Origin of the sequence: Streptomyces sp. NRRL F-6676 (genome assembly GCF_000725625.1) — a bacterium.
Classification (GTDB): domain Bacteria; phylum Actinomycetota; class Actinomycetes; order Streptomycetales; family Streptomycetaceae; genus Streptomyces.
In genome coordinates, this window is record NZ_JOHS01000060.1 from 1 (window position 1) to 57,671 (window position 57,671).

Below are 57,671 nucleotides of genomic sequence, written 5' to 3' on the forward strand. Positions count from 1 at the left end.
GAAACGCCCGGTTACATTCCGAACCCGGAAGCTAAGCCTTACAGCGCCGATGGTACTGCAGGGGGGACCCTGTGGGAGAGTAGGACACCGCCGAACAATCTTTGGAGGACCTCTGGTCCCAGCGACATGCTGGGGCCAGAGGTCCTTTTTGTTTTTCCGGATTTTTTCAACTGAGCGCGTCGGGTACCCGACAGCGCGAGAATGACCGCAGTACCGAAGACAGGAGTTCCCCATGTCCACCAACTCTCCCGACGAGCGTCCGGAGCGCGAGCAGCGCCGCCGGGACAGTGGTGACCGAGGCGGGCTCCGCGGCGGTCCGCGCCGTGACAGCCGCGATGGCGGTCGCGACAACGGCCGTGGTGGGCACGGCGATCGGGATCGCGGAGGCTTCGTCCGGCGCGACGATCGGCGTGATGACCGGCAGGGCGGTGAGCGGCGTGGTGATGACCGCGGTGGGTTCCGCCGCGACGACCGCCGTGATGACCGCGGAGGCTTCCACCGTGAGGACAACCGCGGTGGGTTCGGCCGACGTGACGATCGGCGCGAAGGCGACCGAGGTGGACGTCCGCCGTTCCGCCGCGACGACCGCTCCGGGGCGCCCCGTCGGGACGACCGTGACCGCGGCTTCCGCCGTGACGGCGACCGGCCGGCGTTCCGCCGTGATGACCGACGCGATGGTGATCGACCGGCGTTCCGCCGTGATGACCGACGCGATGGTGATCGACCGGCGTTCCGCCGTGATGACCGCCGTGACGGCGACCGACCGGCGTTCCGCCGTGATGACCGGCGTGATGGTGATCGACCGGCGTTCCGCCGAGACGATCGCCGTGACGACCGTGGTGGCTTCCGCCGTGATGACCGTCGTGACGACCGACGGGATGACCGTCGTGACGACCGACGTGGCGATGACCGCCGTGGAGGCTTCCGTGGGCGGGACGACGACCGCGGGGGCTACCGGGGTCGAGACGATCGTGGCGGGTTCCGGAGCGAGGAGCGTGGAGACCGCGGTGACCGCGGTGACCGCGGCGGGTTCCGGCGCGATGACCGGCGTGATGACCGGCGTGGCGAGGAGCGCGGCTCCGGATTCCGTCGTGATGACCGGCGCGACGACCGTCGTGACGACCGAGGTGGGTTCCGGCGCGAGGACAGCTCCGGGCGGGGCGGCCAGGGGCAGGGCTTCCGGCGCGACGACGATCGCCGGGGATACGGGCGCCGTGACGACGACCGGGGTGAGCGCGGCGGGTTCCGCGGGCGCGACGACCGTGGCCGTGACGACCGCAACCGTGATGACCGCGGCCGTGACGACCGTGGGCGCGGGCCCCTGCGTGACGACCGTCGCGACGACCGCGGCGGGCGCCCCGGTGGTTTCCGCGGCCGTGAGGACCGCCGGGACGACCGCCGGGACGACCGCCGTGACGACCGGCGTGGCGGTGGGCGGTTCCGCGACGACCGGGACCGCGACCACCGGGACCGTGACCGCGATCGCGAGCCGATCAAGCGGCTGCCGATCCCCGAGGACGTCACCGGCGACGAGATCGACAAGGACGTGCGGCAGGAGCTGCTGAGCCTGCCCAAGACGCTCGCCGAGGACGTCGCCAAGAACCTGGTGATGGTCGCCCGGCTCATCGACGAGGACCCCGAGGGCGCGTACGGCTACTCCAGGGTCGCGCTGCGGCTGGCGTCCCGTGTCGCCGCCGTGCGCGAGGCGGCCGGGTTCGCGGCCTACGCCAACCAGAAGTACGGGGAGGCTCTCGCCGAGTTCCGGGCGGCTCGGCGGATGACCGGCAACACCGACCTGTGGCCCGTCATGGCGGACTGCGAGCGTGGGCTCGGCCGGCCGGAGAAGGCGCTGGACATGGCCGGGGCGCCCGAGGTGCACAAGCTGGACAAGGCCGGGCAGGTCGAGATGCGGCTCGTCGCGGCGGGGGCGCGGCGGGACATGGGGCAGCTGGACGCGGCGATCGTCACGTTGCAGAGCCCCGAGCTCGCGTCCACCTCCGTTCAGCCGTGGACCGCGCGGTTGCGGTACGCGTACGCCGATGCGTTGCTCGCGGCGGGGCGTGATGGGGAGGCGCGGGAGTGGTTCGCCAAGGCGGTGGAGTCCGACAAGGACGGGAGCACCGATGCGTCGGATCGGCTGGCGGAGTTGGACGGTGTGGAGTTCGTGGACGCGTTGGGTGACGAGTCCGAGAGTGACGAGTCCGAGAGTGACGAGTCCGAGCGTGACGAGTCCGAGCGTGACGTGAGCGGCGGGGTGGCTGACGAGGACTGAGGCGCCACGTGGGTGGGCGGCTGGGGTGTTTTTTCGCCCCCGCCGCCCCTTCCCGTTCCCAGCCCCGGGGGCTGTGCCCCCGGACCCCCCTAAAAGATTGCGCAGTTCCCCGCGCCCCTTTTTTTTGGGCGCCTCCTACAGCCTTCTCAGGACCAGGCCCGACGCCGGTTTCGGGCCGAATGACGTCGATTTTCTCGGCATGGTGATGCCCTGTTGGGCCAGGGTGCGGACGATGTCTTCCTGGACCGGGTGGAGGAGTACCGCCGTGCCGCCGTCGCGTTCCGCCTTCTTCACCGTGGATTCCGTGTCGTGTATGTAGGCGACCTGTTCCGGTGAGTCCTCGGGGATGCGCCAGACGTGATTGAGGAGGGTGGCGTGCAGGACCGTCGCGTCCAGGGTGCGCCAGGGCCCGGGACGGTCCGTGGGGATGGTGCGGGCCAGCAGGCCGGGGGAGGGGCGGTCGATCAGGTGGTAGGCGCCGTCGCCCGCGAGCAGGAACGCGTTGCCCGTGCGTGCCGCGTCGGCCAGGGCCTCCAGCGCCTCGGCGAGGGGTGCCCGCAGGTGCCGTACCCGGAACAGGCCCGTGAGCGCGGACAGCGCGTCCGCGGGCGGGAGGTGCGGCAGCAGCCGATGGATGGCGCGGACGCGCAGCGGGTGGCGGGCGGTGTCGACCAGGAGGACCAGGCCGAAGTCCCACGGGCCGGGGGAAGGCTGTTCCACGCGCAGCCGCAGGTATGTCGCCCAGCGGTGGTGGCCGTCGGCGATGAGGGCCTGGCGGCCGGCGAGGTCGTTCCGGGCCTCGGCAATGTCGGCGGGGTCGGTGACCGCCCACAGCCGGTGGCCGAAGCCGTCCTCCGTGGTGGTGGAGAGCAGCGGCGCGCGCCCCGTGGCGCGCTCCACGACGGCGTGTGCGCCGGTGGTGCGGCCGTCGCCGCGGTAGGTCAGCAGCAGCGGTTCGAGGTTGGCGCGGGTGGCGCGCATCAGGTCCGCGCGGTCGGCGACGATGTGCGGCATGACGTCCTCGTGCGGGAGGACGACGCCGTCCGACGGCTCCGACAGGCGCAGCGCGCCGATCAGACCGCGCTGGACGAGGCCGGTGGCGTCGCGCTGCTCATAGACGTAGAGGGCCGGTTCGGCATCGCGGGCGAGGACGCCCTCGGCGATCCAGCGGTCCAGGGTCTCCGCGGCCCGTTCGTTGCGGGCGGCGGGCGTGCCGGCCTGCGGCAGGATCAACCGCACGATGTTGTGCGGGTCGGCGGACTCCAGGTGGAGCAGCCCGTCGGGCCGCACCACCACGTCGTACGGCGGGGACGTCACGGCGGCCAGGCTGCCGACGCGTGCGGGGTCGTAGCGCAGGCCCCGGAAGGGCATCAGGTCGAGACCCATGTGGGCGGGCGCGTCCCCGTGGCCTGCAAAGTTCATTCGAGCATCGTAAGTGCGCCGGTGAGGCTGTCAGTGCCGTGGGGGATGATCGGGGAAGGCGAGTGAACGAGGAGCGATGCGAATGAGCCGGACGACGGTCAGGACGCGGCCCGAGGGCAGCGAACGGCCCCTGAGCGAGGCGTACGACACGGCGCTGCTCGACCTGGACGGGGTGGTGTACGCGGGGGGTGCCGCGATCGACCACGCGGTCGGATCGCTCGGCACGGCCCGGGACGGCGGGATGCGGCTGGCGTACGTCACGAACAACGCGCTGCGTACGCCGGACGCGGTGGCCGCGCATCTGACGGAGCTGGGCATAGCGGCCGAGGCGTCGGACGTGGTGACCTCCGCGCAGGCGGTGGCCCGGCTCATCGGCGACCAGGTGCCGGCGGGGGCGCGGGTGCTGGTGATCGGGGGTGAGGGGCTGCGGGTGGCGCTGCGCGAGCGCGGGCTCACGCCGGTGGAGTCGGCGGACGACGATCCGGTGGCGGTGGTGCAGGGGTTCGGCGGTCCCGAGCTGCCGTGGGGGCGGTTCGCGGAGGCGAGTTACGCGATCGCGCGAGGGGTGCCGTGGTTCGCGTCGAACACGGATCTGACGATTCCCGGTGCGCGGGGCATCGCGCCGGGGAACGGGGCGGCGGTGGAGGTGGTGCGGATCGCCACGGGGGCGACGCCGCAGGTGGCGGGGAAGCCGTTGCCGCCGATGCACCGGGAGACGATTCTGCGGACGGGGGCGGAGCGGCCGCTCGTGGTGGGGGACCGGCTGGACACGGACATCGAGGGCGCGTTCAACGGGGGCGTCGATTCGTTGCTGGTGCTCACGGGGGTGACGGACGGGGCGCAGTTGCTGGCCGCGCCGCCGCACCACCGGCCCACATATGTCGACGCGGACCTGCGGGGGCTGCTCACCGGGCAGCCGGAGGTGTCGTCGGCCGATGACGGCTTCCGGTGCGGTGGCTGGACGGCCGCGGCAGGTGGCGGAGCGCTGCGGCTGGAGGGGGACGGCGAGGCGCTGGACGGACTGCGGGCGCTCTGCGCGGCGGCGTGGACGGCGGCCGGGGAGGGCGCGTGCGGGCTGGACGGGGGGAAGGCGCTGGCGCGGCTCGGGCTGTGACCGGGGCCGGTGTGCCGCGCGGTGCTCCCCTGCCCCGCGCGAGGGGGCGCCGGGCAGGTTAGGTTAACCTAACGTGGTGTTGGTCGACAGTCCTCCCCATCCGCGCGGGGCCGATGCCCCCGCGCCGCCGGTCCGCCGGACGGCGATACGTGCCGTCGGGCTGCTCGTCTCGCTGGTGGTACTCGCCGGGGTCGCGCTCGCGAGTATCGCGGTGGGGGCCAAGGAGCTGCCGTTGGACCAGGTCTGGCACGGGCTGTTCCACGACACCGGGACGTATGCCGACGTGGTCGTCGGGGAGCGGGTGTGGCGGACGGTGCTCGGGCTGCTCGCCGGGGCCGCGCTCGGACTCGCCGGTGCCGTGTTGCAGGCGCTCACCCGGAACCCGCTCGCCGACCCCGGCATCCTCGGCATCAACGCGGGCGCCTCCGCGGCGGTCGTCACCGCCCTCACCTACTTCGGCGTCACCTCGCTCGACGGCTATGTGTGGTTCGCGTTCTTCGGGGCCGCCGCGGTCGGCGCCCTGGTGTGGTTCCTCGGCGGCAGCCGGGGCGCCACCCCCGTACGGCTCGCGCTCGCCGGCACCGCGATCAGCGCGGCGCTCTACGGCTACCTCCAGGCCGTCATGATCATGGACGACGCGGCGCTGGCCAGGATGCGGTTCTGGACGGTCGGTTCGCTCGCCTCCGCGACGCACTCGACCATCGTCCAGGTCGCCCCGTTCATGGTGGTGGGCACCGTGCTCGCGCTCTCGCTGGCGCGGCCGTTGAACGCCATGGCCATGGGGGACGACACCGCCCGTGCGCTCGGCGCCCACCTCAACCGCACCCGCGCGCTGTCCATGCTCGCCGCCACCATGCTGTGCGGCGCGGCCACGGCCGCCTGCGGTCCCATCGTGTTCGTCGGCCTGATGGTCCCGCACGTCGTACGGTCCTTCACCGGGCCCGACCTGCGCTGGATCCTGCCGTACGCCACCGTGCTGTCCCCGGTGCTGCTGCTGGGCGCCGATGTGATCGGACGGATCGTCGCCCGGCCCGCCGAACTCCAGGTCGGCATCGTCACCGCGATCCTCGGCGGTCCGGTGTTCATCTTCCTCGTCCGGCGCAGGAGGACGACGCAACTGTGAAGGCCACACACCTCCGCTCGGTCCGGGCGGTCCGCACCCGCGGTGGGCTCTCCCTCAGGGTGGACGCCCGCGCCTCGGCCGTCGTCGTCCTGCTGCTGCTCGTCGCGCTCGCCGCGAGCGTCGTACTGATCGGCACCGGCGACTTCCCGATCTCCGCCCCCGACGTCCTCAAGACGCTGACCGGGAACGGGACACAGATCCAGGAGTACATCGTCCGCGACCTGCGGCTGCCGCGCGTTCTCGTCGGCCTCCTCGTGGGGGCCGCGCTGGGGCTCGGCGGGGCGCTGTTCCAGTCGATCTCGCGCAATCCGCTCGGCAGCCCGGACGTGCTCGGACTCGGGCAGGGCGCGACGGCCGGCGCGCTCACGGTGATCGTGCTGTTCTCCGGCAGCGCCACCGCCGTCACGCTCGGCGCGCTGGCCGGCGGGCTGGTCACCGGGTTCGCGATCTACCTCCTCGCCTGGAAGCGGGGCGTGCACGGCTACCGGCTGGTCCTGGTGGGCATCGGCGTCTCCGCGATCGTCACCGCCGTCAACGGCTATCTGCTCATCAAGGCCGACATCGTCGACGCCGCCCGCGCGGTGGTGTGGATGACCGGGTCGCTCAACGGCCGCGACTGGACGCAGGTGTGGCCGCTGCTCGTGCTGTGCGCGGTCCTCGTCCCGCTCGTCCTCGTCAACGCGCGCGGGCTGCTGATGACCGAGATGGGTGACGACCTGTCGTACGCGCTGGGCGTGCGCGTGGAGCGCGTACGGCTGGTGCTGATGGTGTCCGCGGTGCTGCTCACCGCCGGTGCCACCGCCGCCGTCGGACCGGTCGGGTTCGTCGCGCTGACCGCGCCGCAGCTCGCCCGGCGGCTGACCCGCTCGCCCGGGCCCAACCTCGTCCCGGCCATGTGCATGGGCGCCACCCTGCTGATCGTGGCCGACCTGGTCTCGCAGCGGGCCTTCGGCGCCGACCAGCTGCCCGTCGGCGTGGTCACCGGGGTACTCGGCGGGGCGTATCTGCTGTGGCTGCTGGTCACCGAGCGCCGGGCGGGCCGGATATGAGCGGCCCGGTGCGCGAAGCCCCGGCGCAGGCACACCCGGCGAGCAAGAACACCCGAAGGAGCACCGTGAACCGCCTGTCCGCCGACAACGTCACCCTCGCCTACGACCAGCGCGTGATCGCCGAGCAGCTGTCGGTCGAGATACCCGACAACTCCTTCACCGTGATCGTCGGCCCCAACGCCTGCGGCAAGTCCACGCTGCTGCGCGCGCTGTCGCGGATGCTCCGCCCGACCGAGGGACGGGTGCTGCTCGACGGGCAGGTCATCCAGTCGATGCCGGCGAAGAAGGTCGCCCGCACCCTCGGGCTGCTGCCGCAGTCGTCGATCGCGCCGGACGGCATCACCGTCGGCGACCTGGTCGGCCGCGGCCGCTACCCGCACCAGGGGCTGCTGCGGCAGTGGTCGGCCGAGGACGAGCGGGTGGTGCGGGAGGCGATGGCGCGCACCCGGGTCGGCGAGCTCGCCGACCGCTACGTCGACGAGCTGTCCGGCGGGCAGCGGCAGCGGGTGTGGATCGCCATGGCGCTCGCCCAGCAGACCCCGCTGCTGCTCCTGGACGAGCCGACCACCTACCTCGACATCCAGCACCAGATCGACGTCCTCGACCTCTGCGCCGACCTGCACGAGGAGCAGGGGCGCACGCTCGTCGCCGTCCTGCACGACCTCAACCACGCGGCCCGGTACGCCACGCATCTCGTCGCGCTGCGGGACGGGCGGGTGGTGGCCGAGGGGGCGCCGAAGGAGATCGTCACGGCGGAGCTGGTCGAGGAGGTCTTCGGGCTGCGCTGCCAGATCATCGACGACCCGGAGACGGGGACCCCGCTGGTGGTGCCGGCGGCTCGCACGGCTCGCGCGCGTACGGAGACCGAGGCTGTCCACGCGAAGGTTCCGAAGCCGGCTAGAGAAGCCTCCTGAGCCGGAGCAGGTCCCGCAGCCCCGCCTCCAGCTTCACCCGGCCCGAACCCCACGCCCGCGCGAAGTGCAGCTCGCCGTCGACCAGGGCCACCAGGTCGTCGCCCGTCATGGCCAGCCGTATCTCGGCCTTCTCGGGCGGCAGTCCGCGCACGGTGTCGCGCACCTCGATCCGGCCGCCGCGCAGCCGGCCGACGAAGGTGACGTCCAGGTCGGTGATCCGGCAGCTCAGCGAGCGGTCCAGGGCGGCGGCCGCCGCCGCGTCGCCCTCGGCGCCCGCGAGGGTCTCGGAGAACCTGCTCAGCGCCGTACGGCACTCCTCGATCGTCGCCATCGGCATCGACGGTACCCCAGGGCCACGCGGTAGCGTCGGGGCATGACCGACGCAGTACCGGAGCCCCGGGCTCCGGAGGAGGAGCCGGCGGCCCCTCATCAGGAAACCGACCCCGCGGCCCCCGCCCCGCTCCAGGTCCCCCGCACCCCCACGGGCCACCCCGGCGTCGACGCCCACCTCGACCGGCTGGCCGATGCCGACCACCTCGCCACCGACGGCCACCTCCAGGTGTACGAGGATGTACACCGAGGGCTGCGCGACGCGCTGACCGCGCTCGACTCCCGTCCGGGACCCGAGCCGCCCCCACCGACCCACGGGACACGGGACTAGGAGCTGAGGAGCACGTGGCAGGAGTGGCACGCCGCCGACTGGACGCAGAGCTCGTACGGCGGAAGCTGGCGCGCTCGCGGGAGCACGCGAGCCAGCTGATCGCGGCCGGGCGGGTCACGGTCGGCAGAGCCGTCGCGACCAAACCGGCCACCCAGGTCGAGACCGCCGCCGCGATCCTCGTGGCCGAGGACGACGGCGACCCCGACTACGTCTCCCGGGGCGGCCACAAGCTCGCCGGCGCCCTCGAGGCCTTCGTCCCGCGCGGACTCGTCGTACGGGGGCGGCGGGCACTCGACGCCGGCGCCTCCACCGGCGGCTTCACCGACGTGCTGCTGCGCGCGGGCGCCGCGCACGTCGTCGCCGTGGACGTCGGATACGGACAACTCGCCTGGACTCTGCGAAGCGATGAACGCGTCACCGTCAAGGACCGTACGAACGTACGCGAGTTGACGCTGGAGGCGATCGATGGGGAGCCTGTGGATCTTGTCGTGGGGGACCTGTCCTTCATCCCGCTGGGACTGGTACTGCCCGCCCTCGCGCGATGCGCGAAACCGGACGCCGACCTGGTGATGATGGTCAAGCCCCAGTTCGAGGTGGGGAAGGAACGGCTGGGCAGCGGGGGCGTCGTCCGCAGCCCCGAGCTGCGCGCGGAGGCCGTGCGCCAGGTGGCCGGGCGGGCGTGGGAACTCGGGCTCGGGACGAACGGCGTGCGTGCCAGCCCGCTGCCCGGACCCGCGGGCAATGTCGAGTACTTTCTGTGGCTGCGAGCCGGGGCACCCGCACCGGACCCGGCCGACATCGACCGTGCAGTGGCGGAGGGGCCGCGTTGACACAGACCCAAGCTCGAACCGTATTCCTGCTCGCCCACACCGGGCGCCCGGCCGCCATCCGCAGCGCCGAGCTCGTCGTCGCGGGGCTGTTGCACGCGGGACTCGGGGTGCGCGTCCTGGAGGCCGAGGCCGCCGACCTGCCGCTGCCCGAGAGCGTGCAGCTGGTCAAGGAGGCCACCCCGCAGTGCCTGGACGGCTGCGAGCTGCTCATCGTCCTCGGCGGTGACGGCACGCTGCTGCGCGGCGCCGAGTTCGCCCGCGCCTCCGGCGTGCCGATGCTCGGCGTCAACCTCGGGCGTGTCGGCTTCCTCGCGGAGGCCGAGCGGGACGACCTCGACAAGGTCGTCGACCGGGTGGTCAGCCGCGCCTACGAGGTCGAGGAACGCATGACGGTCGACGTCGTCGTGCACCGCAACGGCGACATCGTGCACACCGACTGGGCGCTCAACGAGGCCGCCGTGCAGAAGGCCGGCGCCGAGAAGCTGCTCGAGGTCGTCCTGGAGATCGACGGGCGGCCGGTCACCGGGTTCGGCTGCGACGGCATCGTCTGCGCCACGCCCACCGGCTCCACGGCGTACGCGTTCTCCGCGGGCGGGCCCGTGGTGTGGCCGGAGGTGGAGGCGCTGCTCATGGTGCCGATCAGCGCCCACGCCCTGTTCGCCAAGCCGCTGGTGACCTCGCCGGACTCGGTGCTCGCGGTGGAGGTGCTGCCGCACATCCCGCCCGGCGTGCTGTGGTGCGACGGCCGGCGCACGGTGGAGCTGCCGCCGGGCGCCCGGGTCGAGGTGCGCCGGGGCGCGGTGCCGGTCCGGCTCGCCCGGCTGCACCACGCGTCCTTCACCGACCGCCTGGTGGCGAAGTTCGCGCTGCCGGTGTCGGGGTGGCGGGGCGCGCCGAACTAGCCGCACCAGTCGTACGCGCGTCCGGACGCGGCTCCGCAACGAGCGACCCCCGGGGAAGTCACGACCTGCGGCTTCCCCGGTCGGGTGGGGTGGCGTCGCACATCGTGGCCGAAACCTCGTATGGTCGACGTCGTGTTGGAGGAGATGCGGATACGGTCGCTCGGGGTCATCGACGACGCGGTCGTCGAGCTGTCGCCCGGCTTCACCGCCGTCACCGGTGAGACCGGTGCCGGCAAGACGATGGTGGTCACCAGCCTGGGGCTGCTGCTGGGCGGGCGCGCGGACCCGGCACTCGTACGGATCGGCGCCAAGAACGCCGTCGTCGAGGGCCGCATCAGCGTGCCCGGCGAGGCCTCGGCCGCCGTACGGGCCGAGGAGGCCGGCGCCGAGCTGGACGACGGGGCGCTGCTGATCAGCCGTACCGTGTCCGCCGAGGGCCGCTCCCGGGCGCATCTCGGCGGGCGGTCCGTGCCGGTCGGGATGCTCGCCGAGCTCGCCGACGAGCTGGTCGCCGTGCACGGCCAGACCGACCAGCAGGGGCTGCTCAAACTCACCCGGCAGCGCCAGGCCCTCGACCGGTACGCCGGGGACGCCGTCGCCGTACCGCTGACGAAGTACGGTGAGGCCTACCGGCGGCTGCGGGCCGTCGCCGTCGAGCTGGAGGAGATCACCACGCGCGCGCGGGAGCGGGCGCAGGAGGCCGATCTGCTGCGCTACGGCCTCGACGAGATCGCGGCCGTCGAGCCGCGGGCCGGCGAGGACGTGGAGCTGGCCGCCGAGGCCGAGCGGCTCGGGCACGCCGAGGCCCTCGCCTCCGCCGCGACAGCCGCGCACGCCGCGCTGGCCGGCAACCCGGAGGACCCCGAGGGCATCGACGCCACCACGCTCGTCGCGGGCGCCCACCGCGCCCTGGAGGCCGTACGGTCGCACGACACCGCGCTGGCCGGCCTCGCCGACCGGGTCGGGGAGATCGGCATCCTCCTCGCCGACGTGGCCGGGGAGCTGGCCGGATACGCCGACGACCTCGACGCCGACCCGCTGCGGCTGGCGGCGGTGGAGGAGCGGCGGGCCGCGCTCACCCAGCTCACCCGGAAGTACGGCGAGTACGACAAGGACGTGGCCGCCGTCCTCGCCTGGGCCGAGCGGAGCGCCGCGCGGCTGACCGAGCTGGACGGCGACGACGAGCGGATCGGCGAGCTGACCGCCGAGCGGGACGCGCTCCGGGCCGAGCTGGGCGGGCTGGCGCAGGAACTGTCCGACGCGCGGACCGCCGCCGCCGAACGGTTCGCCGCCGCGGTCACCGCCGAGCTGGGCTCGCTCGCCATGCCGCACGCGCGCGTGACGTTCGCCGTACGGCAGACCGAGGACCCCGAGGGGGTCGAGGTCGGCGGGCGCACGGTCGCCTACGGGCCGTCCGGCGCCGACGAGGTCGAACTGCTGCTCGCCCCGCATCCGGGGGCGCCGGCGCGGCCGATCGCCAAGGGCGCGTCCGGCGGTGAGCTGTCCCGGGTGATGCTCGCGGTGGAGGTCGTCTTCGCGGGCACCGACCCCGTGCCGACGTACCTCTTCGACGAGGTCGACGCGGGCGTCGGCGGCAAGGCGGCCGTCGAGATCGGGCGGCGGCTGGCGAAGCTCGCGAAGAGCGCGCAGGTCGTGGTCGTCACGCACCTGCCGCAGGTGGCGGCCTTCGCCGACCGGCAGCTGCTGGTGGAGAAGACCAACGACGGCTCGGTGACCCGCTCCGGGGTGAAGGTCCTGGAGGGCGAGGAGCGGGTGCGCGAGCTGTCCCGGATGCTCGCGGGCCAGGAGGACTCCGAGACGGCGCGGGCGCACGCGGAGGAACTCCTGGCGGCGGCGCGGCGGGACGGCTAGCGGAAGGCATCGGGACCGGTCGGGGTCCGGGCCGGGAGGTCGTCCCGCCCGGACCCGCGCGCCCGGCCCCACCTGGCGTGCCGCCTCACCTGCCGTGCGCCCCCACCCGTCGCCCGGCCCGGCCTGTCGTGCGGCCCGGCCTGTCGTGCGGCCCGGCCTGTCGTGCGGAACCGGTACGCTCCTTCGCCGTAGGTGCGTTCGGGCGCCGGTGCCGCAACGCCCGTGCGCCCTGGCATTGTTGACCCCACGCACGCCCCGGACGGCCCGCGCGGGCACCGCCGTCGCCCGTCGTGCGCGCGCTCCGTACGTTGCACCGTGACCGCCCGAACCGTTCGACGCCGAACCAGGAGCCACGCCCACGTGACCCTCGTGAGCAGCCAGTTGCCGCCCGGACAGCCGCCGCGGGGGCAGGCGCCCCTGCACGCCGTGCAGGTGCTCGGCGGCGGCAGCGCGGGCAGCAGCGCGCACGTGCGGTCGCTCGCCGCCGGGCTGGTCGCCAGGGGCGTACGCGTGACCGTGTGCGCCCCCACCGAGGCGGAACGCACCTACGACTTCACCGGCACCGGCGCCGCCCACGTCGCCGTGGACCGCAGCACCGACCCGTCCTCCGTCGCCGCGTTGCGCGCCGTCTGCGCCGACGCCGACCTGGTGCACGCCCACGGGCTGCACGCGGGGCTGCGGGCCTCCCTCGCGCTGGGCCGCCGGGTGCCGTTCGTCGTCACCTGGCACACCCGAGCGCACGCCGAGGGGCCCCGTGCGCATCTGCTGCGGCTGCTCGAACGGCGGGTCGCCAAGGCCGCGTCCATCCTGCTCGGCACGTCCTCCGACCTCGTCGACCGGGCGCGGCAAAGGGGGGCGCGGGACGCCCGGCTCGCCGCCGTCGCGCTCCCGGCGCCGGGCGGGTGCGGCGGCACGGGCGACGACGAGTGCGACGGCTCAGGCGGCAGCGACGGCAGCGAAGGCAGCGACGGCAGCGGTGACGCCGACGGCTCCGCCGCGTCCAAGGCACGCGCCGAACTCGGCGCCGTGGGGCGGCCGTTGCTCCTCGCCGCCGGCGCGCTCGAACGGCACCGGGGGCACGAGGTGCTGCTCGACGCGGTGCGGGTGTGGCGGCACCACGAGCCCGAACCGTTGCTGGTGATCGCGGGGGAGGGGCCGCTGCGGCCGGAGTTGCAGCGGCGCATCGAGGAGGAGCGGCTGCCGGTGCTGCTGCTGGGCAGCCGGGAGGACGTCGCGGAGCTTCTCGCCGCGGCGGATCTGGCGTTGCTGCCGAGCAGTTGGGAATCGAGGTCGGTGCTGGCCCAGGAGGCGCTGCGGGCGGGTGTGCCCTTGGTGGCGACGGCGGTGGGGGGAACCCCCGAGCTCGTAGGGGACGCCGCGGAGTTGGTCCCCTACGGGGACGCGGAGGCGCTGGGTGCGGCGGTGGTGCGGTTGCTGGGGGATGCGGGGCGGCGGGCGTGGCTCGTGGAGCGGGGGGTGTGGCAGGCGGGGACGTGGCCCACGGAGGACGCGACGGTCGCACAGGTGCTGAGTGTGTACGACGAGCTGACGTCGCCGGTGCGCTTCGTCTGAGCGCGGGATACGGCCTCGCGCCCCCGAAGGGGCGCGAGGAACCGCGTCATCAACCCCCGTACGCCCCCGACGCCGTCAGGCGCAGCGCGGTGTCGATGAGGGGGACGTGGCTGAAGGCCTGGGGGAAGTTGCCCACCTGGCGTTGCAGGCGGGGGTCCCACTCCTCGGCGAGCAGGCCGAGGTCGTTGCGCAGGGCCAGCAGCTTCTCGAAGAGGCGGCGGGCCTCGTCGACCCGGCCGATCATCGCCAGGTCGTCCGCCATCCAGAACGAGCAGGCCAGGAAGGCCCCCTCGTCGCCCGGCAGCCCGTCCACGCCCTCGTCGGAGCCCGACGTCGGGTACCGCAGGATGAAGCCGTCCGCCGTGGACAGCTCGCGCTGGATCGCCTCGATGGTGCCGATGACCCGCTTGTCGTCCGGCGGCAGGAAGCCCATCTGCGGGATCAGCAGCAGGGACGCGTCCAGCTCCTTGGAGCCGTAGGACTGTGTGAAGGTGTTGCGCTCCTTGTCGTAGCCCCGCTCGCACACGTCGCGGTGGATGTCGTCGCGCAGCTGCTTCCAGCGCTCCAGCGGGCCGTCGGCGTCGCCGGACTCGATCAGCTTGATGGTGCGGTCGACCGCGACCCAGGCCATCACCTTGGAGTGCACGAAGTGGCGGCGCGGGCCGCGCACCTCCCAGATGCCCTCGTCGGGCTCGTCCCAGTGGTCCTCGAGGTAGCGGATCAGCCTGAGCTGGAGGACGGAGGCGTAGTCGTTGCGGGCGAGCCCCGTCATATGGCCCAGGTGCAGGGCCTCGGTGACCTCGCCGTAGACGTCCAGCTGGAGCTGGCTGGCGGCGCCGTTGCCGATGCGTACCGGCGCGGAGTGCTCGTAGCCCGGCAGCCAGTCCAGCTCGGCCTCGCCGAGCTCGCGCTCGCCGGCGATGCCGTACATGATCTGGAGGTTCTCCGGGTCGCCCGCGACCGCGCGCAGCAGCCACTCGCGCCAGGCGCGGGCCTCCTCGCGGTAGCCGGTGCGCAGCAGCGAGGAGAGCGTGATGGCCGCGTCGCGCAGCCAGGTGTAGCGGTAGTCCCAGTTGCGCACGCCGCCGAGGTGCTCGGGCAGCGAGGTGGTGGGCGCGGCGACGATGCCGCCGGTGGGGGCGTACGTCAGGGCCTTGAGCGTGATCAGGGAGCGGACCACGGCCTCGCGGTAGGGGCCGTGGTACGTGCAGTGCCCGACCCACTCGCGCCAGAACTCCTCGGTGGCCCCCAGGGACTGCTCCGGCTCGGGCAGCGGCGGCGGCTCCTTGTGCGAGGGCTGCCAGGAGACGGTGAAGGCGACGCGCTCGCCGGGCGCGACGGTGAAGTCGTTGTACGTGGTCAGCGACTTGCCGTAGGTCTCCGCCTCGGTGTCGAACCACACGGAGTCGGGGCCGGCGACGGCGACGGTGCGGCCCTCGTGCTTGTGCACCCAGGGGGTGATCCGCCCGTAGGAGAACCGCATCCGCAGCACCGACCGCATGGGAACGCGGCCGGTGACGCCCTCGACGATCCGCACGAGCTGCGGGGCGCCGTCGCGCGGGGGCATGAAATCGGTCACCCTGACCGTTCCGCGTGGCGTGTCCCACTCGGACTCCAGGACGAGTGACTCGCCCCGGTAGCCGCGGCGGGTCGCGGTCGGCGGCTCGGCGTCGGAGGCATGGGCCGGCCCGAGGCGCCAGAAGCCGTGTTCCTCCGTGCCGAGCAGCCCCGCGAAGACGGCGTGGGAGTCGAAGCGGGGCAGGCACAGCCAGTCCACTGTGCCGTCCCGGCAGACCAGTGCGGCGGTCTGCATGTCTCCGATGAGTGCGTAGTCTTCGATACGCCCGGCCACGTGCAACTCCAGTCGAACGGCCACGTCGCCCCGCATGGGGCGGTCGCTCTTTGCGGTCAAGGGGTCGGTGTGAAACGTCGTCGTACACCGACCCCGTTCGGGAAAATATGCAGGAAATATGCGGTCGATGTGCAACGAACTGACGAGCTCGTATTGTTCCGGTGGCGGGCGGGGGTGTGCCGTTTGCCGGGGTGCTCGGCAGCGAGTGTCCGAGCAGGATACGACGCACCCGGGTGGTGCGCGTGCCGCTCCGGGCAACGCGGGTGACCCGAACGAGTGAGCATCGGGTGAGAACCGTGGAGGCGTGGCGTGTCCGTGGTGACACGTGCGCGGAGCGTGGCCGAAAGCGGTCGCTCGTAATGGCCGAAGACGGGTCGGAACCGGACGCTCCGGACGCCGGCGGGCGCTCTGACGGCTTTCGGCCCCGGCCCGGAAGACGTCCGGAAAGATCCCCGGGGAGGACGGCGGGAGAACCCCGGGAGGACTGAGGGGGAACCCGGGAGGGCCTGGAGGCGGGACCCGGGGAGGGCGGCGGGAGCGTCCCGGGAGGGAGCCGCCGGGAGCGGCTCCTCTCCGTCGCTGTTACGCTGGTAGCCCGTGGACCGGTGGACTTCAAACCCCCGAACCGCAGCGACGGCGCCCCCGGAAACCTCCGGAACGCAACGCGCCGCTCCGCACTCCAGACCGCGACCACGGGAGCCCCCTCTTGGCCATGCCGCCCGCTGCTTTCCGCAACAGCACAGCCACGACGACCAAGCACATCTTCGTCACCGGGGGTGTCGCCTCCTCGCTCGGCAAGGGTCTGACCGCCTCCAGCCTCGGCATGCTGCTCAAGGCCCGGGGCCTGCGGGTCGTGATGCAGAAGCTCGACCCCTACCTGAACGTCGACCCCGGCACGATGAACCCCTTCCAGCACGGTGAGGTGTTCGTCACCAACGACGGCGCCGAGACCGACCTGGACATCGGCCACTACGAGCGGTTCCTCGACCGCGATCTGGACGGCTCCGCCAACGTCACCACCGGCCAGGTCTACTCCACCGTGATCGCCAAGGAGCGGCGCGGCGAGTACCTGGGCGACACCGTGCAGGTCATCCCGCACATCACCAACGAGATCAAGCACCGCATCCGGCGCATGGCCACCGACGAGGTGGACGTCGTCATCACGGAGGTCGGCGGCACGGTCGGCGACATCGAGTCGCTGCCCTTCCTGGAGACCGTCCGCCAGGTCCGCCACGAGGTCGGCCGCGACAACGTCTTCGTCGTGCACATCTCCCTGCTGCCGTACATCGGCCCCTCCGGCGAGCTGAAGACCAAGCCGACCCAGCACTCCGTCGCCGCCCTGCGCAACATCGGCATCCAGCCGGACGCGATCGTGCTGCGCTGCGACCGCGAGGTGCCCACCGCCATCAAGCGGAAGATCTCGCTGATGTGCGACGTCGACGAGGCCGCCGTGGTCGCCTGTCCGGACGCCCGCTCGATCTACGACATCCCCAAGACCGTGCACGGCGAGGGCCTGGACGCCTATGTCGTCCGCAAGCTGGACCTGCCGTTCCGCGACGTGGACTGGACGACCTGGGACGACCTGCTCGACCGCGTCCACAACCCCGACCACGAGGTCACCCTCGCGCTCGTCGGCAAGTACATCGACCTGCCCGACGCCTACCTCTCCGTCACCGAGGCCCTGCGCGCCGGCGGCTTCGCCAACCGGGCCCGCGTGACGATCAAGTGGGTCACCTCCGACGACTGCAAGACCCCGGCAGGCGCCGCCCGCGAGCTCGGCGACGTCGACGCCATCTGCATCCCCGGCGGCTTCGGCGAGCGCGGCGTGACCGGCAAGGTCGGCGCCATCCAGTACGCCCGCGAGCAGCGCATCCCGCTGCTCGGCCTCTGCCTCGGCCTGCAATGCGTCGTGATCGAGGCCGCGCGCAACCTGGCCGGAGTGGACGACGCCAACTCCACCGAGTTCGACCCGGCCACCGCCCACCCGGTCATCTCCACCATGGCCGAGCAGCTCGACATCGTCGCCGGTGAGGGCGACATGGGCGGCACCATGCGGCTGGGCATGTACCCGGCCAAGCTCGCCGAGGGCTCCCTCGTGCGCGAGGTGTACGACGGCAAGGAGTACGTCGAGGAGCGCCACCGCCACCGCTACGAGGTGAACAACACCTACCGCGCGGAGCTGGAGAAGAAGGCCGGGCTGCTGTTCTCCGGCACCTCCCCGGACGGCAAGCTCGTGGAGTACCTGGAGTACCCGCGCGAGGTCCACCCCTACCTGGTGGCCACCCAGGCCCACCCGGAGCTGCGCTCCCGCCCGACCCGACCGCACCCGCTCTTCGCCGGGCTGGTCAAGGCGGCGGTCGCGCGCAAGACCGCGAAGTAGCCGGACGGCCGTCGGGGCGTACGACGGCTGTACGGTGGCCGGGGTGCGGGTCCCCGGAACCCCAGGGTTCCGACGGGCGCGCACCCCGGTTTCGTGCACATGGGGCCCACGCGGCTCATGGGGAAGGACAGGCATGACGATCAAGGACGCCGCCGAGGAGTGGGAGATCCGGGGCACCGAGACCCCGTTCCGGGGCAACAAGACCTCCGTCCGCACCGACGAGGTGGTCATGCCCGACGGGTCGGTCGCACGCCGGGACTACCAGGTGCACCCCGGCTCGGTGGCCGTCCTCGCCCTGGACGACGAGGACCGCGTCCTGGTGCTGCGCCAGTACCGCCACCCGGTGCGCCAGCGGCTGTGGGAGATCCCGGCCGGACTGCTCGACGTCCCCGGTGAGAACCCGCTGCACGCCGCCCAGCGCGAGCTGTACGAGGAGGCGCACGTCAAGGCCGAGGACTGGCGGGTCCTCACCGACGTCTACACCACCCCCGGCGGCTGCGACGAGGCCGTGCGGATCTTCCTCGCCCGTGACCTGTCGGAGGCGGAGGGGGAGCGGTTCGAGGTCGAGCACGAGGAGGCCGACATGGAGCTCGCCCGGGTGCCCGTGGCCGAGCTGGTGCGCGGGGTGCTCGCCGGGGAGCTGCACAACAACTGCCTCGTCGTCGGCGCGCTGTCGCTGGTGGCGGCGCGGGACGGGGAGGGCCTGGACGCCCTGCGCCCGGCGCTCGCCCCGTGGCCGGCCCGCCCGTTCGAGGCGTGAGCACGCGCACCCCTTCCGCAAGTCCTACGATCGCCTGATCCGATCGGGTGAGCCGCGTGCCGTGCCCGCCCCGGTCCGCCGGGAGACCTCAGAGCGTCAACTAGGCTCTGAGGACGACCCGTGCGGAGTGCGGCGGGTCCGTGCGCGCAGTGGGACGGGAGCGTGACCCGTGACGGATCAGGCGGTGGACACCGACGACGGCGGACTGCCCGGCCCCGCGCCGGACACGGCCCCCGCCGGGCGCCGGCTCCCCGAGAGCCGGTCCCCGGAACGACAGGCCGACGACCGCCGGCACCCCGAACGTCCCGCCCCCGACCCCGAATTCCTCGGCCGCGCCCACGAACTGCGCGAACTGCGCGCCGACATCGCCCGCGCCGGCCTCGACACCCTCTCCGGCCGCAAGGCCCCCCGCGCCCGGGTGCTGCTCATCGCCGGGCGTCCGGGCCAGGGCCGTACCGCACTCGCCGAGGAACTGCTGCGGCGGGTGGCCGACGACTACGAGGACGGGGTGCTGCGCGCCCGCCTGAGCGAACCCGACGGCACCCCCGTCCCCACCGAGCGCACCGCCCGGCAGCTGCTGACCGCGCTCGGCCGGCCCGTACCGCCCGGGGCCGGCGAGGACGAGCTGAGCGAGCTGCTGCGCGAGGCCCTCGGCGAGCGGCGCGTACTGCTCCTGCTGGACGACGCGGCCGGCGCCGAACAGGTCGACGCGCTGCTGCCCGACAGCCCCGACTGCCTCGTCGTCGCCGTCTCCCGCGGGCCGCTGACCGGCATCTCCGACGTCCGCCCCTGCACGGTCGGCGGCCTGGACACCGCGTCCGCGGTGGCCCTGCTCACCCGCCGCACCGGCGCCGTCCGCATCACCGTCGACCCGCGCGCCGCCGAGCAGCTCGCCGAGGCGTGCGGCGGCCAGCCCGCCGCGCTGGTCCTCGCCGGGGGCTGGCTGGCCGCCCGCCCCAAGGCCGCCGTCGCCGACGTCACCCGGCACCTGAACGCCGACACCGAGGGCGGCGCCCCGCTCGCCAAGGTGTTCCGGCTCGCCTACGCCGGACTGCCCGCCGGTGCCCGGCGGATGCTGCGGCTGCTCTCCCTCGTCCCCGCCGTCCCGGCCGACCCGCACACCGCCTCCGCGCTGGCCGGCTGCTCGATGGGCGCCGCCCGCAGCGTCCTCGACGCGTGCGTGGACGCCGGATTCCTGCACCGCCTGCCCACCGAACTGCCGCAGTACGAGGTCCCCGGCTGCCTCCAGCCCCTGCTGCGCGCCCGCGCCGAGGCCGAGGACCGCCCCGGCGAGCTGCGCCTGGCCCGCGCCCGGATGCTGGAGCGCACCCTGCGGCTGTTGCAGTCCTGCCGTGCCGTCACCGAGACCGACAGCCCCGCGTCCCGGGAGAAACTGCTGGCCACGCCGCCCGCGCTGCGCTTCGCCGACCCGCGTGCCGCCGCCGACTGGCTGCGCGCCCGGCAGCCCGCGCTGCTGGCCGCCGCCCGGCTCGCCGTCGCCGACGGGGAGCTGGACACCCTGGCCCGCCGGCTGATGTCCCAGCTGGTGCGCGCCATGGTGGCGCACCTCGGCACCCAGGCCGCCGCGCCCGAGCTGTACGGCATCCACCTGCTCGTCCTCGACGTCGCCGAACGCCGCCACCTGCCCCGGGAGCGGGCGGCGGCGCTGCTCAACCTCGCCGACCTGGACGCCCGGGCCGGCCGTGCCCGGGACGCGCTGGCCCGCTACCGGGCCGCGCTCGACGCCGGGCGCGAGGCGGGCGACCCGTACGCGACCGGCCGCGCGACGGAATCCGTCGGCGCGGCCCACCTCGCGCTGGGGGACCCCGACCGGGCCGCCGACTGGTTCGGGCGCGCGCTCGCCCAGCGGCTCGCCCGCGACGAGCGCGCGGACGCCGCCCGGCTGCACGGCCGCATCGGCGGGGCACACGCCCGCGCGGGGCGGTACGCGGAGGCGCTGCGCTCCTGGCGGTCCGCGGTCACCGGGCACCGGCGCGGCGGTGACGTCGTCGCACAGGCGCGGGCGATGGGCGAGCTGGCCGGGGTGCAGGAGGCCGCGGGGCGCGCGGACGAGGCGCTTCAGACGTACCAGGAGGCGGTCGAACTGGCCCGGCGCGCGGAGGACGGGCGGCTTCAGTCGGCCCTGCACACACGGCTCGCCGAGGCGCTGGAACGCACGGGCGACCCGGCGGGGGCCCGGCTGCACCGGGGAGCCGCCGAGCGGCTGCGGGAGGCGGAGCCCGGCACGGCGCCGGACGGCGCAGAGGTGTGACGGCAAGGAACACAGCCTGAAACACCTACGAAATCCGCAGTGCATCCGCAGAAGATTTGCCCTTTGGAAGGCTGGACAGAGGGAACACCTTCATTAGACTGATTTGGCCGCACCTTCTCGTGCGGTCTGCCCCGGTGTGCCCTCACGCGTCCGGGTATGCAGTCATTGACGTTTCCTGCGAACCAAGGACCGTGATCGACGTGAAGGTCGGTATTCCCCGCGAGGTCAAGAACAACGAGTTCCGCGTGGCCATCACCCCGGCCGGTGTGCACGAGCTCGTTCGAGGGGGTCACCAGGTCGTGGTGGAACGGGGCGCGGGTCTCGGCTCCTCCCTCACGGACGACGAGTACACCGCCGCCGGCGCCCGCATCCTGGACACCGCCGACGAGGTGTGGGCGGCGGCCGATCTGCTGCTGAAGGTGAAGGAGCCGGTGGCCGAGGAGTACCACCGGCTGCGCAAGGACCAGATCCTCTTCACCTATCTGCACCTGGCCGCCTCCAAGGAGTGCACCGACGCCCTGCTGGAGTCGGGCACCACCGCCATCGCCTACGAGACCGTCGAACTGCCCGGCCGCGCGCTGCCGCTGCTCGCGCCCATGTCCGAGGTGGCCGGCCGGCTCGCCCCGCAGGTCGGCGCCTACCACCTGATGCGCGCGGGCGGCGGGCGCGGCGTGCTGCCCGGCGGCGTCCCCGGCGTGCCGGCCGGCCGGGCCGTCGTCATCGGCGGCGGAGTCTCCGGCTGGAACGCCGCGCAGATCGCCATCGGCATGGGCTTCCACGTGACCCTGCTCGACAAGGACATCAACAAGCTCAAGGAAGCCGACAAGATCTTCGGCACCCGGATCCAGACGGTCGTCTCCAACGCCTTCGAGCTGGAGCGGGCGTGCCTGGAGGCCGACCTCGTCATCGGCGCGGTGCTCGTCCCGGGCGCCAAGGCGCCGAAACTGGTCACCAACGAGCTGGTCTCCCGGATGAAGCCGGGAAGTGTCCTTGTCGACATCGCGATCGACCAGGGCGGCTGCTTCGAGGACTCCCGCCCCACCACGCACGCCGAACCGGCCTTCCCGGTCCACGAGTCGGTGTTCTACTGCGTCGCCAACATGCCCGGCGCCGTCCCCAACACCTCCACCTACGCGCTCACCAACGCCACGCTGCCGTACATCGTGGAACTGGCCGACCGGGGCTGGACGGAGGCGCTGCGCCGCGACCCCGCGCTCGCCAAGGGGCTCAACGTCCATGAGGGCAAGGTGGTTTACAAGGAGGTCGCCGAGGCACACGGTCTGGAGCACGTGGAGCTGTCCACCCTGCTCGGCTGAGCGGCGGGGGCGCGGCGCGCTCCGGCGTGCCTCCACATCTCCCCGCAAGTCGCCTGTGCCACAAGGCGACAGGTCAACATTCGCGGTCAACGCCGCGCACCCGGCCGGACCTTGTCGACAAGGTCCGGCCGGGTGTGTGTATGGTCACTTTGCGACGCTCGTTCAACTCGTCGCAAAAACAACCGTTCTACCGATTCGCGCACGGGGCGAATCCGGCATTCAGCAGCTGTACGCCCTCCGTACGCCCTTGACAGGGGGATGTTTCATTGCCGACACATCGGGCCGGGTCCGGCGGATTGTGTTGCTGCGGACGGCCGACACGCCATAGAGTCGCCAACCGTCGGCATGGTGCCACGCTGACCTGTCTAGAAGTTTCCTGGTCACCAAGGAGGTAAGACGACTTGTGAACGAGTCGACATTCACTCCCGGGGGTGGTCAACCAGGAATGCCTGCGCGAGGGTCGGACCCCGCGAGGCTCGAGGCTGTCGGCTCCGTCGCTGTCCGTACCTTCGCAGCCCACCAGAGCCACAGCCCCCACATGGCTCCGACAGCACACAAGAGCATGGATGGCCCACACGTGAACGCCATGGCCGGCGACAGCAGGGGCGAGGTGCACAACCACTTCGCCGACTACGACGAACTGCCCGACGGGCACTTCTACGACCCCGACGCGGAGTACGAGCCCGACCCCGAGTACGCGGCCACGCTCGCGCCCGACGCGGCCCGTCAGCGGCGTGAGCGCATCGGGCCGACCGGGCGTCCGCTGCCGTACTTCCCCATCCCGGGCCCGCTCACGGACCACGGCCCCGCGAAGATCATCGCGATGTGCAACCAGAAGGGCGGCGTCGGCAAGACGACGTCGACCATCAACCTGGGCGCCGCGCTCGCGGAGTACGGGCGCCGGGTGCTGCTCGTCGACTTCGACCCGCAGGGCGCGCTGTCCGTGGGTCTCGGGGTCAACCCGATGGAACTCGACCTCACGGTCTACAACCTGCTCATGGAGCGGGGCATGGCCGCCGACGAGGTGCTGCTGAAGACCGCGGTCCCCAACATGGACCTGCTGCCCAGCAACATCGACCTCTCGGCGGCCGAGGTGCAGCTCGTGTCGGAGGTCGCGCGCGAGTCGACGCTCCAGCGCGCGCTCAAGCCGCTGATGTCCGACTACGACTACATCGTCATCGACTGCCAGCCCTCCCTCGGCCTGCTCACCGTCAACGCGCTGACCGCCGCGCACAAGGTCATCGTGCCGCTGGAGTGCGAGTTCTTCGCGCTGCGCGGTGTCGCGCTGCTGACCGAGACGATCGAGAAGGTCCAGGAGCGGCTCAACCCCGAGCTGGAGCTCGACGGCATCCTCGCCACGATGTACGACTCGCGCACCGTGCACAGCCGCGAGGTGCTGGCCCGGGTCGTCGAGGCGTTCGACGACCACGTGTACCACACGGTCATCGGACGTACGGTCCGCTTCCCGGAGACCACGGTCGCCGGTGAGCCGATCACCACGTACGCCTCCAACTCCGTCGGTGCCGCCGCCTACCGCCAGCTCGCCAGGGAGGTGCTCGCCCGGTGTCACGCCGAGTGAGTCTGCCGGGGGCCGACGAACTGTTCCGTACGACAGGGGGGATGGCGCTCCAGGCGTCCACCCCCCGGCGCCAGGCCAACGGCGAGGCCCGGGTGCCGGCCCCCGCGGGGGAGGGCGACGCGGCCGCGGCCGCGGAGGACGCCCCGACGGCGGTGCCGGTGCAGGGCGGTGACGGCGAGGGCGACGAGCACGTCGCCGCGGACTCCGGTGCGCAGAGCGGTGAGTCGCGCGGGGCACGCTCGCCGGACGGGCCCGGGTCCGGGGCGGGCGCGGGCACCGCGACCGCGCGGCGGGCGGCCGGGCCGGAGGGCGCTGGTGTGCCCGCCGCCGCGGCTCAGCCTCGTCGGCGCGGGCGGAACGCGAATCGGCGGCCCAGTGGGCGGGAACGGCACGACGAGAAGATCACGGTCTATGTCTCCGCCGAGGAGCTGATGGACCTGGAGCACGCGCGGCTGGTGCTGCGTGGTGAGCACGGGCTGGCGGTGGATCGCGGCCGTATCGTCCGCGAGGCCGTCGCCGTGGTCCTGGCGGACCTGGAACAGCGTGGGGACGCCAGCATTCTGGTACGGCGGTTGCGGGGCCGGTAGGCCCGCGCCCGCGTCTCGGTGCGGCGGTGCAGGGCTTCCGCTCGCCCCCGCCGCCCCTTCCCTTCCCGGCCTCCGGGGGCCCGCCCCCGGACCCCCACACGGGGCTCCGCCCCGTTTCGCGCCCACGCGGCGGAGCCGCATGGTGACACAGCCCCGCGCCCCTTTCAGCCGGGTCGGTAGTCCTGTGCCGCGGACGGCAGAAGGTAGCCTGCGAGCGCTATGACCCCGCCCGACACTCCCCGCGGCCGCCGCCGCCCTCTGGGCGCCGGGCCCACCTCGCCCCGCACGCTCACGCCCCCCGAACAGGACGCCGCGCCGTCGCCCCCGGCGCAGTCGCCCCCGGCGCCGCCGTCCGAGCAGGCCGCCGAAGCGCCGCCCCCGCCCGAGCGCGTCGTCGACACGGAAACAACGCCCGAGCCGCTTGCCGAGCCGGAGGGTGTGTTCACCGTGCGGCTGGTGAACTTCGAGGGGCCCTTCGATCTGCTGTTGCAGCTGATCTCGCGGCACAAGCTGGACGTCACCGAGGTCGCCCTGTCGAAGGTGACCGACGAGTTCATGGCGCACATCCGGGGGATGGGGAGCGACTGGGACCTGGACCGGACGACCGAGTTCCTCGTCGTCGCGGCCACCCTGCTCGACCTCAAGGCGGCCCGGCTGCTGCCCACCGCCGAGGTCGAGGACGAGGCCGACCTCGCCCTGCTGGAGGCACGCGACCTGCTGTTCGCGCGGCTGCTCCAGTACCGCGCGTACAAGCGGATCGCCGAGATCTTCCACGGGCGGGCCGAAGCCGAGGCCCGTCGCTACCCGCGCACCGTCGGCCTCGAACCGCACCACGCCGAGCTGCTCCCCGACGTCGTCATCAGCATCGGACCCGAGGGGTTCGCCCGGCTCGCCGTCAAGGCGATGCAGCCCAAGCCCAAGCCGCAGGTCTACGTCGACCACATCCACGCCCCGCTGGTGAGCGTCCGCGAGCAGGCCGGCATCGTCGTGGCCCGGCTGCGCGAACTCGGCGAGGCCAGCTTCCGGGTACTCGTCGAGGACACCGACGACACCCTCACCGTCGTCGCCCGGTTCCTCGCCCTGCTGGAGCTGTACCGCGAGAAGGCCGTCGCCCTGGACCAGGAGACCGCCCTCGGCGAGCTCCTGGTCCGCTGGACCGGTGACGGTGACCAACAGCCCACCGTCACGGACGAGTTCGACCGCCCACCGGAGAAGAAGGAGGAGAAGGACGCGTGAGTGAGCAGATCGCCGGGGGGACGGAGGCCGGCACCGACCCCGCCCTCGACCCCGTCGCCGGGCTCGACCTCAAGCCCGCTCTCGAGGCCGTCCTCATGGTCGTCGACGAGCCCGCCACCGAGGCGCACCTCGCCAAGATCCTCCAGCGGCCCCGCCGCGAGATCACCCGCGCCCTGCGCGAGCTGGCCGACGAGTACACCGCACAGCGCCGCGGCTTCGAGCTGCGCTTCGTCGCGAACGGCTGGCGCTTCTACACCCGCGCCGACTACGCCCCCGCCGTCGAACGCTTCGTCCTGGACGGGCAGCAGGCCCGGCTCACCCAGGCCGCGCTGGAGACCCTCGCGGTCGTCGCCTACCGCCAGCCGGTCAGCCGCAGCCGTGTCTCCGCCGTCCGCGGGGTCAACTGCGACGGCGTCATGCGCACCCTCCTCCAGCGCGGGCTGGTGGAGGAGGCGGGCACGGAACCCGAAACAGGTGCGATCCTGTACGTGACGACGAACTACTTCCTGGAGCGGATGGGCCTGCGCGGCCTGGACGAACTCCCGGAGCTCGCGCCCTTCCTCCCGGAGGCGGAGGCGATCGAGGCCGACACCCAGGAGGGCGTACCGTCGTTCGACCCGGACGCGCCGGACCCGGACGAGGACCGCGCCCCGGACACCACGCACCACACGTACACCACGCACCACACATACACGACGACGACGGAACTTTGATGCGAAGCAGCGGCAGCGGCAAGAGCGGCGGGCGCGGTAACCACCGCGGTGCCGGCAACAACAGGGACGACAGGCAGGGGCAGGGCGGCCGCCCCCGCCGGCCCCGCCCCGAGGAGCGCCGTTACGACGTCGGTCCCGGCGCCACCAAGGACGGCCCGAAGGCCGGCCGCGGCGACTCCGCGCGGGGCGCCGGCGCGCGCGGCGGGGCCAAGGGCGGCCCCCGCCAGCCCCAGCAGGGCGGCAGCGGCGGCACCGGCCGCGGCGGCCGTTCGGCCCCGGCCCGCTCCCGCGAGTACGAGGCCCGCGCCGAGGAGCGCAACCGCGAGCGGTACGCCGACAAGAAGGACGTCCGGCCGCCGAAGACCTTCCCCGGCGCGGAGCAGGAGGGCGAGCGGCTGCAAAAGGTCCTCGCCCGCGCCGGCTACGGCTCCCGCCGCGCCTGCGAGGAGCTGATCGAGGACGCCCGCGTCGAGGTCAACGGCGAGATCGTGCTCGAGCAGGGCAAGCGGGTCGATCCCGAGCACGACGAGATCAAGGTCGACGGGCTCACCGTCGCCACGCAGTCGTACCAGTTCTTCTCGCTGAACAAGCCCGCCGGCGTCGTCTCCACGATGGAGGACCCCGAGGGACGGCAGTGCCTCGGTGACTACGTCACCAACCGCGAGACCCGGCTCTTCCACGTCGGCAGGCTCGACACCGAGACCGAGGGCGTCATCCTGCTCACCAACCACGGCGAGCTGGCCCACCGGCTGACCCACCCGCGCTACGGCGTGCGCAAGACCTACCTCGCGCACATCGTCGGCCCCATCCCGCGCGACCTCGGCAAGCGGCTCAAGGACGGCATCCAGCTCGAGGACGGGTACGCGCGCGCGGACCACTTCCGGGTGGTCGAACAGACCGGCAAGAACTACCTCGTCGAGGTCACCCTGCACGAGGGCCGCAAGCACATCGTGCGGCGGATGCTGGCGGAGGCGGGCTTCCCGGTCGACAAGCTCGTCCGCACGGCGTTCGGCCCGATCACCCTGGGCGACCAGAAGTCGGGCTGGCTGCGGCGGCTGTCGAACACGGAGGTCGGCATGCTGATGCAGGAGGTCGAGCTGTAGGCCGGTGCCCTGCTCGTACCGTCTCGTCAGACGGGCGCCGCGGTCCCGGCGCCCTCCTCGCTGACTACGCTTGACCTACACCATCCGTACGCACGCCGTAGGCGACACAGCGAGGAGCAGCACGTGGCGGTACGAGCGGTCCGGGGCGCCGTCCAGCTCGAGCGGGACGAGGCCGGACACATGAGCGAGCAGGTCGGCGAGCTGCTCACCGCACTGATGGAGCGGAACGGGCTGACCGCCGAGGACCTGATCAGCATCTGGTTCACGGCCACGCCCGATCTGCACAGCGACTTCCCGGCGGTCGCCGCCCGCAAGCTCGGCATCGTCGACGTGCCCCTGATCTGCGCCCAGGAACTCGACATCGCGGGCGCCATGCCCCGGGTCGTACGGATACTCGCGCACGTCGAGACCGACCGGCCGCGCGCCGGCCTCGCCCACGTCTACCTCGGCGCCGCGGCCGCCCTGCGCAAGGACATCGCCCAGTGAGAACCGCACTCGTCCTCGGCACGGGACTGATCGGCACCTCCGCCGCGCTCGCGCTGGCGCAGCGCGGTGTCACCGTGCACCTCGCCGACCACGACCCCGAGCAGGCCCGGACGGCCGCCGCACTCGGCGCCGGCACCGACGAGGCCCCCGAGGGCCCCGTCGACCTGGTGCTCGTCGCCGCCCCGCCCGCCCACGTCGCCACCGTGCTCGCCGACGCCATGCGACGCGGCCTCGGGTACGGCTACCTCGACGTGGCCAGCGTCAAGGGCGGCCCCCGCCGCGAACTCGAGGCCCTCGGCCTGGGCGACGAGCTGCTCGCCCGCTACCTCGGCACGCACCCCATGTCCGGCCGCGAGAAGTCCGGCCCGCTGGCCGCCACCGGGGACCTCTTCGAGGGCCGCCCCTGGGTGCTGACCCCCACCCGGGACACCGACACCGAGGTGCTCAACCTCGCCCTCGAACTGGTCTCGCACTGCCGTGCCGTCCCCGTCGTCATGGACGCCGACGCCCACGACCGCGCCGTCGCCCTCGTCTCGCACATGCCGCATCTGGTCTCCAGCATGGTCGCCGCACGGCTCCAGCACGCCGAGGAGAGCGCCGTACGGCTGTGCGGGCAGGGCATCCGGGACGTGACCCGGATCGCCGCCTCCGACCCCCGGATGTGGATCGACATCCTCTCCGCCAATCCCGGACCCGTCGCCGACCTGCTCACCGACGTCGCCGCCGACCTCGACGAGACCGTACGGGCGCTGCGCGCATTGCAGTCCTCCGACGACAGCAAGCGGCGCGAGGGCGCCGACGGCGTCGAGACCATGCTGCGGCGCGGCAACGCCGGACAGGTCCGGGTCCCCGGCAAGCACGGCAGTGCCCCGCGGGCCTACGAGGTCGTCGCCGTGCTCATCGACGACCAGCCGGGCCAGCTGGCCCGTATCTTCGCCGACGCGGGGCTGGCCGGCGTCAACATCGAGGACGTCCGCATCGAGCACGCGACGGGGCAGCAGGCCGGTCATGTCCAGCTGATGGTGGAGCCGAGCCGTGCGCCCGTCCTCACGGCGGCGCTGCGGGAACGGGGCTGGGCGATCCGCCAGTGACCGTCCGGCGCTGACCGCCGGGCGGTGAGCCGGGCTCGGCTGTCGGAGGGGTGTCCGTGAGCCAGTAACCTTGTGCGGGACGCCCCAGGGCCGTCCCGCACCACCCTTCACCCACCACCCTGCACCTGGAAGGTGTTCCACCGTGGAAAGCGTCCCGGCAGTGATTGTCGCCATCGACGGCCCCTCCGGCACGGGCAAGTCGAGCACGTCGAAGGCCGTGGCCGCACAGCTCGGCCTGAGCTACCTGGACACCGGCGCCCAGTACCGGGCGATCACCTGGTGGATGGTGACCAACGGCATCGACATAGACGACCCGTCGGCGATCGCCGACGCGGCCGGCAAGCCCGAGATCGTCTCCGGCACCGACCCGGAGCGGCCGACGATCACGGTCGACGGAACCGACGTGGCCGGTCCGATCCGCACCCAGGAGGTCACGGCCAAGGTCAGCGCCGTCAGCGCGGTGCCCGAGGTGCGTGCCCGGATCACCGAGCTGCAACGCTCGCTCGCCGCGGGTGCCGCGCGGGGCATCGTCGTCGAGGGCCGCGACATCGGCACGACCGTGCTGCCCGACGCCGACCTGAAGATCTTCCTCACCGCCTCCCCGGAGGCGCGTGCCGCCCGCCGCAGCGGCGAGCTCAAGGGCGCCGACGTCCAGGCCACCCGCGAGGCCCTGATCAAGCGGGACGCGGCCGACGCCGGCCGCAAGACCTCCCCGCTGGCCAAGGCGGACGACGCGGTCGAGGTGGACACCACCGAGCTGACCCTTCAGCAGGTCGTCGAGTGCGTCGTCACCCTCGTCGAGGAGAAGCGGGCCGGGAAGTGACCGTGCCCTCCGCTCCGTCCGGCCGCTCCGCTCCGTCCGTGCCCTCCGCTCCGTCCGGTCCGTCCGGGAAGGGTGCCGAGGTGGGCCGGCGCATCGGCGTCGGACTGATGTACGGGCTGTGGAAGCCGCGCGTCCTCGGTGCCTGGCGGGTGCCCGCCACCGGTCCGCTGATCTTCGCCGTCAACCACTCGCACAACGTCGACGGCCCCATGGTCATGGGCGTGGCGCCCCGGCCGACGCACTTCCTGATCAAGAAGGAGGCGTTCGTCGGCCCGCTGGGGCGCTTCCTCACCGGCATCGGCCAGCTCAAGGTGGACCGCCACTCCACCGACCGCACGGCCATAGGGCAGGCGCTCGGTGTGCTGGCGGACGGCGGAGTCCTGGGCATCTTCCCGGAGGGCACCCGGGGCGAGGGCGACTTCGCCTCGCTGCGCGCCGGGCTCGCCTACTTCGCGGTGCGTGGCGGCGCCCCGATCGTCCCGGTCGCGGTGCTGGGAAGCACGGACCGTCCCGGACGGTTGATAAAGGCGCTGCCCCCACTGCGCTCCCGGGTCGATGTCGTCTTCGGTGAGCCCTTCGAGGCGGGCGACGGCAGCGGGCGGCGCACCCGCAAGGCGCTGGACGAGGCCACCGAGCGCATCCAGAAGCAGCTCACCGCGCACCTGGAAAACGCCAGGCGCCTCACCGGGCGCTGAGTGACACTTGAGTAGTGGATCACCCGGTACAGGGGGGTTCCACCGATCACCACGATGAACGAGGTACGGACTTCATGAACGACCACATCCACCCCGAGGGCTCGGGCGAGGAGCACGACCACGGGGCGCTCGGCGACGCCGAGTACGCGCAGTTCATGGAGCTGGCCGCCGAAGAGGGCTTCGACATCGAGGACGTCGAGGGCGCGATCGAGGAGGCCGGGCACGGCCCGCTGCCGGTCCTCGCCGTCGTCGGCCGCCCCAATGTCGGCAAGTCGACACTCGTGAACCGGATCATCGGCCGCCGCGAGGCGGTCGTCGAGGACAAGCCGGGGGTCACCCGCGACCGCGTCACCTACGAGGCCGAGTGGGCCGGCCGCCGCTTCAAGGTCGTCGACACCGGCGGCTGGGAGCAGGACGTCCTCGGCATCGACGCCTCCGTGGCCGCGCAGGCCGAGTACGCGATCGAGGCCGCCGACGCGGTGGTCTTCGTCGTCGACGCCAAGGTCGGCGCGACCGACACCGACGAGGCCGTCGTCCGGCTGCTGCGCAAGGCGGGCAAGCCGGTGGTGCTGTGCGCCAACAAGGTCGACGGCCCGAGCGGCGAGGCCGACGCCTCCTACCTCTGGTCGCTCGGCCTCGGCGAACCGCACCCGGTCTCGGCGCTGCACGGCCGTGGCACCGGCGACATGCTGGACAAGGTCCTGGAGGCGCTGCCCGAGGCGCCGCGCGAGTCCTTCGGCGGGACCGGCATCGGCGGGCCGCGCCGTATCGCGCTCATCGGCCGGCCCAACGTCGGCAAGTCCTCGCTGCTGAACAAGGTGGCCGGCGAGGAGCGCGTCGTCGTCAACGAACTGGCGGGCACCACCCGCGACCCGGTCGACGAGCTGATCGAACTCGGCGGCGTGACCTGGAAGTTCGTCGACACGGCGGGCATCCGCAAGCGGGTCCACCTCCAGCAGGGCGCCGACTACTACGCCTCGCTGCGCACCGCGGCCGCGGTGGAGAAGGCGGAGGTCGCGGTCATCCTGATCGACGCGTCCGAGTCCATCTCGGTCCAGGACCAGCGGATCGTGACCATGGCGGTCGAGGCGGGCCGCGCGATCGTCCTCGCCTTCAACAAGTGGGACACGCTCGACGAGGAGCGCCGCTACTACCTGGAGCGGGAGATCGAGACGGAGCTGGGCCAGGTGGCGTGGGCGCCGCGAGTCAACGTCTCGGCGCGCACCGGGCGGCACATGGAGAAGCTGGTCCCCGCGGTCGAGACCGCGCTGGCAGGCTGGGAGACGCGGGTGCCGACGGGGCGGCTCAACGCGTTCCTCGGCGAGCTGGTCGCCGCTCATCCGCACCCGATCCGGGGCGGCAAGCAGCCGCGCATCCTCTTCGGTACGCAGGCCGGCACCAAGCCGCCGCGGTTCGTGCTGTTCGCCTCCGGGTTCATCGAGGCGGGGTACCGGCGGTTCATCGAGCGCCGGCTGCGGGAGGAGTTCGGCTTCGAGGGGACGCCGATCCACATCTCCGTGCGGGTGCGGGAGAAGCGCGGCAAGAAGAAGTGACCGGCGGGGGGGGGGGGGGGGGGGGGGGGGGGGGGGGGGGGGGGCGCCCCGCCCCGCGGGGGCCGGGCGCGCGAGTGGGTCTGCTGCGCGGCGGCGGCACGGCGTGCGCCGTGCGCGCCGGCGCTGAAGGCGCCGTACGTGCCGTGGGTGGGGGAGTGGTAGGTGCCGGTGCGGTGGTGGAAGGCGTCGCCGAAGCCGGTGAAGCGGAACTCCTCCTCGCCCGTGCGGTCGCCGGGCAGGGCCCGGTAGGACCTGACGTACTCGGCGTAGAGCGCGTCGTAGATCGGCGTGGCCGAGGAACCGCCGGGGGCGTCCGCCGCGCTCCGGGCGGCCGGAACGGGGCGGAAGGCGGGGCGGCGGGGGGCGTCATATGCGTGCACGTAACTGCCAACGACGTGGCGCACCCTTAGGATGCGCCATTTCCCCCCACTCCCATCCTTAGGGGGGCCAACCCCCTAAACCCCCGTGGGGCCCCGCGGCCCCGGCCGGCAAGGAACCGTCAGGTGCCCGCCAGGGGGAGGGCCGCGCCCACCAGCTTGCCCTCCGCTGCCGCGCGGTCCAGCGCATCCCGCAGCAGGTCCTCCCTCGGCTGCCGGCCGATGGACCCGACCGGAGCCGCGAACAGCAGCACCTGCTGGTGCTTGCCCGCCGCCGTCCGCCACCCGTCCGTCACCTGCAACGGCTGGTGCGCCTGCCACCACGCCACCGGCGACCCCCCGGAGGGCCCCGGCTGCAACACCGCGTGCAGCCGCCCCATCGCGAGCAGCACCGACCAGCCGTGCAGCACCGCCGGCGCCGTCTCGATCGCCGTCAGCGGCATGAACCCCTGCTCGATGAGGAGCGGCAGGAAGTCGTCGCCCATCCCCGTGGCCCCGGGCCGCGCGATCGGCGCCGTCGGCTCGACGACCAGCGCCGGATGCAGCTCACCGGCGATCAGCACGAGCCCGCTGGTGACCCCGAGCACCGCCTGCTCGGGCGCCGCCGCGCCCGGCACCTGCGCCGCCTGCCCGGCCTGCCCCGCCGCCGAGTCCGCCGTGATGGAGCGGACCGCACCCCGCAACTGCTCCTCGGTGACCTTGACGACCTGCGACGGCAGACAGCCGGCGTGGGCGAAGGCGAGGACGGCGGTCTCCTCGCCGACGAACAGGACGGTGCTCGTGCGCTCCTGCTCCGAGTCGCCCGGGGTACGGCACGACGTGCAGTCGTAACCGCCCGGGGCGTTCTCTCCGGCGAGCAGCCGTTCGGCCTCTTCGTCGCCGATCTCGGCGCGTACGTCGTCGCTGACATCGAGCATGCGCGGCACGGGTGGCTCCCTCGGGATGCGTGCGTGACGGTGCCGGGTGGCTCCCGGCCATGAACCGGGGGCCCGGCTCATGAAGAACACAACGGAGGACCTGTGGCCGGAGTCACGCCCGGCGGCGAACGGAATCGAACCAACCGACGCACAGGGTGAGAGCACTCCCGGAATTCGTCACTCCGCGTCAACTGCGCCGACCGTCAAGGAAGTTGACGCGGTGAAGTGACTCACAGGCCACCTCGTCGCACGGTCGACAAATCCGGAAATCAGGGAATGAAGTGGGTGTCCGGAAATCGTCGCTACCGGGAGTAACGACTGTGTGGCCTGGCCGTACGGGCCGGCTGTTGATGCCGGGCCGCCGTCCTCCCTACATTCCTCCGCCGTGTGCAACGAGCACCGCCCGGGCACGTCCGCCGGCCGGACCGCGACGCCGGTCCGGGGCACCACACCGACGGACGGGGCGGCGCACGACGACCGCGTACGACACGCGGGACGCCGTGCGGCGCCTGGGGGACCCCGGGTATGCCGAGAGGGAACTACATGTCCGCATGTGCCGACAACTCCCGTCCTGACAAGGTCCGTACGACGCCGGCCACGGACCGTGCGCCGCGTACACCGCGCACGTCACGTACGGCGCGCCGGGCCGCGGTCCTCGCCGGGGCGGCGCTGCTCGCCCCGGCCGGTCTGCTCGCCGCGACCGGCACCGCCGCCGCGGCCGACGGCAGGGTGTGGGACCGCATCGCCCAGTGCGAGAGCGGCGGCGACTGGCACATCGACACCGGCAACGGCTACTACGGCGGGTTGCAGTTCTCCGCCGGAACCTGGCGTGCCTACGGCGGCACCGCGTACGCCGCCACCGCCGACGGAGCCTCGCGGGAGGCCCAGATCGCGGTGGCCGCCAAGGTGCAGCGGGCGCAGGGCTGGGGCGCCTGGCCCGTCTGCTCGGTCCGCGCGGGAGCCACCGGGAGCGCCCCGGGCGGCGCCGACGGCGCCTCGAACGGCTCCCGCCACCGGGCGGCACCCGAGTCCGCCCCGTCCCGGCGGCCGGCACGGGCCCCCGAACGCCCGGCGGCGGAGCGCGCCGACCGCGGTGCCTCGCGCGGCGCCCACGGCGACTGCACGGTCCGCAGCGGCGACACCCTCAGCGGCATCGCGCGGCGGCACGGCACCAGCTGGCAGCGGCTCTACACCGCCAACGAGGACGTCATCGGTGCCGACCCCGACCTGATCGTCCCCGGTCAGCGGCTCGCTCTCTGATCCGGAGCCCCGAGGTCCCTCGCGTACCCCTGAGTTCCCCTGCCGCCCGTGACGCTTGCACAGGGCAAATGGTTCCCCGAACGGGTTATCGATAGCGCATCCGTTCTGGAACAAGATGGTGAGGGAGCCCAACCCCTTCCCGCGGTGGCGGGTCTAACCATGCAGTAGGCGGACGAGCCAGGGGAACTCAGGGGATACAGGGACGCATGCATATTTCTTTCCTTCTGCACAACGCGTACGGGATCGGGGGGACGATCCGTACGACGTACAACCTCGCGTCCACCCTGGCCGAACAGCACGACGTGGAAATAGTCTCCGTCTTCCGCCACCGGGACGAACCCGTGTTCGCCCCCGGCCGGGGTGTCCGCGTACGCCACCTCGTCGATCTGCGCCGGGACACCGCCGACGCCGACGACCCCGAACGGCAGCGTCCCGCCGAGGTCTTCCCGCGCGCCGAGGGCCGATACCACCAGTACAGCGCCCTGACCGACCGGCGCATCGCCGAGCACCTCGCCTCCGTCGAGGCCGACGTGGTGGTCGGCACCCGCCCGGGGCTCAACGTGCACCTCGCCCGGCAGACCCGGCGCGGCCCGCTGCGCGTCGGCCAGGAGCACCTCACCCTCGACAACCACTCGCCCCAGCTGCGGCTCGCGCTGCGCGGTGTCTACCCGAGGCTGGACGCGCTCACCACCACCACGGAGGCCGACGCCCGCTCCTACCGCCGCAAGATGCGGCTCCCGGGGGTCAGGGTGCAGGCCGTGCCCAACCCGGTGCCCGCGCCCGGCATCGAACCGGCCGACGGCACCGGCAAGTGGGTCGTGGCGGCCGGCCGGCTCGCCCCGGTCAAGCGGTACGACCTGCTCATCAAGGCCTTCGCCAAGGTCGCGGCCGAACGTCCCGACTGGCGGCTGCGGATCTACGGCGGCGGCAAGCAGAAGGACAAGCTGCGCGCCCTGATCGACCAGCTCGCCCTGTACAACCACGTGTATCTGATGGGCCCCGCCCACCCCATCGAGCCCGAGTGGGCCAAGGGCTCCCTCGCCGCGGTCACCTCCAGCATGGAGTCCTTCGGCATGACCATCGTCGAGGCCATGCGCTGCGGCCTGCCGGTGGTCTCCACCGACTGCCCGCACGGCCCCGGCGAGATCATCTCCGACGGCGTCGACGGCCGGCTGGTAAAGGTGGGCAGCGTGGACGCGATCGCCTCCGGGCTGCTCGGCCTCATCAACGACGACGAGCTGCGGCAGCGGATGTCGCACGCCGCGCTCGAGGACTCCGCGCGCTTCGACCCCGCGCGGATCGCGGAGCGGTACGAGTCGCTCTTCACCGACCTCGGCGCCCGCGCCGGCGCCTCGCTGGGCGGCCGGATGCGCGGCTCCTTGCACCGTACGCGCGCGGCCCTGCTCGGCAGCGCCTACGCCGTCCGCGACGCCGGACACGCGGCCTGGCGGCAGAAGGGACACACGTCATGACGCAGCCGCTGGCCGACGACCGGCCCCTGAGATCCCCGCAGTCCGAGGAGGACGCCATCCTGCCCCCGCGTGCCGACTGCATCGCCGACTCCGCCGGCGGGCTGACCTTCGACGTCCTCGACGGCGGTGAGAGCGGTCCGGCGCACCTCGTACTGGTCCGGCGGGGCGCCGAGGACGACGTGGTGCGGCTGCCGTTGACGCCGGTCGGGCGGGGGCGGCTGCGGGCGGTGCTGCCGAGCAGCGTCGAACTGGCGGAGGGGCGGTGGGACGCGCAGGTGCGGATCGGTGACGCGCGGGCGCGGCGGCTGACCCCCGGCGTCAACGATCTGCGGGCGCTCGTGGACCGGGCGCCGAGCGCGGACGCGGGGCGGATCGCGGTACGGATTCCGTACGCGACGAAGCACGGCAATCTCAGCGTGCGCAGCTGGCTGCGGGGTCCGCACGCGGAGGCGGGCGCACTCACCCTCGAGGAGACGCGGCTGACGGTCCGTGGCCGGCTCTACGGTGCGGGGCTCGGTGACGGGGCGTACGTGGAGCTGGATGCGGGGGAGTCGGTGCTACGGGCGGAGGTGACCGCGGAGCGGTCGGTTCCGGGGGGATTCCTGTGCGTCGTGGACTACGCGGCCCTCACGGAGGGGGTCTGGAAGCTGTGGCTCCGACCGGAGGGAGAGGCCGGCCCCCGTGTCCGTCTGTCCCGCCTCCTGGACGACATACCCGACAAACACGACATCTTCCACTACCCCCGAACGGCGTACCCCTCCAGCGCCCCCAAGCTCCACATAACCCCCGCCTACACCCCCTCCAACGACCTGACCCTCACCACCACACCGGCGACGTAGAACAGCAGGACCGCACCGGGGGAGCCCTGTCAGGGGCGCGGGGTCGCGTCTTCTGCGCGGCTCCGCCGGGGGGCGGCGAACCGTCGGCCGGGTGCGCGCCCCGCGGGCCGGTGGCGGGCGGGCGGTTCACCCGGTGGTCGACTGGTGGGCGTGCGGCTCCGGCTGGGGGGCCTGTGCCGCGTACTCCGGGTGGTGGAGGTCGAACGCCGGTGACTCGGAGCGGATCCTCGGGAGTGCCCGGAAGTTGTGCCGCGGCGGCGGACACGATGTCGCCCACTCCAGCGACCGCCCGAACCCCCAGGGATCGTCCACCGCCACCCGCTCCCCGTACCGCGCCGTCCTCCACACGTTGTACAGGAACGGCACCGTCGACACCCCCAGCAGAAACGCCCCGATCGTCGAGATCGTGTTCAGCCAGGTGAAGCCGTCCACCGCCAGATAGTCCGCGTACCGCCGCGGCATCCCCTCCGCCCCGAGCCAGTGCTGCACCAGGAACGTGGTGTGGAACCCGACGAAGAGCGTCCAGAAGTGGATCTTGCCGATCCGCTCGTCGAGCATCTTCCCCGTCAGCTTCGGCCACCAGAAGGAGAACCCCCCGAACGTCGCGAAGACGACCGTGCCGAAGACGACGTAATGGAAGTGCGCGACGACGAAGTACGAGTCGGTGACGTGGAAGTCCAGCGGCGGTGAGGCGAGGATGACGCCGGTCAGCCCGCCGAAGAGGAACGACACCAGGAAGCCCACCGCCCACAGCATCGGCGTCTCGAAGGAGAGGGAGCCCTTGAGCATGGTGCCGCTCCAGTTGAAGAACTTCACCCCGGTCGGCACCGCGATCAGGAAGCTCATGAAGGAGAAGAACGGCAGCAGCACCCCTCCGGTGGCGAACATGTGGTGCGCCCACACGATCACCGAGAGGCCGGTGATCGCCATGGTGGCGCCGACCAGGGTGAGATAGCCGAAGACCGGCTTGCGGCTGAAGACCGGGATGATCTCCGTGATGATCCCGAAGAACGGCAGCGCGATGATGTAGACCTCGGGGTGGCCGAAGAACCAGAACAGGTGCTGCCACAGCAGCGCCCCGCCGTCGGCCGGGGCGAACACCTGCGCCCCGAACCGCCGGTCCGCCTCCAGGACCAGCAGCGCCGCCGCCAGCACGGGGAACGCGATCAGCACCAGGATCGACGTGAACAGGATGTTCCACGTGAAGATCGGCATCCGGAACATCGTCATGCCCGGCGCCCGCATTCCGACGATCGTCGTCAGGAAGTTCACCGCGCCCAGGATCGTGCCGAACCCGGCCAGTGCCAGGCCCATGATCCACATGTCGGCGCCGATGCCGGGCGAGCGGTCCATGCTGTTGAGCGGGGCGTAGGCGAACCAGCCGAAGTCCGCCGCCCCGCCGGGGGTGAGCAGGGAGCCGAGCACGATCAGCCCGCCGAACAGGAACAGCCAGTAGGACAGCATGTTCAGCCGCGGGAAGGCCACGTCGGGGGAGCCGATCTGGAGCGGCATGATCTCGTTGGCGAAGCCCGCGAAGGTGGGGGTCGCGAAGAGCAGCAGCATGATCGTGCCGTGCATGGTGAACAGCTGGTTGTACTGCTCGTTGCTCATCAGTTGCAGCCCCGGCCGGGCCAGCTCGGCGCGCATCAGCAGCGCCATCACCCCGCCGGCCAGGAAGAACACGAACGACGTGATCAGATAGAGGTGGCCGATCTTCTTGTGGTCGGTGGTGGTCAGCCAGTCCACCACGATCCGTCCCGGCGTCCGTCCGGCCCCCGCCGGCCGCCGTACCGCGGCCCTGGTCTCCGTCCCCATTCGCCTGCCCCTCCGCCGTCGCGCTCCGGGCTTGCCCTGCCCGCCGCCCCGGCCGGTGGTGCTCGCGCGGGGTGTCCACGAGCACGGCCATGATGGCGCGCCGCTCCCGGGCGCGACAGGGGGCGTGCGGCGGTCCTGTGCGGGAACCGTGTATTTCCCGTGGCGTGCCGGGTTCCGCGGAGGTGTCGGGTATCGGCGGAAAAAATGTGCGGCGGGGTGGCGCCCGTACTTCCGTGTGGATATTCCGAATGACTTTTCGGGAGCGGCTTCGGCGCCGCGCAAGCCGGTGCGGAATTACGTTCGACGGGTGGCCCGAGGGCTGTGAAACCGCTCGTTCGAGTGAACTGGTTGGGCCGAAACGCGTGTCGTTGTCCTGTGACAGAAGCGTGACCGGCAGGGAACGTACGGAGCGTCAGGGGCCGTCGGCGTCGGGGGCCCGGCGGATTCTGTGCGGCCCGGGCTCCGCTTCCCCCGGGCGGACGGCGCCGCCTACCGTGGCCGTATGGCACCCATTCCCACACCCCCAGCGGAACCCCAGGACTCCCCGGAGGCGTACGTCGGCCAGGAGGCGGCGCGGGCCGAGCGGCTGGCCCGGGAGCGCGGCTGGACCACCGTGCGGTCCCTGGCGCCGGGCACGGTCATCACGATGGAGTACCGCGCCGGACGGCTGAACTTCGAGGTGGCGGACGGCACCGTGACGCGCTGCTGGAAGGGCTGAGCACCCGGCGCCCGCCGGTCGCCTCGCGCGCCGTTACGGTCAGTTGCCGCCGAGCGGGCGGGCCGAACCGGCGGCGGTGCGCGGCGAGCGGTCCGAGTGCGGCGGGCGGCGGCTGCCCGCCGGAGTGACCGGCGTGCGCTCGGAGCGCGCGGTGTGCGGCCCCGGCGCCAGATACGCCGGCGCGCGGGACGCACGCGGGGCGACGCTGTCCCGGGCCGGGGGATCGCTCTCGTCGGCCGTACGGGCCGCCTGCGGCGCCGGCGTGGCCACCGGGGCGACCACGGGGGCGGGGGAGGCGGCCGGAGCCGGAGCGGGGGCCGCGGCGGGCGTCGGCGCCGGCGCGGGGCCCAGGAGGCGGCTGCGCCAGCGGTCCCGCAGGTCCAGGATGACCACCTCGGCGCGGGCGATCAGCGGCTCGCACCACGGCAGCCCCAGCAGGATCAGCAGCCCCGCCGTCCAGCCCAGCACCACGTCGCTCAGCCAGTGCGTACCGAGATAGACGGTGGTCAGACCGACCCCGAGCGAGGTCACCGCCGACAGCGCGGAGAGCCAGCGCCTGGCCCGCGGGGTGGAGGCGAGATAGGCCAGGATGCCCCAGGTCACCACGGCGTTGGCGGTGTGCCCGGAGGGAAATATGTCGCCGCCGCGCCACATCTCGTTGGAGCCGATCGCGGTCGCGTAGTGCGGTCCGAGCCGCCCCATCCCGTACTTGGCGGCGCCGACGGTGACGTTCAGCAGCAGCAGCGCCGCGCCCAGCGTGAGCAGCGGGCGCAGGGTGTGCTGCCGCCAGGAGCGCCAGCCCAGCCAGGACGCCACCATCACCGCCGTGGGGCCGCGCTGACCCAGCACCACGTAGTAGTCCAGGAACGCGTGGATCTCGGGCCACTGCTGGTACGGCCGGAAGAACATGACCTGCCAGTCGAGCCGCACCAGCCAGGAGGTGATCACCACGGCCCACACGATCGCCCCGTAGAAGGCGAGCGTCCCGGCGAAGAGGACCACGCGGTGCCGGCTCATCCTCGGCACGTCGATGTGGACCGGCCGCTCCGGCTCACGGTCGAGCCGCGCGAACAGCCCGTCCAGACGGGTCAGCATTGCTTCGGTACGCACTCAATCGACGTTACAGCGAGTGAGCTGTCGTCCCCGCACTATCACCGGGTTTGTGATGACGATGTGATGTGGGATTCCTCTCAGCGGAGGCTTATTTTCTGTGTAATTCCTGTTCGGGGGCCCGGTCTCCCCTTCATTTCCTTTGATCTTCCGGCGTTCCGGTTATGCGTCCGTATTCAATTCGTTCACCGAATCATCGGCCGGAATTACCCGGGCGCTCATTGATCCGTTCGGGGCCGGCCGGGGCGGCCCGGGGAACGGTCAGGGCGGCCCGGAACCGTTCAGCCACACCGCCCCGTAGACCGCGGACGCCACCGCGACCACCCCCAGAACCGTCGCCGAGCCGCGTGGACGCCAGGCGGCCAGGGCCCGCGCGAGCGGCAGCAGCAGCGGGAAGGCGGGCAGCAGCAGCCGCGGCTTGGAGCCGAAGTAGCTCGACGCGCACAGCGCCAGCGCGGTCACCACCCCCGCGTAGACCAGCAGCGGCAACGGCTGGCGCTGCCGTACGCACGTCACGTACAGCCACACCACGAGAGAGACCCCGACCAGCAGCCCGAGACCGGCCAGGGCGGAGGGGAACGACGTGAACTTGTCGCCGACGAAGCGGGCGAAGGCGTACCCGCCGTCGAAACCGTTGCGCCAGCCCGCCTGGACGTCGAGGTAGCCGAACGGCCCGCCGCCCGTGCGGTGCCCGACCCACAGGACGTAACCCGCCGCCCCCAGCGGCGCCAGCACCACCCCGAGCAGCCGCGCCGCCGGAACCCGGGGACCGGCGCCGCCCGCGCGCCGCTCCCGCAGATACGACTCGGCCGCCGCCGCCCACACCGCGGCCACCACCGCGAGACCCACCGGCCGGGTCAGCCCCGCCAGCAGGGCCAGGACGCCCGCACCGGCCCAGCGGCCGGTCAGCACCGCGTACAGCGACCAGGCGGCCAGCGCGGTGAACAGCGACTCGCTGTACGCCATCGACTGCACGATCCCCACCGGCAGCACCGCCCACAGCAGCACCGCGTACAGGGCCGCCCGCCCGCCGTACACCCGCGCCGTCACGGCGTGGATCCCCGCGGCCGCGGCGAGCGAGGCCAGCGCGCTCACCAGCAGCCCCGCGTCGGCGTACGACAGCGGGGTCAGGGCCGCGCCGAGCCGCTCCAGCCAGGGCAGCAGCGGGAAGAAGGCGAGGTTGGAGTGGACGTCGCCGTCCGGCAGCCGCACCTCGTAGCCGTAACCGAGCTCCGCGACCCGGGTGTACCAGAGCGAGTCCCAGCGCGCGGACAGCAGTGTGCGCGGGTCCGCGCCGTGCGCGGCGCTCACCAGAGCGAGCGCCAGCAGGCCCAGCGCGCGCACGGCCGCGTACCCGAGCAGGGCGGGCAGCCGCCCCTCCAGCCGGGCGGGCGCCGTACGCAGAGCAAGATCGGTCACGCGCTCGATTATCGACGCCGGCCGGGACGGCCGTGCCCCGTGGGGCCCTCAGCCCCGCGAGAGCGTGGTGTACACCACACGCATCACGCGTGAACGTGAGGGGTCCGCCACTGGCCACCGGCCGGAACTCGCGTACTCTGGCGGCTCACTCGCATCGTTGCGTGGGCCCCACGGAGCACCACTCCCTCGGGCCGCAGCCCCGCGGGGACGTCCCCACCCCGTGGATCCGCCGATGCGAGGAACCATCTGGGAGGTACGTACATGTCCGGGACGACCACGGCCGCCGCGCGACGCCGTCGGGAGCCCGGGGCGGGTGCCAACCGCTGGGTCGTCCTCGTCGTCCTCTGCGTCAGCCTGCTGCTCGTCGCCGTCGACGCCACCGTGCTGCACGTCGCGGTACCGGCCGTCACCGAGGACCTCGAACCCGGCGCGATCGAACTGCTCTGGATCGTCGACGTCTATCCGCTGGTCTGCGCCTCGCTGCTGATCCTCTTCGGCACGCTGGGCGACCGGATCGGCCGCAGACGCGTCCTGCTGCTCGGCTACGCCCTCTTCGGCATCGCCTCGGCGATCGCGGCCTTCGCCGGTGACGCGCACGTCCTCATCGGCGCGCGCGCCCTGCTCGGCGTCGGCGGCGCCATGATCATGCCGGCCACGCTCTCCCTGCTCCGCCAGGTCTTCCCCGACCGGCGGGAGCGGGCGCTGGCGATCGGGGTGTGGAGCGCGGTGGCGGCGGTCGGCGCGGCCGTCGGACCGCTGCTCGGCGGGTTCCTGCTGGAGCACTTCTGGTGGGGTTCGGTCTTCCTCGTCAACATCCCGCTGATGCTGGTCAGCCTGCCGGTGGGGCGGGCGCTGCTGCCGGAGTCGCGGGGCGAGGGCGACGGGCCCTGGGACGTGGGCGGCGCGTGCATGGCCGCCGCCGGGCTGTTCGGCACCGTGTTCGGGGTGAAGCGGCTGGGCGGCGGGGAACCGCCGCTGTCCCTGCTCACCCTGGTGCCGCTGCTGGCCGGGGCGGTGCTGCTGGTGCTGTTCGTACGGCGGCAGCGGAGCCGGGCGCATCCGCTGGTCGACCTCGGGATGTTCGCCCGTACGGCGTTCAGCACGTCCGTCGGGTGCATCGTCCTCGCGATGCTCGCGCTGGTGGGCCTGGAGCTGATCGCGGCGCAGTACCTCCAGCTCGTGCTGGGACTTTCGCCGTTGCAGACGGGGCTGCGGCTGCTGCCGCTGACCTTCGCGGCGATGGCGGCGGGGCTGCTGGGCTCCCGGCTGCTGCACCGCTTCGGCCCCCGGCGCACCGTGGCCGCCGGGTTCTGCCTCACCGCGGGCGCGGTGCTCACCCTCACCGTGATGGGCGGACACGACGAGCCCGGGCTGCTCCTCGGCGCGTTCCTGCTGCTCGGGTTCGGTCTGGAGACGACGCTGTTCGGGGCGTACGAGTCGATGCTGAGCGAGGCGCCGGTGGAGCAGGCGGGGGGCGCGGCGGCGATCGGGGAGACGTCGTACCAGCTCGGTGCGGGAATCGGGATCGCGCTGCTGGGGAGCGTGATGAACGCGGCGTACGCGCCGGGGCTGGCGTCCGTGCCGGGGGTGCCGGCGGGGGCGTCGGCGGCGGCGGGGCATTCGCTGGGGGAGGCGTATGCGGTGGCCGGGCGGCTCGGGGGTGAGCGGGGGGAGCTGCTGCGGCAGGCCGCGCGTCACTCGTTCGTGCATGGGCTGCATGTGACGTTGCTGGTGAGCGCGGGGTTGTTGCTGGCGGGGGCGGTGATGGCGTTGCGGTTGCCGCGGGTGATGCAGTGCGCGGAGGTGCCGTCGGGGACGGGTGCGGGGGCGGAAGCGGTGCCGGGGGGTGCGGTGCCGGCACCGCGCGGCGTGGAGACGTCCAGGGTGTCGGCGTAGGGGGGCGCCCGGGAGGGCTCGGGTGGTGGGGTGCGTGGGCGGGTGCGGGTGATGGGTGGTTGCTCGCGCTCGCGCGGCGGAGCCGCAGATCAGGCACAGTCCCGCGCCCCTGAAAAGCAGGGGGCGCCCCATTGCTTTGAGGGGCGCGGGGAACTGCGCGACAAGCCGTAACGCACCCGCACCCGCCGACGCACCCCACCGCCCGAGTTGCCAGGCGCCCGACGGCACTCCCCGGTGCTAACGTGCCGTGCCGTACCCCTGACTAGCACCGCTAGTTTTCGCCGTCGCCGGAGGTGTTCATGTCCGCGTCCGCAAAGCCCCCCGCCTTCGACCCCGTCGACCCCCTCGGTCTCGACGACCTCCTCTCCGCGGAGGACCTCGCCGTCCGGGCCACCGTCCGGGACTGGACGGCCCGCCGCATCGCACCCCACATCGCCGAGTGGTACGAGAACGGCGAACTCCCCGGCATCCGGGAGCTCGCCCGCGAACTCGGCGCCCTCGGCGCGCTCGGCATGTCGCTCACCGGCTACGGCTGCGCCGGCGCGAGCGCCGTCCAGTACGGCCTCGCGTGCCTGGAACTGGAGGCCGCCGACTCCGGCATCCGCTCCCTCGTCTCCGTGCAGGGCTCCCTCGCCATGTACGCGATCCACCGCTTCGGCTCCGAGGAGCAGAAGCAGACCTGGCTGCCCCGTATGGCCACCGGCGAGGTCATCGGCTGCTTCGGGCTCACCGAGCCCGACCACGGCTCCGACCCCGCCGCCATGCGCACCCACGCCCGCAAGGACGGCACCGACTGGGTCGTCAACGGCCGCAAGATGTGGATCACCAACGGCTCGGTCGCCGGCGTCGCCGTCGTCTGGGCCCAGACGGACGACGGCATCCGCGGCTTCGTCGTCCCGGCCGGCACCCCCGGCTTCTCGGCCCCCGAGATCACGCACAAGTGGTCACTGCGCGCCTCCGTCACCAGCGAACTCGTCCTGGACGACGTACGGCTGCCCGCCGACGCCGTACTGCCGGAGGCGACCGGGCTGCGCGGCCCGCTGAGCTGTCTGTCGCACGCCCGTTACGGAATCGTCTGGGGGGCGATGGGTGCGGCCCGCTCCTGCTTCGAGACGGCCCTGGAGTACGCGCGGACGCGCGAGCAGTTCGGGCGGCCCATCGGCGGCTTCCAGCTCACCCAGGCCAAGCTCGCCGACATGGCGGTCGAACTGCACAAGGGGATCCTGCTCGCCCACCACCTGGGGCGGCGTCTGGACACCGGCCGGCTGCGCCCCGAGCAGGTCAGCTTCGGCAAGCTCAACAACGTGCGCGAGGCCATCGAGATCTGCCGCACCGCCCGGACGATCCTGGGCGCCAACGGGATCTCGCTGGAGTACCCCGTGATGCGGCACGCCACCAACCTCGAGTCGGTGCTCACCTACGAGGGCACCGTCGAGATGCACCAGCTCGGGCTGGGCAAGGCGCTCACCGGTCTGGACGCGTTCCGGTGACCTGAACACCGGAAAGGGCGCGGGCGCCGGTGAGCGGCCCTGCCTCAGCTCTGGTTGAAGAAGCCGTCGGACGGCCCTCTCATCGCCTCACCGCTGACGATCTCCGTGTCCGCCGGCGTCAGCAGGAAGACCCGGGTCGAGACGCGGTCGATGGAGCCGCGCAGGCCGAAGATGAGCCCGGCCGCGAAATCCACCACGCGCTTGGCGTCGGCGGGCTCCATACCCGTGAGGTTCATGATGACCGGGACGCCGTCCCGGAAGAGTTCGCCGATGGCCCGGGCGTCCCGGAAGCTGTCCGGGGTGACCGTGGCGATCCGGCGGCTTCTGTCCTCGACCGCCTCCGAGGCCACCTTCACCCGGGGGTCGGTGACCCAGGCATCGCCGGTCTCCTGACCCTCGGCGTAGTCGTCGTCGTAGTAACGCTCGTCATCGTTGTCGTCGACGAGGCCAAGCCAGGCACTCGCCTTGCGCACCGATCCCATGGACGCCTCCTTTCACAGCGGTCCTGCCTGCCTTCCGCATCCCCATGGTCGACCATGATGCGGAGGGAGCGCCAAGGGGATAGACGTCGCGCGGGGGTTTCGTGACGGTACTGGTGCAGAGCGCGTTCGTCGAGAGGCCGCGTTTCCCAAGGGTCGCGACACAAACGGGTGCTGACTGGAAGTGAAATATGATTCTTCACGGCGACCGGGTGACGGCTGATACGGACGAGTGAACGACACGGCGGCCCGGAAGAGCCCGTGAATCCCGTCCGGAGCAGGGCCGGAAGAAACCTTGAACCGGTACGATGCCGCAGCTCAACGTCGTTTTTTCGGTTTCCGCTCCACATCGTGCACACTACCGGGGGAAGTGTCGTGTTCGGAATCGTTCGCCCCTGCCGCCACCGGCTGAGCGAGGGGCTCAGGAATCAGTGGATGGCGCACTTGTGCGGGCTCTGCCTGGCGCTGCGCCAAGACCACGGACAATTCGCGAGGGTCGCGACAAACTATGACGGGCTCCTCATATCGGTGTTGACGGAGGCTCAGTCCGCGCCCGCCGCCACGGCACGGCGCACCGCGGGGCCCTGTCCGCTGCGCGGCATGCGGACCGCGTCCGTCGCCCGCGGCGAGGGCGCCCGGCTCGCCGCCGCGGTCTCGCTGGTCCTCGCCTCCGCCAAGGTGCGTGACCACGTCGTCGACGGGGACGGGCTGCTGGCCCGCCGACCGGTGGCCGTCGCCGCCCGCCGGGTCGCCGCGAGCTGGGGGCGCGCGGGCGCCCGTACCGGACAGGACGTCGGGTTCGACACCGCGCTGCTCGTCGACGCGGTGGAGCGGCAGGCCGGCATCGAGGCGCTCGCCGGACCGGGCACGCCCCTGCTGACCGTGACCGAGCCCACCGAGACGGCCACCGCGGCCGCGTTCGCGCACACCGCGCTGCTCGCCGGGCGCCCGGCCAACGCCGCACCCCTCGCCGAGGCCGGACGGCTCTTCGGGCGGCTCGCGCACCTGCTGGACGCGGTCGAGGACCAGGTCCAGGACGCCGCCACCGGCGCGTGGAACCCGCTCACCGCGACCGGCACCCCGGCCGCCGAGGCCCGGCGGCTCGCCGACGACGCGCTGCACGGGATCCGGCTGGCGCTGCGCGAGGTGGAGTTCACCGATCCGGCACTGGCGCACCTGCTGCTCGTGCACGAACTGCCGCGCTCGGTGGACCGGGCGTTCGGGACGGAGTCGTGCGGGCACGCCGGGCACGGTGGCCCGGCGCGGAGTGCGTTCGGCCCGCCGCAGCCACCGCACGGGGCACCGCAGCCATCGCACGGGGCGCCGCGGTCGCCGTACGGGGCCCCGCCGTTCGGGCCGCCGGAGCCGCCGCGGCCGCCGGAGAAGCGGGGCTGGCTCGCGGGGTGCGCGGTCGCCACGGGGCTGTGCTGCACCTGCCAGGTGTGCTGCGCCGACGAGTACGAGGGGCCCTGGTCGCGCAAGAAGCGGGAGGGGTGCCTCAGCAACTGCGACTGCGACTGCGACGGGGACTGCTGTGAGGCGTGCAGTTGTTGCGAGTGCTGTGAGTGCTGCTCCTGCTGCGACTGCGGCTGAGGGCGCGCCGGGACCGGTCCCGTTCGGAAGATCCCCCGAAACCCGGTATGGGTGCAGCCGGGCAACTTCGCGCGCATATGAAAGGGTTGTCCGTATGACGACGGACGCACCCGAGGCGTGGAAGCAGTGGCAGGAACACCGTCTGGAGACGGTCTCGGCCCCCTACGGGCCCCTCGCGCTGACCGGCACCCACTGGATCGAGGATTTTCCGGACGGTCGAATTCCGGACACCCCCGGGCACTGGTCGGCCGAGGAGGACGCGGTCGTGCTCACGGCGCGCGCGGAGGACGGGCTGTCGGTCGACGGGGAGCCCTTCACCGGCCGGATCCGCCTGGTCGCCGACCCGGGACCGGCGGAGGCGGCCCGGGTCGCGCACGGCGAGCGCCGCCTGGTCGTCCTGGTCCGCGAGGACGGCTGGGCGCTGCGCGTGTACGACCCGGCCGCCCCCGCCCGCCGGGAGTTCCGCGGCATCGAGGCCACGCCGTACGACCCGCGCTGGACGGTGCCGGGCCACTTCACCCCGTACGGCGCCCTCCGGACCGTGCGCGTGGAGAACGCCGACGGCCGGCACCGGGGGCTGCGGCTCGGCGGGGTGCTCGCCTTCACGCTCGACGGGCAGGACCTCACCCTCCAGGTCTCGGTCCGCGACGACGGCTCGCTGCGGGCCGTCTTCACCGACACCACCGGCGCGGACGGCGCGAGTTACCGCTTCCGGTTCCTGCGCGCGCCGGCGCCCGACGCGCAGGGGAGCACGACGGTGGACTTCAACCGCGCGCACCTCCCACCGTGCGCCTTCTGCTCCCATTTCCTCTGTCCGCTCCCGCCGCCGGGCAATACGCTGGACGTCGCCGTCGCGGCCGGGGAGCGCACCCTGCGCTGACCCGACGCGCCGTCAATCCGCACGCGACGCACACCGGTTCACGACAGTTCCCGCACGCCTTCCCGTCCGTATCCACACAGGTGCGGGCCGGCCGCGCCGCTCGGCCGAAAGGCGCCCTTGCGTCCGTCGGCCGGGTGACCGAATACTGCCCCCACAGCGCTTGTCAGGGACACGGCGTGTTCGCAACCCGGACGCGCCGGCCCCCGGCTGCGCCTCACCGGGCCCCGTCCCCACGCGGGCCCCCGACTTCCCCCGATGGAGGAACGAAAAGTGAGGATCAAGCGCACCACCCCCAGCAGCGGCATCTCGAGACGGACCCGGCTGATCGCCATCGGTTCGACGCTCGTGGCCGCCGCCGCGATCGCGGTCCCCAGCGCGAGCGCGTCCGACACCGCCGCCACCTTCAGCACCGCCCAGCTCAACCGGGCCGGCGGCTCGGTGCTCGAGGCCGATGTCCCGGGCACCGCCTGGGCGGTCGACACGGCCAACCACCGCGTGGTCGTCACCGTCGACAGCACGGTCTCCCAGGCCGAGATAGCCAAGATCAAGCAAGCGGCCGGCAGCGAGTCCGGCGCGCTCACCATCAAGCACACCCCCGGCACGTTCAAGAAGCTGATCGGCGGCGGCGACGCCATCTACGCCAGCGGCTGGCGCTGCTCGCTGGGCTTCAACGTGCAGGACTCGAGCGGGAACTACTACTTCCTGACCGCCGGGCACTGCACCGACGGCGCGGGCACCTGGTGGTCGAACTCCTCCCACTCCACGACGCTCGGCACCACCGCCGGGTCCAGCTTCCCCGGCAACGACTACGGCATCGTGCGCTACACCAACAGCTCGGTGAGCAAGTCGGGCACCGTGGGCAGCGTGGACATCACCAGCGCGGCCACGCCGTCCGTCGGCACCACCGTCTACCGTCGTGGCTCCACCACCGGCATCCACAGCGGCCGGGTCACCGCGCTCAACACGACGGTCAACTACGGCAGCGGTGACGTCGTCTCCGGGCTGATCCAGACCACGGTCTGCGCCGAGCCCGGCGACTCCGGCGGTTCGCTGTACTCCAACAGCGGCGTCGCCTACGGTCTGACCTCCGGCGGCAGCGGCGACTGCACGTCCGGCGGTACGACCTTCTTCCAGCCGGTGACCGAGGCCCTGAACGCGTACGGGGTGCACGTGTACTGATCCGGTTCCCTGCGGAGCCGATGATCCGGTTCCCTGCGGTGCCGCCCGTGTGAGAGCCCCCGTACGCCGTGGTGTACGGGGGCTCGCCCCGGTGTCCGTCCCGGAGCTACCGTGAGGTTGGACCAGGTGCGGGCGGGCGGCCGCGACACGCCCCCGCGGCGCACCCTCGCTGCGGACCCGAGGGGGCCGACATGGTCGAGGAACTGGTGACGGCGGGCGTGGCCTTCGTCTGCGCCGCGGGTGTCTACCTGATGGCGGGAGCCCGGGTCGTCAAACAGTACGAGCGCGGTGTGGTCCTGCGGCTGGGCCGGCTGCGGTCGGACGTGCGCGGGCCCGGGTTCACAATGGTCGTTCCGTTCGTGGACAGGCTCCACAAGGTCAACATGCAGATCGTGACGATGCCGATTCCCGCGCAGGAGGGGATCACGCGGGACAACGTCACGGTGCGGGTGGACGCGGTCGTGTACTTCCGGGTGACCTCGGCGGCCGATGCGATCATCCGGGTCGAGGACTACCGGTTCGCGGTCTCGCAGATGGCGCAGACCTCGTTGCGGTCGATCATCGGCAAGAGCGAGCTCGACGATCTGCTCTCCAACCGGGAGAAGCTCAACCAGGGGCTCGAGCTGATGATCGACAGCCCGGCGGTGGAGTGGGGGGTCACGATCGACCGGGTGGAGATCAAGGATGTGTCCCTGCCGGAGACGATGAAGCGGTCGATGGCGCGCCAGGCGGAGGCGGACCGGGACCGGCGGGCGCGGGTCATCAACGCGGACGGTGAGTTGCAGGCGTCGAAGAAGCTGGCGGAGGCGGCGGCGCAGATGGCCGATCAGCCGGCGGCGTTGCAGTTGCGGTTGTTGCAGACGGTGGTGGCGGTGGCGGCGGAGAAGAACTCGACGCTGGTGTTGCCTTTCCCGGTGGAGCTGTTGCGGTTCCTGGAGAAGGCGCAGCACGGGGCGGCGCCGGCCCCTGCCGCGGCCCCTTCGCCGGCACCGGAGCCGGAGCCGGTGCGGGAGGTGCGCGGGCCGGAGGCGTAGGCCGGCGAGGGGAGGGGGTGTTCGCCCCCCCGCCGCCCCTGCCCTCCCCCGAGCTCCCGGCTGCGCCTGGGCAGAAGGCGCGACGGCGCTGCCGGGCCGCAGCCATGACCTGACCGCGGCCCGCGCCCACCGTGTCATCCGCGTCATCCGGGTCGGCGAACGCCGGGGCGTGTCCGTCCTCGCCGACCGCGCCTGCCAAGGCGCAGGCCCCCCGGGTCACCACCGGACGCCAACGGCCACGGGTGGTGAGCCCGCCCTCACCCGGCGCACCGTCCACCGGGCACCGGCCGCGGCCGGAGGCTCAGGAGCCGGCCACGTTCGTGGGCGCGGTCCAGCCGGTGGCTCGGATCCACTGGGCCAGGTCCAGGGTGGCCGGCTCGATCGAGCGCACCACCGAAGGGTCCGCGGGGTGTTCCGCGGCCTTCGCGAACTCGCGGAACATCACCCTGTCGAGCTCGGTGGGAAGCACGCTCAACGGGACGGCCTCGTACCGTGCCGGGAGCCCGGCGCGCGCGCCGAACGCCGCGGCCATCTGGGGGCCCGTCAGCTCGTCGCCGACGAGCTCGACGGCTCCGCCGGGCGCCTCCGCGGTGCCGAGCAGGAGCGCGGCGGCGACCCGGCCGATGTCCCTGACCGAGATCATCTTCAGGGGGACGTCCTCCGGCAGCGGCAGCCTCAGCACGATCTCCCCATGCTCCAGGCTCGGTGCCATCACGCTCGCGAAGTTCTCCATGAAGGCGGTCGCACGAACCATCGAGGCCCTGAGGCCGGACTTCCTCAGGTACTCCTCGATCGAGTGCTTCGAGTCGTGGTGCGGCACACCCGACTCCCGGTCCGCTCCGAAGACCGAGTTGAACACGACGTGCGGGACGTCGGCCTCGACCGCCGCGTCGACGAGCGCGGTACCGATGCGGATCTCCGCCTCGACCTCTTCGAGGCTGTTCGCCTCCGGGGTCATGAAGTAGAACCCCTCGACCGTCGCCAGCGCGGCGGCCAGCGACGCCGGGTCGTCGGCCCGGACGGCCGCCAGTTCGACGCCGCGGGCGGCCAGCGCCTGAGCCCGGTCGGACTGCGGGTTGCGGACCAGGGCCCGCACCCGCGCCTTGTGGTCCAGCAGCGCGTCGACCACCGCCCCGCCCTGTTGCCCCGTCGCGCCGAAGACCGCGATCGTGCCGGTCGTCTGTGTGCTCATCGCTGCCACCCTTCAGTAGTTCATGGCGTGAACGAAACTAGTTCACGCCATGAACTGTGTCAAGGTGCGGGTGCGGCGGCGGCACCTCACGGGGTGACGGGTTGGTTGGAGGTGGGCACGGAGAGGTCCGAGGTGTCCACGATGGCGGTGGCCACGCGCTCGAAGTCGCGCTGGTCGTCGGCGTCGAGGTTCCTCGCGATCTCGGGCAGGCGCTTGGCGATCTCGGCGTAGATGGCCTCGGCGAGCACCTTCCCCGTGGGCGTCGCACTGAGCATGACGACCCGCCGGTCCTGCGCCGAGCTTGCCCGGCCGACCAGCTCGCGCCGCGCGGTGCGATCGACCAGCTGACTCAACGCGTTCTTGGTCATGCCCAGCGACGCGGCGAGGTCGGCCATCTGCCGCGGCTCGTTCCTGACCGCGCAGAGCAGCGTGGCCTGCGAGGGGGTCAGATCGAACCCGGCGCAGATCTGCGCGTACTTGCGTTGAATCACGACCGAGAGCCAGAAGAGCTTGTCGCCATAGTCCACGCCGACCTCCCCGATCCGATTGGCGAACGATCAGCCTACTCGTCGCGGGCCGGCAGACCACGCCACCCACCAGGTTATGCGCACCTCCGCGAGAGCGGCCTGGCGCTCCTGCCCCCACCACTTTGATCGGCTCGCCCTGTCGGGCCCGCACGGTCGGGCCCGCACGGTCGGCGCCGATCTCGTCGGCCACCGCCGGGGCGACCTCGACCTCGACCTCGACGGCGGAGCGGATGCGGTGGGTGACCGCGCCGCCGTACTGGTCGGTGCGCTCGTCGGCGTTCTCGGAGAGGAACCGGCCGGAGGAGCCTGCCGTGGGGCGTCACGCCGCCAGTGAGCCCGGTCCGATCGCTCCGGGGCCGAACTTCGCCCGGACCCGGTCCGCGACCTCCTCGATGCGGCGGACCTTCTCGTCCACCGGATCGAAGGTGAGCTGGTGCGCGGCCCGCTCGGCGGGGGTCAGCCCCTCGGCGCGCAGCGCGAGGCCGCGGACCCGGGCGCGTTGCAGGCCGAGCGCCTCGTACAGGCGGTAGGCGGTCCGGGTGAGCGCCGCCGAGTGCGCGGTCGGCTCCGCCAGCGCCCGGCTGCGGACGGTCGCGGAGCGGTCGGCGTAGCGCACGGTGAGGGTCAGCGTTCCGCACACGTGTGCGGTGGCGCGCAGCCGGACGCCCAGTTCCTCCGCCGCCGAGAGCAGCGCGCGCCGGTGCCGGCCGGGGTCGAGCTCGTCCAGGTCGAAGGAGCGTTCGGTGGCGAGGGAGCGCGCGACCGCGTTCGGGACGACCTGGCCGCGGTCCACGCCGTTCGCCCGCTCGTACAGCTCACGGCCGGCCTTGGCGCCGACGAGCCGCTGGAGCGTGGCCGGGGGCGCGGCGGCGACCCTGCCCACCGTGTCGAGCCCGTACTCGCACAGCGTGCGGGCGGTGGCGCCGCCGACGCCGGGCAGCGCCCGTACCGGCCGTCCGGCCAGGAACTCCGTCACGCCGGCCGCGGTGTCCGGTACGGCGACGACGGCGCCCGGCGCCGCCTCCCGCAGCGCCATGCGGGCCAGCATCGGCCCGGGCCCGGCGCCGACCGCGCAGTCGATCCCGTGGTGGGCGAGCGACCGTACCCGGATCAGCCGGGCCAGTTCGACGGCGTCCCGGCCGAAGTAGCGCTCGGCGCCGCGCAGATCGGCGAGCGCCGTGTCCGGCGGCAGCGCCTCGACGACGGGCGTGAACTCCTCCAGCAGCCCGAGCAGCCCCGGCAGGGCCGCCTCGTACACCGGCGGCAGCTGGAAACGTACGCAGAGGATGGTCATCCCGCACTCCCCGGGCTCTGGTGCCACAGTTTCCTTCCGCCCGGCGGGCCCTCGCCCGCGGGGCGCAGATCGGCCCAGGGGTGCATCTCGTACCCCGTGGGCATCCGGATGCGCCGCCCCCGGCCGTCGCCCCGGTCGTCGTCCCCGTCCTGTTCCCCCTCGGTCTCCTCGGCCCGCTCCAGTTCCCGCCGCCGGCGTTCCATCGGGTCCGGCGCGGCGGAGCCGGCCGGGCGCGGCAGCCCGTCGGACCCGGCGACCGCCCCGGCCCGGACCCGGCCGCCGGAACCGGGGCCGCCGTCCTCGCGGCCGGCGCCCGCGGTCTCCGTCCCCGTCTCCGCCAGCCGGGCCGCCACCCCCTTGAGCCCCTCCCGCCGGCGTATCTCCAGCAGTTCCGCGAGGTTCCAGGCCGCCGCGCCCACCACGCTCAGGCTGCGCGGGCCGCGCCGCTGGACGACGCCGCGCACCAGCAGCAGCCAGGAGTGGAAGACGGTGTGGGCGCAGGTGTCGTGGGAGTCGTCGAAGAAGGCCAGGTCGACCAGGCCGGTGCCGTCGTCGAGGGTGGTGAAGATGACCCGGCGGCCGGAGCGGATCGGCGGGGTCTGGGTGGCCGCCTTGGCGCCCGCGACCAGCACCGTCTCGCCGTGCCGGGCGTCGCGCAGCCGTCGTGCGGACAGCACGCGCAGCTCGTCGAGGAAGGCGCGGTGGTCGTCCATCAGATGGCGCGAGGCGTCCATGGAGAGGACGCCCAGTTCGGCGCTGAGCCGTTCCTCGTCCGACAGGTCGGGCAGCCCGGCGGAGGCGGTGCGCCGGCCCCCGGCCAGCGGGAGCTGTCCGCCGCCCCCGCCGCGGGCGCCCCGGTGCAGTTCGGTCAGGTGCAGTTGCAGGTCGCGCCGGTTGGCGCCGAACGCGTCCAGCGCGCCGACCTGCGCGAGCCGTCCGGCGATCGGTCTGCTGGGCCGGGCGCGTTCCCAGAAGTCGAGCAGGGAGGCGTAGGGCTGTCCGGCGGCGATCCGTTCGGCCTCGGCCTCGCTGATGCCGTGTACGTCGGAGAGGGCGAGCCGCAGCCCCCAGGCGCCCGCACGCCCCTCGTCCTCGGACACCAGTTCGATACGGTGGGTGACCCCCGACCGGTTCACGTCCAGCGGCAGCACCGGCACACCCCGCCGCCGCGCGTCCGCGAGCAGCAGCCGCTTGGGATACATCCCGGGGTCGTGCGTGAGCAGCCCGGCGTAGAAGGCGGCCGGGTGGTGCGCCTTGAGCCACGCCGACTGGTACGTGGGGACGGCGAAGGCCACCGCGTGCGCCTTGCAGAAGCCGTAACTGCCGAACGCCTCGACGATCTCCCAGGTGCGCGCGATCGTCTCCGCGTCGTACCCGCGCGCGGTCGCCTGCTGCGCGAACCAGACCCGGATGCGGCCCTGCGAGTCGGGGTCGGAGAGCCCGCGCCGCACCCGGTCGGCCTCGTCGAGTCCGCAGCCGGTCAGGGTGTGCACGATGTGGATGATCTGCTCGTGGAAGACGACGACGCCGTACGTCTCCTTCAGCGGTTCCTCCAGGTCGGGGTGGGGGTAGCGGATCGGGGCCCGGCCGTGCCGGGCCTCGATGAACGGCCGCACCATGTCGGCGGCGACCGGTCCTGGCCGGAAGAGCGAGATGTCGACGACCAGGTCGTGGAAGGTGGCCGGCTGGAGCCGGCCGACCAGGTCGCGCTGGCCGGGCGACTCGATCTGGAAGCAGCCGAGCGTCTCGGCGGACCGGATCAGCCGGTACGTCGCCGGATCGCCCGGCTCCACCGCGTCCAGGTCGATCCGGTCGCCGCTGGTGCGTTCGACCTCGGCGACCGCGTGCGCCATCGCCGACTGCATCCGCACCCCGAGCACGTCCAGTTTGAGCAGCCCCAGCTCCTCCACGTCGTCCTTGTCGAACTGGGACATCGGCAGCCCCTCGCCGCTGGTCGGCACGACCGGCGTACGGCCGCGCAGGGAGGCGTCGGAGAGCAGCACCCCGCACGGGTGCATGGCGACCCCGCGCGGCAGCGCGTCGAGGGCCTCGACCAGCTCCCAGAGCCTGCCGTACCGCTCCCGCTCACCCGCGAGCGCGCGCAGCTCGGGCAGCTCGTCTAGGGCCGCGCGGGCGTCACGGGCGCGGATGTGCGGGAAGGACTTGGCGATCCGGTCGATCTCGGCGGGGTCCATGGACAGCGCCGCGCCCACGTCCCGGATCGCGTGCCGCACCCGGTACGTCTCCGGCATCGCGACGGTGGCGACCCGCTCGGCGCCGAACCGGTCGATGATCGCGCGGTAGACCTCGATCCGGCGCGCGGACTCCACGTCGATGTCGATGTCGGGCAGCACCGGGCGCCGCTTGGACAGGAAGCGCTCCATCAGCAGCCCGTGCTCGACGGGGTCGGCGTGCGCGATGCCGAGGAGGTGGTTGACGAGGGAGCCGGCGCCGGAGCCGCGCGCGGCGACCCGGATGCCCATGCCGCGCACGTCGTCCACGACCTGGGCGACGGTGAGGAAGTATGAGGCGAAGTCGTGGTGGGCGATGATGTCCAGCTCCCGGTGCATCCGCTCCCAGTACGCGCGCCGCCCGGTGAGCCCGAGCCGGACCATGCCGGCCGCCGCCCGGGAGGCGAGGGTGCGCTGGGCGGTGCGGCGGTCGGCGCCGACGAGGTGGGGCTCGGGGAAGTGGACGGTGCCGATGCCGAGGTCGTCCTCGGGGTCGACCACGCACTCGGCGGCCGTGGCCCGGGTCTGCTCCAGCAGATGGCGGGCGGTCCCGGGGCGGAAGCCGGCCGCCTCCACGATCCGCTCGGCGGCGTGGGCCATGGCGGCGGTGTCCTTCAGCCAGGCCTCGCCGGAGTCCAGCTCCTTGGTGGGATCGACGGGGACCAGACGGCGGGCGGCGTCCAGGACGTCGGCGACCGGGCCGAGGCCGGGGTCGGCGTAGCGCACGGCGTTGCTGAGCACGGGCCGCACACCCTGCTCGGCGGCGAAGCCGACGGTACGGGCGGCCAGGCGCAGGGAGCCGGGTCCGGTGCCGGTGCGGCCGTGCCAGACGGCCTCCAGGCGCAGGGCGGCGCCGTACGTCTCGCGCCAGGGCGCGAGCAGCCGGGCGGCGCGGTCGGGGCGGCCGGCGGCGAGGGCGCGGCCGACGTCGGAGTCGGGGCCGAGGAGGACGGTGAGGCCGTCGCCGTGGTTGGCGTCCTGCGGCAGCAGCGGGGGGCCGTCGCCGGGGGTACGGCCGGCATGGGCCGCCGAAACGATTCTGCATAGATCGGCCCAGCCGGGGGCGCCGTCCCGGGCGAGGAAGGTGACGCGCGGGGCGGACTCGTCCACGAAGGCGCCGCCGCGGACGGGGGTGCGGCGGCGCCCCTTCGGGGCGGGGCCGTACGGGGCGACGGCCAGGTCCACGCCGTACAGCGGGCGGACCCCGGCCTTGGCGCACGCGCGGGTGAACCGGACGGCGCCGGCGAGGGTGTCCCGATCGGTCAGCGCGAGGGCGTCCATCCCGCGCTCGCCGGCCTGCTCGGCCAGCCGTTCGGGGTGCGAGGCGCCGTAGCGCAGGGAGAACCCGGAGGCGGTGCGCAGATGCGTGAACGCCGGCACGACACCACACCTCCCGCGGGCGCGTTCTCCGCGCCTTACTCGAACATTCGTTCCCTACCCCACCCTACCCCCACCTTCGAACGTCCGTACGAAACCCGCAGGCAGGGCCTCACCTGCGGGAAAGGGGGTTCGGGGGTGGTTCAGGGGTGGTTCGGGAGCGTGTTCGAGTGCGGGTGCGTGGGGGGCTCGCGCGGTTCCCCGCGCTCCTGACGGGGGTGGCCGAAGCGGGTGACCGCCGTCGGCCCAGACCTTGGTGGCGCCGGTACGGCCCGCCTCCGTGAACTAGTTGGCCCAGGGCGGGGTGAGGCGGGTGCCGTCGGCGAGCTCCGCCTCCAGGCCGGTGGAGGTGGTGACCCAGGAGACGGCGGTGCGGCCGGTGGGGTTCTCGATGC

49 protein-coding genes, 1 rRNA gene and 1 pseudogene (1 of these 51 running past the window's edge) are annotated in these 57,671 nt (G+C 73.0%); 37 read left to right on the forward strand and 14 right to left on the reverse strand.

Annotation, left to right across the window (positions count from 1 at the left end; all coding sequences use genetic code 11):
- Positions 1 to 96: ribosomal RNA gene (rrf, locus tag IO29_RS35740) — 5S ribosomal RNA — on the forward strand; the annotation flags it as partial.
- Between the two features lie 70 nt (positions 97 to 166).
- Here the strand turns inward: rrf and IO29_RS40110 are convergent.
- Positions 167 to 1,465 carry a hypothetical protein gene (locus IO29_RS40110; RefSeq protein WP_030994077.1) on the reverse strand — a complete coding sequence of 433 codons (1,299 nt, stop codon included), beginning with the start codon at positions 1,463 to 1,465 and terminating at the stop codon, positions 167 to 169.
- Between the two features lie 36 nt (positions 1,466 to 1,501).
- On the opposite strand from IO29_RS40110, the gene IO29_RS39095 reads away from it, so the two are divergent.
- Positions 1,502 to 2,272, forward strand: coding sequence for a tetratricopeptide repeat protein (locus IO29_RS39095; RefSeq protein WP_030381235.1), 771 nt, complete (start codon positions 1,502 to 1,504; stop codon positions 2,270 to 2,272).
- Between the two features lie 135 nt (positions 2,273 to 2,407).
- Here IO29_RS39095 and IO29_RS26815 read toward each other — a convergent pair whose 3' ends face one another.
- Entirely contained in the window at positions 2,408 to 3,694 is a 1,287-nt protein-coding gene (locus IO29_RS26815) for a DUF1015 family protein (RefSeq protein ID WP_030381185.1), read from the reverse strand.
- An 82-nt stretch (positions 3,695 to 3,776) separates the two neighbouring features.
- On the opposite strand from IO29_RS26815, the gene IO29_RS26820 reads away from it, so the two are divergent.
- The 4 genes from IO29_RS26820 to IO29_RS26835 all read left to right on the forward strand — a co-directional run bounded on the left by IO29_RS26820 (position 3,777) and on the right by IO29_RS26835 (position 7,894).
- Positions 3,777 to 4,808 carry an HAD hydrolase-like protein gene (locus IO29_RS26820; RefSeq protein ID WP_030381186.1) on the forward strand — a complete coding sequence of 344 codons (1,032 nt, stop codon included), beginning with the start codon at positions 3,777 to 3,779 and terminating at the stop codon, positions 4,806 to 4,808.
- A gap of 76 nt (positions 4,809 to 4,884) precedes the next feature.
- Complete coding sequence (locus IO29_RS26825) at positions 4,885 to 5,931, forward strand: FecCD family ABC transporter permease (RefSeq protein WP_030381187.1); 1,047 nt, start codon at positions 4,885 to 4,887, stop codon at positions 5,929 to 5,931.
- Positions 5,928 to 6,980 (forward strand): FecCD family ABC transporter permease, encoded by a 1,053-nt coding sequence (locus tag IO29_RS26830; protein ID WP_030381188.1) that lies wholly within the window; start codon positions 5,928 to 5,930, stop codon positions 6,978 to 6,980. The genes IO29_RS26825 and IO29_RS26830 overlap by 4 nt, the downstream gene beginning before the upstream one ends.
- Positions 6,977 to 7,894 (forward strand): ABC transporter ATP-binding protein, encoded by a 918-nt coding sequence (locus IO29_RS26835; RefSeq protein WP_078618389.1) that lies wholly within the window; start codon positions 6,977 to 6,979, stop codon positions 7,892 to 7,894. The genes IO29_RS26830 and IO29_RS26835 overlap by 4 nt, the downstream gene beginning before the upstream one ends.
- On the opposite strand, the gene IO29_RS26840 is transcribed toward IO29_RS26835, so the two are convergent.
- A complete protein-coding gene (locus IO29_RS26840; protein WP_030381190.1) occupies positions 7,878 to 8,225 on the reverse strand; it encodes an SCP2 sterol-binding domain-containing protein in 348 nt (115 codons plus the stop codon). The two genes, IO29_RS26835 and IO29_RS26840, sit on opposite strands and share 17 nt — an antisense overlap.
- Positions 8,226 to 8,267: 42 nt before the next feature.
- Here IO29_RS26840 and IO29_RS26845 point away from each other — a divergent pair, with 42 nt between their 5' ends.
- From IO29_RS26845 to IO29_RS26865, 5 genes are all read left to right on the forward strand, one after another.
- Positions 8,268 to 8,555 carry a hypothetical protein gene (locus tag IO29_RS26845; RefSeq protein ID WP_030381191.1) on the forward strand — a complete coding sequence of 96 codons (288 nt, stop codon included), beginning with the start codon at positions 8,268 to 8,270 and terminating at the stop codon, positions 8,553 to 8,555.
- Positions 8,556 to 8,569: 14 nt separating this feature from the next.
- Entirely contained in the window at positions 8,570 to 9,385 is an 816-nt protein-coding gene (locus IO29_RS26850) for a TlyA family RNA methyltransferase (protein WP_030381192.1), read from the forward strand.
- A complete protein-coding gene (locus IO29_RS26855) occupies positions 9,382 to 10,287 on the forward strand; it encodes an NAD kinase (protein WP_030381193.1) in 906 nt (301 codons plus the stop codon). Before IO29_RS26850 ends, IO29_RS26855 begins: the two co-directional genes overlap by 4 nt.
- A gap of 120 nt (positions 10,288 to 10,407) precedes the next feature.
- Positions 10,408 to 12,159 carry a DNA repair protein RecN gene (gene recN / locus IO29_RS26860; RefSeq protein WP_030381194.1) on the forward strand — a complete coding sequence of 584 codons (1,752 nt, stop codon included), beginning with the start codon at positions 10,408 to 10,410 and terminating at the stop codon, positions 12,157 to 12,159.
- A gap of 360 nt (positions 12,160 to 12,519) precedes the next feature.
- Positions 12,520 to 13,731, forward strand: coding sequence for a glycosyltransferase family 4 protein (locus IO29_RS26865; RefSeq protein ID WP_078618390.1), 1,212 nt, complete (start codon positions 12,520 to 12,522; stop codon positions 13,729 to 13,731).
- A gap of 49 nt (positions 13,732 to 13,780) precedes the next feature.
- Here IO29_RS26865 and IO29_RS26870 read toward each other — a convergent pair whose 3' ends face one another.
- The gene (locus IO29_RS26870; protein ID WP_030381196.1) at positions 13,781 to 15,583 is read right to left on the reverse strand and encodes a glycoside hydrolase family 15 protein; all 1,803 of its coding nucleotides are present in this window, start codon (positions 15,581 to 15,583) and stop codon (positions 13,781 to 13,783) included.
- A gap of 712 nt (positions 15,584 to 16,295) precedes the next feature.
- Between IO29_RS26870 and IO29_RS26875 the strand changes: the two genes are divergently transcribed.
- The 14 genes from IO29_RS26875 (at position 16,296) to der (ending at position 32,177) form a co-directional block, all read left to right on the forward strand.
- The gene (locus IO29_RS26875; RefSeq protein WP_030381197.1) at positions 16,296 to 17,963 is read left to right on the forward strand and encodes a CTP synthase; all 1,668 of its coding nucleotides are present in this window, start codon (positions 16,296 to 16,298) and stop codon (positions 17,961 to 17,963) included.
- 133 nt (positions 17,964 to 18,096) lie between these two features.
- Positions 18,097 to 18,723 carry an NUDIX domain-containing protein gene (locus IO29_RS26880; RefSeq protein WP_030381198.1) on the forward strand — a complete coding sequence of 209 codons (627 nt, stop codon included), beginning with the start codon at positions 18,097 to 18,099 and terminating at the stop codon, positions 18,721 to 18,723.
- A gap of 169 nt (positions 18,724 to 18,892) precedes the next feature.
- Entirely contained in the window at positions 18,893 to 20,995 is a 2,103-nt protein-coding gene (locus IO29_RS26885) for a tetratricopeptide repeat protein (protein WP_030381199.1), read from the forward strand.
- A 191-nt stretch (positions 20,996 to 21,186) separates the two neighbouring features.
- Positions 21,187 to 22,311 (forward strand): alanine dehydrogenase, encoded by a 1,125-nt coding sequence (ald, locus tag IO29_RS26890; protein ID WP_030381200.1) that lies wholly within the window; start codon positions 21,187 to 21,189, stop codon positions 22,309 to 22,311.
- Positions 22,312 to 22,756: 445 nt separating this feature from the next.
- Positions 22,757 to 23,890 (forward strand): ParA family protein, encoded by a 1,134-nt coding sequence (locus IO29_RS26895; protein ID WP_078618391.1) that lies wholly within the window; start codon positions 22,757 to 22,759, stop codon positions 23,888 to 23,890.
- Positions 23,875 to 24,477, forward strand: coding sequence for a hypothetical protein (locus tag IO29_RS26900; RefSeq protein WP_030381202.1), 603 nt, complete (start codon positions 23,875 to 23,877; stop codon positions 24,475 to 24,477). The genes IO29_RS26895 and IO29_RS26900 overlap by 16 nt, the downstream gene beginning before the upstream one ends.
- Positions 24,478 to 24,696: 219 nt before the next feature.
- Positions 24,697 to 25,713 carry a segregation and condensation protein A gene (locus tag IO29_RS26905; protein ID WP_030381203.1) on the forward strand — a complete coding sequence of 339 codons (1,017 nt, stop codon included), beginning with the start codon at positions 24,697 to 24,699 and terminating at the stop codon, positions 25,711 to 25,713.
- Positions 25,710 to 26,426, forward strand: a complete 717-nt coding sequence (scpB, locus tag IO29_RS26910; protein WP_030381204.1) for an SMC-Scp complex subunit ScpB — start codon at positions 25,710 to 25,712, stop codon at positions 26,424 to 26,426. The genes IO29_RS26905 and scpB overlap by 4 nt, the downstream gene beginning before the upstream one ends.
- Positions 26,426 to 27,529 (forward strand): pseudouridine synthase, encoded by a 1,104-nt coding sequence (locus tag IO29_RS26915; RefSeq protein ID WP_030381205.1) that lies wholly within the window; start codon positions 26,426 to 26,428, stop codon positions 27,527 to 27,529. The genes scpB and IO29_RS26915 overlap by 1 nt, the downstream gene beginning before the upstream one ends.
- A 123-nt stretch (positions 27,530 to 27,652) precedes the next feature.
- Complete coding sequence (gene aroH / locus IO29_RS26920; protein ID WP_030381206.1) at positions 27,653 to 28,015, forward strand: chorismate mutase; 363 nt, start codon at positions 27,653 to 27,655, stop codon at positions 28,013 to 28,015.
- Positions 28,012 to 29,106 (forward strand): prephenate dehydrogenase, encoded by a 1,095-nt coding sequence (locus tag IO29_RS26925; protein WP_030381207.1) that lies wholly within the window; start codon positions 28,012 to 28,014, stop codon positions 29,104 to 29,106. The genes aroH and IO29_RS26925 overlap by 4 nt, the downstream gene beginning before the upstream one ends.
- Before the next feature lie 142 nt (positions 29,107 to 29,248).
- On the forward strand, positions 29,249 to 29,929 hold the full coding sequence (gene cmk / locus IO29_RS26930) for a (d)CMP kinase (RefSeq protein ID WP_030381208.1): 681 nt from the start codon (positions 29,249 to 29,251) through the stop codon (positions 29,927 to 29,929).
- A 107-nt stretch (positions 29,930 to 30,036) separates the two neighbouring features.
- Complete coding sequence (locus IO29_RS26935; RefSeq protein ID WP_051707959.1) at positions 30,037 to 30,624, forward strand: lysophospholipid acyltransferase family protein; 588 nt, start codon at positions 30,037 to 30,039, stop codon at positions 30,622 to 30,624.
- Between the two features lie 74 nt (positions 30,625 to 30,698).
- Positions 30,699 to 32,177: a ribosome biogenesis GTPase Der gene (gene der / locus IO29_RS26940; RefSeq protein WP_030381210.1), complete on the forward strand. Its 1,479-nt coding sequence runs from the start codon at positions 30,699 to 30,701 to the stop codon at positions 32,175 to 32,177.
- A gap of 499 nt (positions 32,178 to 32,676) precedes the next feature.
- On the opposite strand, the gene IO29_RS26945 is transcribed toward der, so the two are convergent.
- Positions 32,677 to 33,480 (reverse strand): hypothetical protein, encoded by an 804-nt coding sequence (locus IO29_RS26945; protein ID WP_030381212.1) that lies wholly within the window; start codon positions 33,478 to 33,480, stop codon positions 32,677 to 32,679.
- A 534-nt stretch (positions 33,481 to 34,014) separates the two neighbouring features.
- Between IO29_RS26945 and IO29_RS26950 the strand changes: the two genes are divergently transcribed.
- The 3 genes from IO29_RS26950 (at position 34,015) to IO29_RS26960 (ending at position 37,042) form a co-directional block, all read left to right on the forward strand.
- Entirely contained in the window at positions 34,015 to 34,731 is a 717-nt protein-coding gene (locus IO29_RS26950) for a LysM peptidoglycan-binding domain-containing protein (protein ID WP_030381213.1), read from the forward strand.
- Between the two features lie 206 nt (positions 34,732 to 34,937).
- The gene (locus tag IO29_RS26955) at positions 34,938 to 36,203 is read left to right on the forward strand and encodes a glycosyltransferase family 4 protein (RefSeq protein ID WP_030381214.1); all 1,266 of its coding nucleotides are present in this window, start codon (positions 34,938 to 34,940) and stop codon (positions 36,201 to 36,203) included.
- Positions 36,200 to 37,042: a hypothetical protein gene (locus IO29_RS26960; protein WP_106969918.1), complete on the forward strand. Its 843-nt coding sequence runs from the start codon at positions 36,200 to 36,202 to the stop codon at positions 37,040 to 37,042. The genes IO29_RS26955 and IO29_RS26960 overlap by 4 nt, the downstream gene beginning before the upstream one ends.
- A 126-nt stretch (positions 37,043 to 37,168) precedes the next feature.
- On the opposite strand, the gene ctaD is transcribed toward IO29_RS26960, so the two are convergent.
- A complete protein-coding gene (ctaD, locus tag IO29_RS26965; RefSeq protein WP_030381216.1) occupies positions 37,169 to 38,857 on the reverse strand; it encodes an aa3-type cytochrome oxidase subunit I in 1,689 nt (562 codons plus the stop codon).
- Between the two features lie 502 nt (positions 38,858 to 39,359).
- On the opposite strand from ctaD, the gene IO29_RS26970 reads away from it, so the two are divergent.
- Positions 39,360 to 39,575 (forward strand): I78 family peptidase inhibitor, encoded by a 216-nt coding sequence (locus IO29_RS26970; RefSeq protein WP_030381217.1) that lies wholly within the window; start codon positions 39,360 to 39,362, stop codon positions 39,573 to 39,575.
- Between the two features lie 39 nt (positions 39,576 to 39,614).
- Here IO29_RS26970 and IO29_RS26975 read toward each other — a convergent pair whose 3' ends face one another.
- Together IO29_RS26975 and IO29_RS26980 are read right to left on the reverse strand one after the other, a co-directional pair.
- The gene (locus IO29_RS26975; RefSeq protein ID WP_030381218.1) at positions 39,615 to 40,685 is read right to left on the reverse strand and encodes a phosphatase PAP2 family protein; all 1,071 of its coding nucleotides are present in this window, start codon (positions 40,683 to 40,685) and stop codon (positions 39,615 to 39,617) included.
- Positions 40,686 to 40,946: 261 nt separating this feature from the next.
- Positions 40,947 to 42,104 carry a glycosyltransferase family 39 protein gene (locus IO29_RS26980; RefSeq protein WP_030381219.1) on the reverse strand — a complete coding sequence of 386 codons (1,158 nt, stop codon included), beginning with the start codon at positions 42,102 to 42,104 and terminating at the stop codon, positions 40,947 to 40,949.
- A gap of 261 nt (positions 42,105 to 42,365) precedes the next feature.
- Here IO29_RS26980 and IO29_RS26985 point away from each other — a divergent pair, with 261 nt between their 5' ends.
- Both IO29_RS26985 and IO29_RS26990 read left to right on the forward strand, forming a co-directional pair.
- Complete coding sequence (locus tag IO29_RS26985; RefSeq protein WP_030381220.1) at positions 42,366 to 44,000, forward strand: MFS transporter; 1,635 nt, start codon at positions 42,366 to 42,368, stop codon at positions 43,998 to 44,000.
- A 299-nt stretch (positions 44,001 to 44,299) separates the two neighbouring features.
- Positions 44,300 to 45,490 carry an acyl-CoA dehydrogenase family protein gene (locus tag IO29_RS26990; RefSeq protein WP_030381221.1) on the forward strand — a complete coding sequence of 397 codons (1,191 nt, stop codon included), beginning with the start codon at positions 44,300 to 44,302 and terminating at the stop codon, positions 45,488 to 45,490.
- A 44-nt stretch (positions 45,491 to 45,534) separates the two neighbouring features.
- Here the strand turns inward: IO29_RS26990 and IO29_RS26995 are convergent, their stop codons facing one another.
- Positions 45,535 to 45,972, reverse strand: coding sequence for a cell division protein SepF (locus IO29_RS26995; RefSeq protein ID WP_030381222.1), 438 nt, complete (start codon positions 45,970 to 45,972; stop codon positions 45,535 to 45,537).
- A gap of 372 nt (positions 45,973 to 46,344) precedes the next feature.
- On the opposite strand from IO29_RS26995, the gene IO29_RS27000 reads away from it, so the two are divergent.
- The 5 genes and pseudogenes from IO29_RS27000 to IO29_RS40410 form a co-directional block, all read left to right on the forward strand.
- A complete protein-coding gene (locus tag IO29_RS27000; RefSeq protein ID WP_030381223.1) occupies positions 46,345 to 47,562 on the forward strand; it encodes a DUF5685 family protein in 1,218 nt (405 codons plus the stop codon).
- 94 nt (positions 47,563 to 47,656) lie between these two features.
- A complete protein-coding gene (locus tag IO29_RS27005) occupies positions 47,657 to 48,442 on the forward strand; it encodes a DUF1684 domain-containing protein (RefSeq protein ID WP_030381224.1) in 786 nt (261 codons plus the stop codon).
- Between the two features lie 270 nt (positions 48,443 to 48,712).
- The gene (locus tag IO29_RS27010) at positions 48,713 to 49,621 is read left to right on the forward strand and encodes a S1 family peptidase (protein ID WP_030381225.1); all 909 of its coding nucleotides are present in this window, start codon (positions 48,713 to 48,715) and stop codon (positions 49,619 to 49,621) included.
- Between the two features lie 191 nt (positions 49,622 to 49,812).
- Entirely contained in the window at positions 49,813 to 50,655 is an 843-nt protein-coding gene (locus IO29_RS27015) for a slipin family protein (protein ID WP_033226647.1), read from the forward strand.
- 85 nt (positions 50,656 to 50,740) lie between these two features.
- A pseudogene (locus tag IO29_RS40410) lies at positions 50,741 to 50,950 on the forward strand (IS5/IS1182 family transposase); the annotation flags it as partial.
- 6 nt (positions 50,951 to 50,956) lie between these two features.
- Here IO29_RS40410 and IO29_RS27020 read toward each other — a convergent pair.
- Both IO29_RS27020 and IO29_RS27025 read right to left on the reverse strand, forming a co-directional pair.
- On the reverse strand, positions 50,957 to 51,847 hold the full coding sequence (locus IO29_RS27020; RefSeq protein WP_030381227.1) for an NmrA/HSCARG family protein: 891 nt from the start codon (positions 51,845 to 51,847) through the stop codon (positions 50,957 to 50,959).
- An 86-nt stretch (positions 51,848 to 51,933) separates the two neighbouring features.
- Complete coding sequence (locus IO29_RS27025; protein ID WP_030381228.1) at positions 51,934 to 52,374, reverse strand: MarR family winged helix-turn-helix transcriptional regulator; 441 nt, start codon at positions 52,372 to 52,374, stop codon at positions 51,934 to 51,936.
- Between the two features lie 76 nt (positions 52,375 to 52,450).
- On the opposite strand from IO29_RS27025, the gene IO29_RS27030 reads away from it, so the two are divergent.
- Complete coding sequence (locus IO29_RS27030) at positions 52,451 to 52,708, forward strand: hypothetical protein (RefSeq protein ID WP_030381229.1); 258 nt, start codon at positions 52,451 to 52,453, stop codon at positions 52,706 to 52,708.
- Here IO29_RS27030 and IO29_RS27035 read toward each other — a convergent pair.
- The 3 genes from IO29_RS27035 to IO29_RS27045 form a co-directional block, all read right to left on the reverse strand.
- Complete coding sequence (locus IO29_RS27035) at positions 52,694 to 53,668, reverse strand: DNA polymerase Y family protein (protein ID WP_030381230.1); 975 nt, start codon at positions 53,666 to 53,668, stop codon at positions 52,694 to 52,696. The two genes, IO29_RS27030 and IO29_RS27035, sit on opposite strands and share 15 nt — an antisense overlap.
- Entirely contained in the window at positions 53,665 to 57,279 is a 3,615-nt protein-coding gene (locus IO29_RS27040; protein WP_030381231.1) for a DNA polymerase III subunit alpha, read from the reverse strand. Before IO29_RS27040 ends, IO29_RS27035 begins: the two co-directional genes overlap by 4 nt.
- A 282-nt stretch (positions 57,280 to 57,561) precedes the next feature.
- Positions 57,562 to 57,671, reverse strand: the 3' end of a protein-coding gene (locus IO29_RS27045; protein ID WP_030381232.1) for a cupin domain-containing protein. It continues 265 nt past the right edge of the window; 110 of the gene's 375 nt are visible here — the last part of the coding sequence; its start codon lies beyond the right edge, outside the window; it ends in the stop codon at positions 57,562 to 57,564.

Coding starts and splice junctions, on each gene's coding strand:
- IO29_RS26960 (WP_106969918.1), top strand. CDS start 36,200: ATGACGCAGCCGCTGGCCGACGACCGGCCCCTGAGATCCCCGCAGTCC.
- IO29_RS26990 (WP_030381221.1), top strand. CDS start 44,300: ATGTCCGCGTCCGCAAAGCCCCCCGCCTTCGACCCCGTCGACCCCCTC.
- IO29_RS27015 (WP_033226647.1), top strand. CDS start 49,813: ATGGTCGAGGAACTGGTGACGGCGGGCGTGGCCTTCGTCTGCGCCGCG.
- IO29_RS27035 (WP_030381230.1), bottom strand. CDS start 53,668: ATGACCATCCTCTGCGTACGTTTCCAGCTGCCGCCGGTGTACGAGGCG.
- IO29_RS26895 (WP_078618391.1), top strand. CDS start 22,757: ATGCCTGCGCGAGGGTCGGACCCCGCGAGGCTCGAGGCTGTCGGCTCC.
- IO29_RS26995 (WP_030381222.1), bottom strand. CDS start 45,972: ATGGGATCGGTGCGCAAGGCGAGTGCCTGGCTTGGCCTCGTCGACGAC.
- IO29_RS26820 (WP_030381186.1), top strand. CDS start 3,777: ATGAGCCGGACGACGGTCAGGACGCGGCCCGAGGGCAGCGAACGGCCC.
- IO29_RS26985 (WP_030381220.1), top strand. CDS start 42,366: ATGTCCGGGACGACCACGGCCGCCGCGCGACGCCGTCGGGAGCCCGGG.
- IO29_RS26880 (WP_030381198.1), top strand. CDS start 18,097: ATGACGATCAAGGACGCCGCCGAGGAGTGGGAGATCCGGGGCACCGAG.
- IO29_RS27005 (WP_030381224.1), top strand. CDS start 47,657: ATGACGACGGACGCACCCGAGGCGTGGAAGCAGTGGCAGGAACACCGT.
- IO29_RS27030 (WP_030381229.1), top strand. CDS start 52,451: ATGCGCACCTCCGCGAGAGCGGCCTGGCGCTCCTGCCCCCACCACTTT.
- ctaD (WP_030381216.1), bottom strand. CDS start 38,857: ATGGGGACGGAGACCAGGGCCGCGGTACGGCGGCCGGCGGGGGCCGGA.
- IO29_RS26905 (WP_030381203.1), top strand. CDS start 24,697: ATGACCCCGCCCGACACTCCCCGCGGCCGCCGCCGCCCTCTGGGCGCC.
- IO29_RS26840 (WP_030381190.1), bottom strand. CDS start 8,225: ATGGCGACGATCGAGGAGTGCCGTACGGCGCTGAGCAGGTTCTCCGAG.
- IO29_RS26875 (WP_030381197.1), top strand. CDS start 16,296: ATGCCGCCCGCTGCTTTCCGCAACAGCACAGCCACGACGACCAAGCAC.
- IO29_RS26950 (WP_030381213.1), top strand. CDS start 34,015: ATGTCCGCATGTGCCGACAACTCCCGTCCTGACAAGGTCCGTACGACG.
- IO29_RS26835 (WP_078618389.1), top strand. CDS start 6,977: ATGAGCGGCCCGGTGCGCGAAGCCCCGGCGCAGGCACACCCGGCGAGC.
- IO29_RS26935 (WP_051707959.1), top strand. CDS start 30,037: ATGTACGGGCTGTGGAAGCCGCGCGTCCTCGGTGCCTGGCGGGTGCCC.
- IO29_RS26915 (WP_030381205.1), top strand. CDS start 26,426: ATGCGAAGCAGCGGCAGCGGCAAGAGCGGCGGGCGCGGTAACCACCGC.
- der (WP_030381210.1), top strand. CDS start 30,699: ATGAACGACCACATCCACCCCGAGGGCTCGGGCGAGGAGCACGACCAC.
- IO29_RS26845 (WP_030381191.1), top strand. CDS start 8,268: ATGACCGACGCAGTACCGGAGCCCCGGGCTCCGGAGGAGGAGCCGGCG.
- IO29_RS26970 (WP_030381217.1), top strand. CDS start 39,360: ATGGCACCCATTCCCACACCCCCAGCGGAACCCCAGGACTCCCCGGAG.
- IO29_RS27020 (WP_030381227.1), bottom strand. CDS start 51,847: ATGAGCACACAGACGACCGGCACGATCGCGGTCTTCGGCGCGACGGGG.
- IO29_RS26955 (WP_030381214.1), top strand. CDS start 34,938: ATGCATATTTCTTTCCTTCTGCACAACGCGTACGGGATCGGGGGGACG.
- recN (WP_030381194.1), top strand. CDS start 10,408: ATGGTCGACGTCGTGTTGGAGGAGATGCGGATACGGTCGCTCGGGGTC.
- IO29_RS26815 (WP_030381185.1), bottom strand. CDS start 3,694: ATGAACTTTGCAGGCCACGGGGACGCGCCCGCCCACATGGGTCTCGAC.